This is a genomic window from Pseudomonas sp. SDT291_1_S447 (assembly GCF_054070155.1).
Genome location: NZ_JBSVXS010000002.1, coordinates 57,672 through 114,670 on the forward strand (window position 1 = coordinate 57,672; position 56,999 = coordinate 114,670).

The 56,999-nt window shown below is 59.0% G+C and carries 52 protein-coding genes (1 of these 52 only partly in view); 16 read left to right on the forward strand and 36 right to left on the reverse strand.

Going from position 1 to position 56,999, the window contains the following annotated elements:
- Positions 1-23: 23 nt before the first annotated feature.
- A complete protein-coding gene (locus ACW9IR_RS01300) occupies positions 24-950 on the forward strand; it encodes a GGDEF domain-containing protein (protein ID WP_095120525.1) in 927 nt (308 codons plus the stop codon).
- A gap of 133 nt (positions 951-1,083) precedes the next feature.
- Here ACW9IR_RS01300 and ACW9IR_RS01305 read toward each other — a convergent pair whose 3' ends face one another.
- From ACW9IR_RS01305 to ACW9IR_RS01335, 7 genes are all read right to left on the reverse strand, one after another.
- Positions 1,084-1,845, reverse strand: coding sequence for a TenA family transcriptional regulator (locus ACW9IR_RS01305; protein ID WP_457461292.1), 762 nt, complete (start codon positions 1,843-1,845; stop codon positions 1,084-1,086).
- A 79-nt stretch (positions 1,846-1,924) separates the two neighbouring features.
- Entirely contained in the window at positions 1,925-4,384 is a 2,460-nt protein-coding gene (locus ACW9IR_RS01310; RefSeq protein WP_150811740.1) for an EAL domain-containing protein, read from the reverse strand.
- Positions 4,385-4,585: 201 nt separating this feature from the next.
- The gene (locus ACW9IR_RS01315) at positions 4,586-6,412 is read right to left on the reverse strand and encodes an ABC transporter ATP-binding protein (RefSeq protein WP_186613812.1); all 1,827 of its coding nucleotides are present in this window, start codon (positions 6,410-6,412) and stop codon (positions 4,586-4,588) included.
- Positions 6,405-7,007 (reverse strand): DsbA family protein, encoded by a 603-nt coding sequence (locus ACW9IR_RS01320; RefSeq protein ID WP_457461390.1) that lies wholly within the window; start codon positions 7,005-7,007, stop codon positions 6,405-6,407. The genes ACW9IR_RS01315 and ACW9IR_RS01320 overlap by 8 nt, the downstream gene beginning before the upstream one ends.
- A gap of 35 nt (positions 7,008-7,042) precedes the next feature.
- Positions 7,043-7,984: an oxygen-dependent tRNA uridine(34) hydroxylase TrhO gene (trhO, locus tag ACW9IR_RS01325; protein WP_038364391.1), complete on the reverse strand. Its 942-nt coding sequence runs from the start codon at positions 7,982-7,984 to the stop codon at positions 7,043-7,045.
- 163 nt (positions 7,985-8,147) lie between these two features.
- On the reverse strand, positions 8,148-8,453 hold the full coding sequence (locus ACW9IR_RS01330; RefSeq protein ID WP_034155304.1) for a BolA family protein: 306 nt from the start codon (positions 8,451-8,453) through the stop codon (positions 8,148-8,150).
- A 12-nt stretch (positions 8,454-8,465) separates the two neighbouring features.
- Positions 8,466-8,987, reverse strand: a complete 522-nt coding sequence (locus ACW9IR_RS01335) for a DUF2059 domain-containing protein (protein ID WP_102899986.1) — start codon at positions 8,985-8,987, stop codon at positions 8,466-8,468.
- Positions 8,988-9,180: 193 nt separating this feature from the next.
- Here ACW9IR_RS01335 and ACW9IR_RS01340 point away from each other — a divergent pair, with 193 nt between their 5' ends.
- Positions 9,181-10,575 (forward strand): class II fumarate hydratase, encoded by a 1,395-nt coding sequence (locus tag ACW9IR_RS01340; protein ID WP_007908383.1) that lies wholly within the window; start codon positions 9,181-9,183, stop codon positions 10,573-10,575.
- A gap of 103 nt (positions 10,576-10,678) precedes the next feature.
- Here the strand turns inward: ACW9IR_RS01340 and ACW9IR_RS01345 are convergent, their stop codons facing one another.
- Complete coding sequence (locus tag ACW9IR_RS01345) at positions 10,679-11,638, reverse strand: DMT family transporter (RefSeq protein ID WP_457461296.1); 960 nt, start codon at positions 11,636-11,638, stop codon at positions 10,679-10,681.
- A gap of 210 nt (positions 11,639-11,848) precedes the next feature.
- Between ACW9IR_RS01345 and ACW9IR_RS01350 the strand changes: the two genes are divergently transcribed.
- Complete coding sequence (locus ACW9IR_RS01350; protein WP_457461298.1) at positions 11,849-12,043, forward strand: DUF6316 family protein; 195 nt, start codon at positions 11,849-11,851, stop codon at positions 12,041-12,043.
- A 135-nt stretch (positions 12,044-12,178) separates the two neighbouring features.
- On the opposite strand, the gene ACW9IR_RS01355 is transcribed toward ACW9IR_RS01350, so the two are convergent.
- Both ACW9IR_RS01355 and pap read right to left on the reverse strand, forming a co-directional pair.
- Entirely contained in the window at positions 12,179-13,363 is a 1,185-nt protein-coding gene (locus tag ACW9IR_RS01355; RefSeq protein WP_457461300.1) for a thiolase family protein, read from the reverse strand.
- A 102-nt stretch (positions 13,364-13,465) separates the two neighbouring features.
- Positions 13,466-14,980, reverse strand: a complete 1,515-nt coding sequence (gene pap, locus ACW9IR_RS01360; protein WP_457461302.1) for a polyphosphate:AMP phosphotransferase — start codon at positions 14,978-14,980, stop codon at positions 13,466-13,468.
- A gap of 171 nt (positions 14,981-15,151) precedes the next feature.
- On the opposite strand from pap, the gene mnmC reads away from it, so the two are divergent.
- The gene (gene mnmC, locus ACW9IR_RS01365) at positions 15,152-17,131 is read left to right on the forward strand and encodes a bifunctional tRNA (5-methylaminomethyl-2-thiouridine)(34)-methyltransferase MnmD/FAD-dependent 5-carboxymethylaminomethyl-2-thiouridine(34) oxidoreductase MnmC (RefSeq protein ID WP_457461304.1); all 1,980 of its coding nucleotides are present in this window, start codon (positions 15,152-15,154) and stop codon (positions 17,129-17,131) included.
- 3 nt (positions 17,132-17,134) lie between these two features.
- Here mnmC and ACW9IR_RS01370 read toward each other — a convergent pair whose 3' ends face one another.
- Positions 17,135-21,970, reverse strand: a complete 4,836-nt coding sequence (locus ACW9IR_RS01370; RefSeq protein WP_457461306.1) for an NEL-type E3 ubiquitin ligase domain-containing protein — start codon at positions 21,968-21,970, stop codon at positions 17,135-17,137.
- A 250-nt stretch (positions 21,971-22,220) separates the two neighbouring features.
- Between ACW9IR_RS01370 and ACW9IR_RS01375 the strand changes: the two genes are divergently transcribed.
- The 5 genes from ACW9IR_RS01375 (at position 22,221) to ACW9IR_RS01395 (ending at position 28,974) form a co-directional block, all read left to right on the forward strand.
- A complete protein-coding gene (locus ACW9IR_RS01375) occupies positions 22,221-23,561 on the forward strand; it encodes a dermonecrotic toxin domain-containing protein (RefSeq protein ID WP_457461308.1) in 1,341 nt (446 codons plus the stop codon).
- Positions 23,562-23,670: 109 nt separating this feature from the next.
- Positions 23,671-25,443: an N-acetylglutaminylglutamine amidotransferase gene (locus tag ACW9IR_RS01380; protein WP_160058976.1), complete on the forward strand. Its 1,773-nt coding sequence runs from the start codon at positions 23,671-23,673 to the stop codon at positions 25,441-25,443.
- A gap of 3 nt (positions 25,444-25,446) precedes the next feature.
- Positions 25,447-27,195, forward strand: a complete 1,749-nt coding sequence (gene ngg, locus ACW9IR_RS01385) for an N-acetylglutaminylglutamine synthetase (RefSeq protein ID WP_457461310.1) — start codon at positions 25,447-25,449, stop codon at positions 27,193-27,195.
- 175 nt (positions 27,196-27,370) lie between these two features.
- Positions 27,371-28,561 (forward strand): osmoprotectant NAGGN system M42 family peptidase, encoded by a 1,191-nt coding sequence (locus ACW9IR_RS01390; RefSeq protein ID WP_077574040.1) that lies wholly within the window; start codon positions 27,371-27,373, stop codon positions 28,559-28,561.
- A 185-nt stretch (positions 28,562-28,746) separates the two neighbouring features.
- Positions 28,747-28,974 carry a YheU family protein gene (locus tag ACW9IR_RS01395; RefSeq protein WP_003192759.1) on the forward strand — a complete coding sequence of 76 codons (228 nt, stop codon included), beginning with the start codon at positions 28,747-28,749 and terminating at the stop codon, positions 28,972-28,974.
- A 6-nt stretch (positions 28,975-28,980) separates the two neighbouring features.
- Here ACW9IR_RS01395 and csrA read toward each other — a convergent pair whose 3' ends face one another.
- The 3 genes from csrA to ACW9IR_RS01410 all read right to left on the reverse strand — a co-directional run bounded on the left by csrA (position 28,981) and on the right by ACW9IR_RS01410 (position 30,513).
- Positions 28,981-29,166, reverse strand: coding sequence for a carbon storage regulator CsrA (gene csrA, locus ACW9IR_RS01400; protein WP_095120541.1), 186 nt, complete (start codon positions 29,164-29,166; stop codon positions 28,981-28,983).
- A gap of 135 nt (positions 29,167-29,301) precedes the next feature.
- On the reverse strand, positions 29,302-29,634 hold the full coding sequence (locus ACW9IR_RS01405; protein ID WP_008088571.1) for a YnfA family protein: 333 nt from the start codon (positions 29,632-29,634) through the stop codon (positions 29,302-29,304).
- 63 nt (positions 29,635-29,697) lie between these two features.
- Positions 29,698-30,513 carry an SDR family oxidoreductase gene (locus tag ACW9IR_RS01410; protein ID WP_095120542.1) on the reverse strand — a complete coding sequence of 272 codons (816 nt, stop codon included), beginning with the start codon at positions 30,511-30,513 and terminating at the stop codon, positions 29,698-29,700.
- Between the two features lie 301 nt (positions 30,514-30,814).
- Between ACW9IR_RS01410 and ACW9IR_RS01415 the strand changes: the two genes are divergently transcribed.
- A complete protein-coding gene (locus ACW9IR_RS01415) occupies positions 30,815-30,973 on the forward strand; it encodes a DUF3309 family protein (protein WP_169432680.1) in 159 nt (52 codons plus the stop codon).
- A gap of 75 nt (positions 30,974-31,048) precedes the next feature.
- Here the strand turns inward: ACW9IR_RS01415 and ACW9IR_RS01420 are convergent, their stop codons facing one another.
- The 10 genes from ACW9IR_RS01420 to ACW9IR_RS01465 form a co-directional block, all read right to left on the reverse strand.
- Positions 31,049-33,142 carry an LTA synthase family protein gene (locus ACW9IR_RS01420; RefSeq protein ID WP_457461313.1) on the reverse strand — a complete coding sequence of 698 codons (2,094 nt, stop codon included), beginning with the start codon at positions 33,140-33,142 and terminating at the stop codon, positions 31,049-31,051.
- A 299-nt stretch (positions 33,143-33,441) separates the two neighbouring features.
- Positions 33,442-34,047, reverse strand: coding sequence for an START domain-containing protein (locus ACW9IR_RS01425; RefSeq protein ID WP_038364418.1), 606 nt, complete (start codon positions 34,045-34,047; stop codon positions 33,442-33,444).
- 41 nt (positions 34,048-34,088) lie between these two features.
- Positions 34,089-34,343, reverse strand: coding sequence for a YkgJ family cysteine cluster protein (locus ACW9IR_RS01430; RefSeq protein WP_102899999.1), 255 nt, complete (start codon positions 34,341-34,343; stop codon positions 34,089-34,091).
- 166 nt (positions 34,344-34,509) lie between these two features.
- Positions 34,510-34,980: a translation initiation factor 2 gene (locus ACW9IR_RS01435; RefSeq protein ID WP_110720366.1), complete on the reverse strand. Its 471-nt coding sequence runs from the start codon at positions 34,978-34,980 to the stop codon at positions 34,510-34,512.
- A 78-nt stretch (positions 34,981-35,058) separates the two neighbouring features.
- A complete protein-coding gene (locus ACW9IR_RS01440) occupies positions 35,059-36,498 on the reverse strand; it encodes an aminotransferase-like domain-containing protein (RefSeq protein WP_016985994.1) in 1,440 nt (479 codons plus the stop codon).
- Positions 36,499-36,700: 202 nt separating this feature from the next.
- Complete coding sequence (locus ACW9IR_RS01445; RefSeq protein ID WP_095120547.1) at positions 36,701-37,513, reverse strand: OmpA family protein; 813 nt, start codon at positions 37,511-37,513, stop codon at positions 36,701-36,703.
- On the reverse strand, positions 37,510-37,866 hold the full coding sequence (locus ACW9IR_RS01450; RefSeq protein ID WP_016985996.1) for a DUF4398 domain-containing protein: 357 nt from the start codon (positions 37,864-37,866) through the stop codon (positions 37,510-37,512). The genes ACW9IR_RS01445 and ACW9IR_RS01450 overlap by 4 nt, the downstream gene beginning before the upstream one ends.
- Before the next feature lie 9 nt (positions 37,867-37,875).
- Entirely contained in the window at positions 37,876-38,697 is an 822-nt protein-coding gene (locus ACW9IR_RS01455; RefSeq protein ID WP_457461317.1) for a substrate-binding periplasmic protein, read from the reverse strand.
- A gap of 80 nt (positions 38,698-38,777) precedes the next feature.
- A complete protein-coding gene (locus ACW9IR_RS01460) occupies positions 38,778-39,707 on the reverse strand; it encodes an electron transfer flavoprotein subunit alpha/FixB family protein (protein ID WP_457461319.1) in 930 nt (309 codons plus the stop codon).
- Between the two features lie 2 nt (positions 39,708-39,709).
- Positions 39,710-40,459: an electron transfer flavoprotein subunit beta/FixA family protein gene (locus tag ACW9IR_RS01465; RefSeq protein WP_007908338.1), complete on the reverse strand. Its 750-nt coding sequence runs from the start codon at positions 40,457-40,459 to the stop codon at positions 39,710-39,712.
- 550 nt (positions 40,460-41,009) lie between these two features.
- Here ACW9IR_RS01465 and ACW9IR_RS01470 point away from each other — a divergent pair.
- The gene (locus ACW9IR_RS01470) at positions 41,010-42,674 is read left to right on the forward strand and encodes an electron transfer flavoprotein-ubiquinone oxidoreductase (protein ID WP_095120550.1); all 1,665 of its coding nucleotides are present in this window, start codon (positions 41,010-41,012) and stop codon (positions 42,672-42,674) included.
- Positions 42,675-42,857: 183 nt separating this feature from the next.
- On the opposite strand, the gene ACW9IR_RS01475 is transcribed toward ACW9IR_RS01470, so the two are convergent.
- Complete coding sequence (locus ACW9IR_RS01475) at positions 42,858-43,748, reverse strand: AraC family transcriptional regulator (RefSeq protein ID WP_110720362.1); 891 nt, start codon at positions 43,746-43,748, stop codon at positions 42,858-42,860.
- Between the two features lie 192 nt (positions 43,749-43,940).
- Here ACW9IR_RS01475 and ACW9IR_RS01480 point away from each other — a divergent pair, with 192 nt between their 5' ends.
- Entirely contained in the window at positions 43,941-44,993 is a 1,053-nt protein-coding gene (locus tag ACW9IR_RS01480) for an NAD(P)-dependent alcohol dehydrogenase (RefSeq protein WP_141127034.1), read from the forward strand.
- Here the strand turns inward: ACW9IR_RS01480 and ACW9IR_RS01485 are convergent.
- The 11 genes from ACW9IR_RS01485 to ACW9IR_RS01535 form a co-directional block, all read right to left on the reverse strand.
- On the reverse strand, positions 44,990-45,793 hold the full coding sequence (locus ACW9IR_RS01485) for an IclR family transcriptional regulator (RefSeq protein ID WP_034155326.1): 804 nt from the start codon (positions 45,791-45,793) through the stop codon (positions 44,990-44,992). The two genes, ACW9IR_RS01480 and ACW9IR_RS01485, sit on opposite strands and share 4 nt — an antisense overlap.
- A 62-nt stretch (positions 45,794-45,855) precedes the next feature.
- Positions 45,856-47,166, reverse strand: coding sequence for an MFS transporter (locus tag ACW9IR_RS01490; RefSeq protein ID WP_457461322.1), 1,311 nt, complete (start codon positions 47,164-47,166; stop codon positions 45,856-45,858).
- Positions 47,167-47,337: 171 nt separating this feature from the next.
- A complete protein-coding gene (gene dgoD / locus ACW9IR_RS01495) occupies positions 47,338-48,486 on the reverse strand; it encodes a galactonate dehydratase (RefSeq protein ID WP_007908327.1) in 1,149 nt (382 codons plus the stop codon).
- Between the two features lie 46 nt (positions 48,487-48,532).
- Positions 48,533-49,153: a 2-dehydro-3-deoxy-6-phosphogalactonate aldolase gene (locus ACW9IR_RS01500; protein ID WP_457461324.1), complete on the reverse strand. Its 621-nt coding sequence runs from the start codon at positions 49,151-49,153 to the stop codon at positions 48,533-48,535.
- Between the two features lie 19 nt (positions 49,154-49,172).
- Positions 49,173-50,162 carry a 2-dehydro-3-deoxygalactonokinase gene (locus tag ACW9IR_RS01505; protein ID WP_457461326.1) on the reverse strand — a complete coding sequence of 330 codons (990 nt, stop codon included), beginning with the start codon at positions 50,160-50,162 and terminating at the stop codon, positions 49,173-49,175.
- A 77-nt stretch (positions 50,163-50,239) separates the two neighbouring features.
- Entirely contained in the window at positions 50,240-51,166 is a 927-nt protein-coding gene (locus ACW9IR_RS01510) for a hypothetical protein (RefSeq protein ID WP_457461328.1), read from the reverse strand.
- Positions 51,167-51,196: 30 nt separating this feature from the next.
- The gene (locus ACW9IR_RS01515; RefSeq protein ID WP_457461330.1) at positions 51,197-51,730 is read right to left on the reverse strand and encodes a hypothetical protein; all 534 of its coding nucleotides are present in this window, start codon (positions 51,728-51,730) and stop codon (positions 51,197-51,199) included.
- Positions 51,727-52,455: an alpha/beta hydrolase gene (locus tag ACW9IR_RS01520; RefSeq protein WP_110720357.1), complete on the reverse strand. Its 729-nt coding sequence runs from the start codon at positions 52,453-52,455 to the stop codon at positions 51,727-51,729. Before ACW9IR_RS01520 ends, ACW9IR_RS01515 begins: the two co-directional genes overlap by 4 nt.
- 5 nt (positions 52,456-52,460) lie before the next feature.
- Positions 52,461-52,955, reverse strand: coding sequence for a PAAR domain-containing protein (locus ACW9IR_RS01525; protein ID WP_034155333.1), 495 nt, complete (start codon positions 52,953-52,955; stop codon positions 52,461-52,463).
- Positions 52,952-53,614: a hypothetical protein gene (locus tag ACW9IR_RS01530; protein WP_102900011.1), complete on the reverse strand. Its 663-nt coding sequence runs from the start codon at positions 53,612-53,614 to the stop codon at positions 52,952-52,954. The genes ACW9IR_RS01525 and ACW9IR_RS01530 overlap by 4 nt, the downstream gene beginning before the upstream one ends.
- A gap of 159 nt (positions 53,615-53,773) precedes the next feature.
- Positions 53,774-54,253: a GNAT family N-acetyltransferase gene (locus ACW9IR_RS01535; RefSeq protein ID WP_110720356.1), complete on the reverse strand. Its 480-nt coding sequence runs from the start codon at positions 54,251-54,253 to the stop codon at positions 53,774-53,776.
- Between the two features lie 226 nt (positions 54,254-54,479).
- On the opposite strand from ACW9IR_RS01535, the gene ACW9IR_RS01540 reads away from it, so the two are divergent.
- From ACW9IR_RS01540 to ACW9IR_RS01555, 4 genes are all read left to right on the forward strand, one after another.
- On the forward strand, positions 54,480-55,133 hold the full coding sequence (locus tag ACW9IR_RS01540; RefSeq protein ID WP_457461333.1) for an HD domain-containing protein: 654 nt from the start codon (positions 54,480-54,482) through the stop codon (positions 55,131-55,133).
- Between the two features lie 108 nt (positions 55,134-55,241).
- Positions 55,242-56,438, forward strand: coding sequence for an MFS transporter (locus ACW9IR_RS01545; RefSeq protein ID WP_457461335.1), 1,197 nt, complete (start codon positions 55,242-55,244; stop codon positions 56,436-56,438).
- Positions 56,439-56,520: 82 nt separating this feature from the next.
- Positions 56,521-56,862: a hypothetical protein gene (locus ACW9IR_RS01550; RefSeq protein ID WP_008085503.1), complete on the forward strand. Its 342-nt coding sequence runs from the start codon at positions 56,521-56,523 to the stop codon at positions 56,860-56,862.
- A gap of 44 nt (positions 56,863-56,906) precedes the next feature.
- Positions 56,907-56,999, forward strand: the beginning of a protein-coding gene (locus ACW9IR_RS01555) for a hypothetical protein (protein ID WP_092279308.1). Its footprint extends 162 nt past the window's final position; only the first 93 of its 255 coding nucleotides appear in the window; the start codon lies at positions 56,907-56,909; its stop codon lies off the right edge, out of view.

Genomic DNA, 56,999 nt, shown 5'->3' on the forward strand with positions numbered 1-56,999 from the left:
TTACTGCTAAGGGTTCACGCCATATGAAATCACCCTCCCAGACCAATGCAATTGACTTTGACAGTGCCAAATTGCAACGCCTGGGCTTTGGTCAACTGCCGCCCCTTCTGGAGCGACCGGCCAATCTGGCGCAATTGCGTCAGCAAATGAGCCTGCAGCTGCAAACCAGTCTTGAGCCGCAACGCATCCTCGGCCTGTTTTTCCGCGAAGTTCAGCGCCTTGTACCGCTGGACGCGCTGAGCTACGTGCACCAGGGCAGCGATCTGCGCCTGGAATTCGGTACCCGCGGCCACCATTCGATCAGCTATAGCCTGAGCCACGAAGGCGAGCATATGGGCGAACTGGTGTTCCGTCGCAATCAGCGCTTCAACGAACAGGATCAGGGCAACCTTGAATCACTGTTGTCGTCGCTGCTGTACCCGATGCGCAATGCCCTGCTCTACCGCGCCGCCACGCAGAGCGCCCTGCGTGATCCGCTGACCGGCGCCGGTAACCGCATCGCCATGGAGCAGACCTTGCAGCGCGAGATCGACATGTCGCGTCGGCATGTGCAGCCGCTCTCGGTGCTGATGCTCGACATCGATCACTTCAAACGGGTCAACGACAGCCACGGCCACAGCGCCGGCGACGACGTACTTAAAGCCATCGCGGCGACCATCAAGGCGCAGTTGCGCAACGTCGACATGGTATTTCGTTACGGTGGCGAAGAGTTTCTGGTGCTGCTGTCCAATACCGGCCGGGATGCGGCCGCAATGGTCGGCGAACGGCTGCGCTATGCGACGCAGGCGGCTGAATACTATGCGGACGGGCAGTTAATCGAATTGACTGTGAGCCTGGGATGCTCGACGTTGTTGCCGGGCGAATCGGCCGACAGCTTGCTGCGCCGGGCTGACAGTGCGCTGTACGTGGCCAAGCGTGAAGGGCGTAACCGATTGGCGATGGCAGGCTAAGTCCTTCCAAACGATACAAAACAGTGTGGGAGCGAGCTTGCTCGCGAATGCAATCTGACATTCAACCATGAGTTGACTGACGGACCGCTTTCGCGAGCAGGCTCGCTCCCACATTAGTTTCATGTAGCCGGTATCAGCTCTCGACTACCGCCCTGCGCTCTCGGTTGACCAACAAGCGCTCCGACGTTTCCAGTTGCATGCAACGCTCCAGAAACAGGTACATGTAGTCGTAGCTCTTGCACACTGCCTGACGCAGTTCTTCCTGCAAAGCCTTGGTCGGGTTCATCCCGGCCAGGGTGCAGATGATTTCCAGCGCCTCCCAAGGGTGAGCATCGTCATACTGGGCGTGCATCTTCAGCCACTTCATTGCACGCTTGCGGTCTTCTTCAGGAAACGCCGCCGCGTAAACTCCCGTCGAACAAACCAGCGCCGACCACTCCCCGGTCGCGCCCTCGATGGCGTAGTTGGTGGCGGCGATAGCCACGATCAGCGAATCGGCCGAACTGGTGTGCCAGCACCAGTGACTCAGGGCATGCAGTTCCGGTGGCACATGTTGGGCCTGGAGATCTTCAAGACTGACGCAATGGGCACGACTCCAATGCACCCAGTAATCAGCGTGATTGAGTTCAACGCGGATATTGCGCATCAGCCAGCGCCGCGCCATGTCTTCTCCGGGGTGGCGGGCAAACCGGGTTTTGGTGAGATTCTGCGCCATGTACAACGCGAACTGCTCAACCACTGGCCAGCCGCCAATCAGGTACTGACGCATGGTTCTGGCACTGAGCTTGTTATCCCGCATGCGCATATACAACTCATGTTCGACAACCCGGCGCTTGCTCTCGCTGCAATCCTCAATGAGCTGTTGCGCCCAGGCAGGATAACTTGCAGCTTCCATGAGTGGTCCGGTTCGGTTGAATGTGTCGATCACTGTTCGGCTCCTTTTGATTTGTGATTGTAAGGATCGGCGAGAGACTTCAACGGAACGTGCCAGGCGCTTTGAATAACAGCGGCTGCGGTCTGGCGGGCCGACTTTGCAAACTGTCACAGGTAAACAACTGTGGGCGTTCTATAACATAACCCTGAGCGTAGTCCACACCGATTTCAAGCAATGCCTGCTCGATCTGGGTTGTTTCAACAAACTCGGCAATTGTCTGCTTACCCATGACATGCCCGATGTGATTGATCACTTCGACCATTGCGCGGTTAATCGGGTCGTCCAGCATATCCTTTACGAAACTCCCGTCGATCTTCAGGAAGTCTACAGGCAAATGTTTCAGATAAGCGAATGAAGACATTCCGGCACAAAAGTCATCAAGTGAGAAATAACAACCTAAGCCTTTGAGTTCATTAATAAATCTAATTGCACTCCCCAAGTTTGAAATTGCACTGGTCTCGGTAATTTCAAAACAAATCATTTCAGGCGGTATCGCATAGTTAACAAACTGCTCACGCAGAAAGTGCAAAAACGCGTCATCTCCTATAGTAATGCCTGACAGATTAATCGCACACATCGCTAATGGCCGTTTATGCTCTTGCGCAATACATTGAGCAATAACCTTAAATACGTTCTGAACTACCCAGCGGTCCAGTTGACTCATCAAACCATAGCGTTCGGCGGCTGGAATGAAACTGTCCGGCAGAATCATCCGCCCGGCTTCATCATGCAGTCGCAGCAGAATCTCGATGTGCCCACCCTTGTTGTCGCCCGGCTTGAGCGGCGCGATTTCCTGGGCGTACAGACAAAAACGGTTTTCTTCCAGCGCCATGTGCAGACGCTGCACCCACGCCATTTCGCCAAAGCGCAGCGACAGTTCGGAATCGTCGGCGTGGTAGACCTGCACCCGGTTGCGGCCCTTCTCCTTGGCCATGTAACAGGCCATATCGGCCGCGCGCAGTGAGGTTTCGAGGGTCGTCGGGATTTGTGCGATATGCACCAGGCCAATGCTCACCGTGGTCAGGAATGGCCGCCCCTTCCAGACAAAATGCAGATTCTGCACCGTCTGGCGCAACGCCTCGGCAATCTTTTCCGCCGCTTCCGGTGCGCAGTTCTCCAGCAAAATGCCGAATTCATCACCGCCAAGGCGCGCCAGCGTATCGCCTTCGCGCAGCCCCGATTGCAACAACGTGCAAATGTGCCGCAACAGCTCATCACCGGCGGCGTGACCACAGGTGTCGTTGACCAGTTTGAATTGATCGAGGTCGAGGAACATCAGCGCATGCCGCCCGGAATGGCGCGTGAGGTTGTGCAGCGCCTGCTCCAGGCGATATTCAAACTCGCGGCGGTTGGCCAGCCCGGTCAGCGCATCATGGGTCGCCTGCCACGACAGATTGGCGATGTATTGCCGCTCCTGAGTCATGTCGTGCAGCACCAGCACCGTGCCGCTGACCTTGCCGGCATTGCGGATCGGCGCGCCGACCAGCGTTACCGACAACGTTGTGCCATCGAGGCGCTGGATCAGTTTCGAATGCTCGCTACCGCCGCTGAGTTTGCCGCTGAGAATGTGCTCGATCAGCGTCAGGCCTTCGGCCTGAGCGTTGTCGTCGAGCAAATTGAACAGCGCGGCCAGCGGCAGGCCGGCCGCCTGCTCGGCCTTCCAGTGAGTCATGGATTCGGCGGCAGGGTTCATGTAATCGATGGCACCGCTGACATCGGTGGTGATGACGCCATCACCGATCGAATGCAAGGTGACGTGCGCCCGATCCTTCTCCAGTTGCAGCGCCTCGGCAAAGGCATGACGCTGCTTGAGCAGTTTGTGTGTGCGCCACAAGGCCAGCACGATCAACCCAAGTGCCGTGGCCAGGTTGGTAAACAGCAGCAGACGCATGATCATCCGCGAGCCTTCGCCTAAAGCATCGCTGAAGGCTTTCGCCGCCGGGGTGACGCCATCATTGATGGCGAAAATCCGCGCCTTCCAGCGCTGGACATCGGCACTGTTGGCGGTGTTCTGCGAGATGCTGCGGTGCATCTCCTGCGCCACGTCATCCAACTCGACCAGATAGGCGTCACCGACCGTCCAGCGATCAATGGCAGTTTCCAGATAACTGAAATGGCGGAAGTTGAGGTACAGCCAGATCAGGCTGGAGACGTCATCCGGGTGGTTGCCGCCCTTGAGAATACCTTCGCGCGCTGCGGCCAGGTCCGGCGGTTGATGATCCAGCGCCAGGCGCAACTGATGCCCGCCTTGTGGCACGGCAATCGCGTTGCGGTATTTGAGGAAAATTGCCTCGTCGCGGCTATCGGCATACAGATTGAGGTAGTAGATCGCGTCTTTCTGGCCCTTGGACCAAAGGCTTTCACCGGCGACATAACCGCGAACGGCCGACAGCACGTAAAGACTCACGCCACCCAATAACGCTTGAAACAACACGACGGCAATAAATGGCCAGACGATGCCCAACAACCGTGGCGTTCCGAGAGTCCGCTTTTGCTTCATGAGATCCCTTGCGCAAGCACTGCCAGATGAACACCGGAAAATCCCGCTCCTGACAGCTCAGCCTAGGCTAATTTTCGACAAGTCAAAGGGACAGCTCTGCCGTCCTCTAGGTCGATTGTGCAAATGGCTGGTCTGCTTGAACGTTCCGGTTGAGTTTATTCAATGCAATTCAAGCACTAAGCACAGAAACCGGAACGAAACTCAAGGGCGCTGGATCTGCTGCAGGTGACCATAGAGCTTGGCATACAGGCCACCGTCAGCGATCAGTTGCTGATGATCGCCGTCTTCAGCGACCTGACCACCGTCGAACACCAGCACGCGATCAGCCTGCTTCACCGCCGACAGTCGGTGGGCAATGATCAGCGTGGTGCGGCCATTGAGAAAGCGCGCCATGGCCTGATGCAGGTTGTATTCGGTGGCGGCGTCTAGGGCCGAGGTGGCTTCGTCGAGAATGACAACTTTTGGCTCGGCGAGGATCATCCGCGCGATGGCCAGACGTTGGCGCTGCCCGCCGGACAGGCGCACGCCGGAACGACCGACAATACTGTCCAGACCATTGGGCAAAGCACGGATGGTCGCTTCGAGCTGAGCGATTTCCAGCGCCTGCCAGCACGCTTCGTCACTGCGGGTGCGGCCCATGGTCAGGTTGGCGCGCACGGTATCGTTGAACAACGCCGGGTGCTGCAGCACCACCGCGACGTTTTCCCGTACCGTGTCCAGGCCGATTTCCTGCTGGGTCGAACCGCCGAAACGGATGCTGCCGGACACTGGCGTATACAGCCCGAGCAGCAATTGCACGAGGGTACTTTTGCCACCGCCGCTGGCGCCGACAATCGCGACTTTTTCACCGGGAGCGATCGACAGATTCAGCTGATCCAGCACCAGCTCGTCACCGTAGCCGAAGCTCAGGCCTTGCACCTGAATGCCGACGGTGTCGCGGCCCTTGAACGGATCGACGCCGCCGGGATATTGCGGCTCATCGGCGCGCGCCAGCAGTTCGTTGATCCGCGCCAGCGCCCCGCCCGCCGCGTAGTAGGCGTATTGCAGGTTGAGCAATTGTTCAACCGGGCCGATCATGAACCACAGGTAGCTGAACACCGCGAGCATCTGGCCGATCGACAGGTCGGAGAACAACACCGTGAGCATCGCCGCCGCGCGGAAAATGTCGATGCCGAACTGAAACAACAAGCCGCTGGCGCGGTTGGAAGCGTCGGTTTTCCACTGCGAGTTGACCGCGTAGTTGCGCACTTCCTGCGCACGCAGACCGAGTCGCCCAAGGAAGAAGCCCTGACGGTTGCCGGCACGGATCTCCTGAATCGCATCGAGGGTTTCGCTCAGCGCCTGAGTGAAGCGTGAGGTGCTGTCGTTCTCGAGTTTCTTCAGGTGTTTGACGCGCTTGCCCAACTGCACCGTGGCGTAGATCACCAACGGGTTGAACAGCAGAATCAGCAGCGCCAGTTTCCAGTGCATCCACATCAGGATGCTCGCAGTGCCGACCAGCGTCAGCATCGCCACCAGAAAGCGGCTGAGGGTTTCGCCGACAAATTTGTCGAGGGTATCGAGGTCGGTGACCAGGTGCGTGGTCACCGTGCCGCTACCGAGGCTTTCGTATTCGCCGAGGGAAATGCGCTTGAGGCGTTCGATCAAGCGCACGCGAATGCGGTAAACGATGTCTTTGGCCAAGCGCGCAAACAGGCGCGACTGCAACACGCCAAAGCACAGCGAGCCACAACGCAACGTCAGGGTGACCAACAGCATCAAGCCGATGTAACCCGCCGCCTGCTGCCACATTGTCGGCAGTACATGGTTCATGACTTTCAGTGCCGCATCGCCGTGGCCGAGCAGGACTTCGTCCACCAGCAATGGCAGCAGCAATGGGATCGGCACGCTGCACAACGTCGCCAGCACAGCCACGCCGTTGGCGATCCACAGGGATTTTTTGTGAGTGAGTGCCAGTCGCCGGACTTCTGCCCAGCTCAGCCGGTCGACACGCTTTACGGCTGGCGTGTCATCGGCCCGATCAGACACAGGCCGCACGCTCCAGCCATCGACCCAGTAACGGCGACAGTTCACTGAGCGGTTGGTAGCCGTTGGTCAGCAGGGCCAGTTGGCCGTTGCGCTCGGCCAGCAGGGTCGGAAAACCGGCGATACCGAGATCCTGCACCCAACTGAAATCGGCCTGAGTCGCTTTGTGCTGATCGGCATGATCGAACAACGCAGCGAATTCGATGCGCGGCACGCCGGCCTTTTCTGCCAACTCGACCAGCACGCTGGCCTGGGTGACATCGCGACCTTCAGCGTAAAACGCCTGCTGGATCAGCCCGACCAGTCTCCACGCGCAATCCGGCGCCAGGCTGCGCGCAGTAACGATCGCCCGGCAGGCCGGCTCAGTGTCATAGACAAAACCATCGGGCAACGCACCGTCGAACTTGAACGCCTGACCGGTGGCCTCGGTGACCGCTTGCCAGTGTTCAAGAATATAGCGACGCGTAGTCGGTTCCAGCGCCGAACCGCTGCCGGTACGCAGACCGCCGACCACCAGATGCAATTCAACCCCGGCTGCTTGCGCCTGCTCGACCAATGCCATGGCCACCGGAGCAAATCCCCAGCACCACGAACACATCGGATCCATCACATAGAGCAGGCGCGCAGACATGGTTAAGCCTCGGTGGATGCTTGCTTGTAGTTGTAGCCGATCGGGTGCGGCATGTTGCGCGCCTTGGCCAGTTCGATCTGCTTCTGCCGATCGATGGCGCTGCGGCGGGTTTTCTCGCTCAGCTTGTCCCAGCAATGCGGGCAACTGATGCCGGCGACGTAATGCTCGGAGGCGCGATCTTCAACACTGACCGGTGTGCGGCAGGCATGACATTGATCGTAGTCGCCTTCGCTGAGGTCGTGACGCACGGTCACGCGGTTGTCGAACACGAAGCAGTCGCCCTGCCACTTGGTTTCTTCCTGCGGCACCTCTTCAAGGTACTTCAGGATGCCGCCCTTGAGGTGGTAAACCTCTTCATAGCCTTCGCTGAGCATGTAGCTCGAGGCTTTCTCGCAGCGAATGCCGCCGGTGCAGAACATCGCGACCTTCTTGTGCACGGCCGGATCGAAGTGTTCTTTGATGTAGTCAGGGAATTCACGAAAACTGGTGGTTTTCGGATCGATGGCGCCTTCGAAGGTGCCGATCGACACTTCGTAATCGTTACGCGTGTCAATCAACAGCACTTCCGGGTCGCTGATCAACGCGTTCCAGTCTTGCGGATCAACGTAGGTGCCGACTTTTTTGTTCGGGTCGACGCCTTCGACACCGAGGGTGACGATCTCTTTCTTCAGTTTGACCTTGGTGCGATAGAACGGCTGCTCGTCGCAGTACGACTCTTTGTGATCGATATCGATCATGCGTGGGTCGTTCTTCAGCCAGGCGAGCAGGCCATCAATGCCTTCGCGGCTGCCGGACACCGTGCCGTTGATGCCTTCTTCGGCGATCAGCAGGGTGCCTTTGATCTGGTTGTCGACCATCGCTTGCAGCAGGGGCTCGCGCAGGTCAACGTAATCTTCGAGGGTGACGAACTTATACAGTGCCGCCACGACAATCGGTTGTGTCATGGGTATTTCTCCAGGTGGCTACCCTCGCAAAGGGTGAACCGGATTCAAAAAAAAACGCGCCGGGTAAGCGGCGCGTTGCGGATTCTAGCAAAAAAGCAGCTTCAAGCGGCGAGCTTCAAGCGACAAGCCAAGAACACTCGCCTTTAACTTGCAGCTTGCCGCTTCAAGCTTGCGGCTGCCGTCCTCCGGCACAGGTCGGTGACGCCGGGGCGGCGCCGATCTCTGCCCATTCCTGCGGGGTGTAGGTGTGCAGCGCCAACGCATGGAACTCGCCCATCAGCTCGCCGAGCGTGCCGTAGACTTTCTGGTGGCGCTTGACCCGGTTCAGGCCGTCGAACTGCGCGCTGACCACCACAGCCTTGAAGTGGGTCTGCAACCCGCGACTGTGCATGTGGCTTTCGTCCAGCACTTGCAGGTGCTCAGGCTGAAGCAGGGCCAGCGTCGATTCGATGCGTTGTTGCATGGTCATCACGAACTCCGCTTACGGCTTTTTCTTGGCCGGAGCAGCGCCTTTCGGGGCCAGCTCGTTGGTCATGTCTTCCAGCAGTTTGTTGACTACCGGTACCGCGCTTTCCAGTTTGGCCTGGGTCATCTGGGCCGATTGCTGGGTCAGCTGCGGCATTTTTTCCAGGACTTTCTTGCCCAGTGGCGACTTGTAGAACGCAACAAGGTCTTTCAGCTCGGATTCGCTGAAGTTGCTGGTGTAGAGCTTGACCATGTCAGGCTTGAGCTTGTTCCAGCCGATGGCCTGGTCCAGCGCGGCGTTGGCCTTGGCCTGGTAGGTTTCCAGTACGGCTTTCTTGGCTTCCGGGGCTTTGGTCTGTTCAAAACGCTGAGCGAACATTTGCTGCACTTGCATGTACACCGGAGTGCCCAGCTTGTCAGCGTGCGCCAGGGTCAGGAAAGCTTCAGCACTGGCGTTGTGGCTGGCGGTATCGGCAAGCACCTGGCCGCTGGCGCAAACCAGTGCAACCGCGGTGCAGATGGCACGAAGACGAGTCATCGAGTTTCCTTTTCAGCTAGGCGAGGTAAAACCCCAAGGGCGACCATTCTGCGCCTAAAAAACCTCGTGGCTCAACCCCCGAGCCTTGCCGCGCTTGATTGGCGGGGTTTTACCGGTCAACAATCGGCTCGATGGAACCACCCGGGCCGAAGCCGGCCTAAACTGCGCAAACAGACCAACAGGAGTGTGCACGATGAGCCGTATCGAAACCGACAGCCTGGGCCAGATCGAAGTCCCGGACGACGCCTACTGGGGTGCTCAGACGCAACGCTCGCTGATCAACTTCGCCATTGGTCAGGAACGCATGCCGCTGCCGGTATTGCACGCATTGGCCCTGATCAAGAAAGCCGCCGCACGGGTCAACGACCGCAACGGCGACCTGCCCGCCGACATCGCCCGTCTGATCGAACAGGCCGCCGACGAAGTCCTCGATGGCCAGCACGACGACCAGTTTCCGTTGGTGGTCTGGCAGACCGGCAGCGGCACCCAGAGCAACATGAACGTCAACGAAGTGATCGCCGGTCGCGCCAACGAACTGGCCGGCAACCCGCGCGGCGGCAAGACGCCGGTGCACCCCAATGATCACGTCAACCGTTCGCAAAGCTCCAACGACTGCTTCCCCACCGCCATGAGCATCGCCACTGCGCAAGCCGTGCAGGAGCAACTGCTGCCGGCGATTGCCGAGCTGTCCGGTGGTCTCGCCGAACTGGCGGCGCGGCACATGAAACTGGTGAAGACCGGGCGTACGCACATGATGGACGCGACGCCGATCACCTTCGGTCAGGAGTTGTCTGGTTTTATCGCGCAACTGGATTACGCCGAACGCGCTATTCGCGCGGCACTGCCAGCGGTGTGTGAACTGGCGCAGGGCGGCACCGCCGTCGGCACCGGGCTGAATTCGCCACACGGTTTTGGTGAGGCGATTGCTGCAGAACTGGCGGCACTGTCCGGTCTGCCATTCGTCACTGCACCGAACAAGTTTGCCGCCCTCGCCGGCCACGAACCGCTGACCAGCCTCTCCGGCGCGCTGAAAACCCTCGCCGTGGCGCTGATGAAAATCGCCAACGACCTGCGCTTGCTCGGCTCCGGCCCACGCGCCGGTTTTGCCGAAGTGCGCCTTCCGGCGAATGAGCCGGGCAGTTCGATCATGCCGGGCAAGGTCAACCCGACGCAGTGCGAAGCGCTGTCGATGCTGGCCTGTCAGGTGCTGGGCAACGATGTGACGATCGGCATTGCCGCCAGCCAGGGTCACTTGCAGCTGAACGTGTTCAAACCGGTGATCATCCATAACCTGCTGCAATCGATTCGCTTGCTGGCCGATGGTTGCAGTAACTTCCAGCAGCACTGCATCGCAGGGCTTGAGCCGGACGCCGAAGTCATGGCCCGACACCTGGAACGTGGGCTGATGCTGGTGACGGCGTTGAATCCGCACATTGGTTATGACAAATCAGCGGAGATTGCCAAGAAGGCTTACAGCGAAGGGCTGACCTTGCGTGAGGCGGCGTTGGCGTTGGGCTATCTGACCGACGAAGAGTTTGATGCGTGGGTGCGGCCGGAGAACATGATCGAGGCTGGGGCCAAGGGCTGAGATTTGTAGCGTTTCTTAATAAGTCATCGCGAGCAGGCTCACTCCTACAAGGGAATGCGTTCCAAATGTAGGAGTGAGCCTGCTCGCGATGGCCCTGACGCGGTTAGCCTGCCGCCACCTTCATCCGCCGCGCCTTCAACCCGGCAATCAACGAAGGCCCCAACGCCACCAGCGCGGAGCCCAGTACCACCAGCACCGCCCCGCCATAACCCAACCCATTGATCTGCTCGGCATGCACATATTCCGGCCAGATCCCGGCCGCAATCGCCACCGCGCCAAACGTCACCAACGGCGTAATCGCCAACGTCGCACTGACCCGCGACGCCTCCCAATGCGCCAGCGCCTCAGCGAATGCGCCATAGGCAATCAACGTGTTCATGCAGCACGCCAGCAACAGCCAGCCCTGCAGCGGACTCAGATTCAGCGCTTCGAGCGGGTGTACCCACGGTGTCAGCAACAGCGCGCAGAACAGATAGATCACCATCATCACCTGCAGCGAATTCCACACCGTCAGCAATTGCTTCTGGCCCAGCGCATAGAAGGTCCACACCGTTGACGCCAACAACACCAGCAAAACCCCTGCGGTGTAATCCGACAGCGAGGTCAGCAGCTCGGCCAGGCGCTGATTGAAGAACAACACAAAACCGATCAATAGCACCGCCAAGCCAATCCCCTGGCCGATACTGAAACGTTCCTTGAACACAAACAGACTGGCGATCAACAGCATGATCGGCCCCATTTGCACCACCAGTTGCGCGGTGCCGGGGCTGAGCAGATTGAGCCCCATCAGGTACAGCACATAGTTGCCAACCAACCCGAGCACCGCCATCAGCACCAGCCAGCCGCCCTTGGGACCCAGCACTTTGCGACTAGGCAGACGCTTGACCGCCGCCAGATAGATGAACAGGCAGCCGCCGGACACCAGCAGACGAAACCAGGTCACCGTGACCGGATCCATCACCAGCAACACCTGTTTGAGTTTGATCGGCAGGATGCCCCACAGAAACGCGGTCAGCAGCGCCAGGAACAAGCCGTAGACCCAGCGACCGGATGAAATGTGCATGGAAACCCCAAAACCTGCTGACAAGAGCGCCCATTCTAGGCGCGCCTTAGATCCGCACACAGGGACAGTTAAGGCCAGGACGCGAATGCAACTGTGCAGGTCGCAGCAGTAAATTGACGCGGTGCCGTTGATCGGCTGGGCGGGCGCGCCAAGTACTTCAGACATAAGCTCACTGGATCCCTTTCAGCGTATCAGCCAAGGAGACCGCTCATGTTGGGAATGCGCGCCCAGGACAGCGCCCCCGCCATGCGCTTTCGCAGCGACCGGGTGTGTCGGGTCAATGGTGAACTGTATTTCAGTACTCGGGAAAATACCCTTGAAGGGCCGTTTGACAGTGCCGAGCAGATTGAAAAAGAAATCCAGGCTTACATCGCGCGGATGCAAGGACTGGATTCCAGTCGTTAAGCGGTGGTGATCCAATCGCTGGCAAGCCAGCTCCCACAGGATTAGTGGCATACGCAATTTGTGCGACCGCTACGATACCTGTGGGAGCTGGCTTGCCAGCGATAGCAATGGAACAGACAACAAAAATGCTCTGGCTTAGCGCACTGCCTCAAACAACCCCGTCGCGCCCATCCCGCCACCCACACACATCGTTACGATCCCATAACGCAAATTACGCCGCTGCAACTCGCGCACCAGATGCCCGACCTGCCGCGATCCGGTCATGCCAAACGGGTGACCAATGGAAATCGAGCCGCCGTTGACGTTGTACTTTTCGTTATCGATCTCCAGCCGATCCCGGCTATATAGGCACTGCGACGCGAACGCCTCGTTCAGCTCCCACAAGTCGATATCCGCCACCTGCAAGCCCTTGGCCTTGAGCAATTTCGGCACCGAGAACACCGGGCCGATGCCCATTTCGTCCGGCTCGCAACCGGCCACGGTAAAACCACGGAAAAACGCTTTCGGTTTGAGGCCCAGTTGCAGGGCTTTTTCCAGGCTCATCACCAAGGTCATCGAGGCACCGTCGGACAGTTGCGACGAGTTGCCCGCCGTTACCGAACCGTCCTCGGCGAACACCGGCTTCAGCCCGGCGAGGCTTTCATAAGTAGTGTCGGGGCGGTTGCAATCGTCGCGATCCACCACGCCATCGAGAATCTGCACTTCACCGGTGTTTTTGTCCTCGACGCGATACTTCACCGCCATCGGCACGATTTCATCGTTGAACAGCCCCGCCGCCTGAGCTTGTGCGGTGCGAATCTGACTTTGCAGCGAATAACGATCCTGCGCTTCACGGCTGACGCCATAACGCCGAGCCACCACTTCGGCGGTCTGGCCCATCGTGTAATAGATGCCTGGCGTCTGCTGTTTGAGCAGCGGGTTGATCAGGTGATCGGTGTTGACGCTTTTCATCGTCAGGCTGATCGACTCGACGCCGCCGGCAACGATGATATCGCTGCAACCCGAGGCAATCTGGTTGGCGGCAATCGCAATCGCCTGCAAGCCTGAGGAGCAAAAACGGTTGAGAGTCATGCCGGCAGTGCCGGTGCCCAGACGCGACAGCACCGCGACGTTACGGCCGATGTTGTAGCCCTGCGCGCCTTCGTTGGAGCCTGCACCAACGATGCAATCCTCGACGCTGGCCGGGTCGATGTCGTTGCGCTCAAGCAGGGCGTTGACGCAATGAGCCGCCATGTCATCGGGACGGGTCTGGTTGAACTTGCCGCGAAAGGATTTGGCCAGGCCGGTCCGCACGCTATCGACGATCACCACTTCACGCATGGCATACCTCATTGTTGTAGTCAGTTGAGAGTGGACCGAGCATAAGTCCACCGCATCAACCACCGCGACAATCATTCACCCCGCGTATGCGCGTGTATCGGTTCAGTCCTTGTGTTTCTTCGCACGCTTGTCGGATTCCTCGAAAGCGTCTTCGAGTGCGCGGTTAATCGTGCGCAGCACCTTGACCCGCGCCCAGCGCTTGTCATTGGCTTCGACCAGCGTCCATGGCGAGATCTCCGAGCTGGTGCGGTCGACCATATCGCCCACGGCGGCCCGATAGGCGTCCCACTTGTCGCGATTGCGCCAGTCGTCTTCGGTGATCTTGAAACGCTTGAACGGGATCTCTTCGCGCGCCTGAAAACGCTCCATCTGCGTGTCCTTGTCGATGGCCAGCCAGAACTTGACCACGATCACTCCGGCGTCGGCCAGTTGCTCTTCAAAGTCGTTGATCTCGCCATAGGCGCGCAGCCAGTCGGCCGGCGTGCAGAAACCCTCGACGCGCTCGACCAAGACCCGGCCGTACCAGGAGCGGTCGAACACGGTGAACTTGCCGCGCGCCGGAATGTGCCGCCAGAAACGCCACAGGTACGGCTGCGCGCGCTCCTCTTCAGTCGGCGCGGCAATCGGCACGATGTTGTATTGACGCGGATCGAGCGCCGCCGCGACCCGACGGATCGCCCCGCCCTTGCCCGCCGCATCGTTGCCTTCGAATACCGCGATCAGTGCGTGGCGACGCATACGTTTGTCACGCATCAACCCGGACAGGCGCGCCTGCTCGGTGATCAGTTGTTCTTCGTAGTCTTTCTTCTCCAGGCGCTGGGTCAGGTCGAGGCTGTCGAGCAGGTTCAACTGATCGACCGGCGTGCCCAGCGGCGCGGCGCTGACATCGTGGGGATGTACGTCCGGACGCTTCAGCGCATTTTGCAAACCTTCGAGGAGGATCTTGCCAACCGCCAGGCTGCGGTAGTTGGCGTCGGCGCCTTCGATCACATGCCACGGCGCGTAATCACGGCTGGTACGGCGCAGCACGCGCTCGCCGTATTTGACGAACTTGTCGTAGGTCTCCGACTGCTGCCAGTCCAGCGGGCTGATGCGCCAGCTGTGCAGTGGATCATCCGCCAGCGCCTTGAGTCGCGCCTTCATCTGTTTCTTGGACAGGTGAAACCAGAACTTGAAGATCAGCGCGCCTTCATCGCAGAGCATCTTTTCCAGACGCTCGGCGCCGGCAATCGCCTGATCCAGACGCGGATCCTTGAACAAGCCGTGCACCCTGCCCTGCAGCATCTGGCTGTACCAGTTGCCAAAGAAAATCCCCATGCGCCCCTTGGCCGGGAGCATCCGCCAGTAGCGCCACGCCGGTGGCCGCGACAATTCCTCATCAGTCTGCTGATCGAAGGTGCGCACCTCGATCAGGCGCGGGTCCATCCACTCGTTGAGCAATTTGACCGTCTCGCCCTTGCCCGCACCCTCGATGCCGTTGATCAGAATGATCACCGGGAAACGCTTCTGCTGCTGCAATTCGAACTGAGCTTCGAGCAAGGCTTCACGCAGTGCCGGGACGGCCGCCTCATAGGTGTCTTTGTCGATGGCGTGACCGATTTCAGCGGATTCAAACATAGGACGGCTCCTTCCAGGATTCAGCAAGACTAGCGGATTGGGCACAGCAGCGGCGCAGAAATTCCCGCGGGTGGCGGATTGTCCGCCAGTCTCGGCGACAAGCCTTGCCATGGATCAAGCAACGCCTGCGCGATCGGCTAGAATGGCCGCCTTGTCGTTGCCGAGCCTGCCATGAAAGCCGTATTGCCCCACGCCCAACTCGACTGGGATGACCAGGGACGCCCGCGTTCGCGGGTGTTCGATGACGTGTATTTTTCCGACAAATCAGGTCTGGATGAAACCCGTTATGTGTTCCTCGAACAAAACCGTCTGGCCGAGCGTTTTGCCGCGTTGCCGGCAAGCGGTCGTTTGGTTATTGGTGAAACCGGCTTCGGCACCGGGCTGAATTTTCTCTGTGCCTGGCAGTTGTTCGAGCAACACGCCATCGCCGGTGCGCGGCTGCATTTCGTCAGCGTCGAAAAATATCCGCTGAGCCCGGCAGACTTGCAGCGGGCCTTGGCCTTGTGGCCGGAACTCAAGCCGCTGGCCGATCAGTTGCTGCGCCATTACGTGGCGATCCATGCCGGTTTTCAGCGCATCACTCTGGCCAACGGCCGCGTGACGCTGACGCTGTTGATCGGCGATGCACTGGAGCAACTGCCGCAGCTCGATGCGCAGATCGACGCGTGGTTTCTCGACGGTTTCGCCCCGGCGAAAAACCCCGACATGTGGACTGCCGAACTGTTTGTCGAACTGGCGCGACTGGCAGCGCCCGGCTCGACCATCAGCACTTTCACCAGCACCGGTTGGGTACGACGTTTGCTCAACGCTGCCGGGTTCAAAATGAAGCGCACGCCGGGCATCGGCCACAAGTGGGAAATTCTGCGTGGCGAGTTTCTTGGCTGGCCGCAGGAGGTTGCGCCGCCAGCGCCGGACAAGCCGTGGTTTGCTCGCCCTGCGCCGATCGCCGCTGAGCGTCGTGCGCTGGTGATCGGCGCTGGTCTGGCCGGATGTGCCACGGCGTCGAGTCTGGCGGCTCGCGGCTGGCAAGTGACGTTGCTCGAACGCCATGCAGCCGTGGCGCAAGAAGCCTCGGGCAATCCCCAGGGCGTGCTGTACCTGAAACTGTCCGCCCACGGCACGGCGTTGTCACAACTGATTGTCAGCGGTTTCGGTTACACCCGACGCCTGCTGGAAACCCTGCAACGCGGCACCGACTGGGACGACTGCGGCGTGCTGCAACTGGCATTCAATGCCAAGGAAGCCGAGCGCCACGCGCAATTGGCGCAAGCCTTCCCGGAAGATCTGTTGCAATGGCTTGATCAGCCCGCGGCGCAGGCCCGCGCCGGTGTTGGTCTGGAGCATGGCGGCTTGTTCTACCCCGAAGGTGGCTGGGTGCATCCGCCCGCGCTCTGTCAGGCGCAAGCGGCGCAGCCAAACATCGAACTGCTCAGTCATCGCGACGTGCTGGAAATACGCAAGGTCGATGATCAGTGGCAAGCCTTCGACGGCGAATGCCTACTCGCCAGTGCCCCCGTAGTCGTGTTGGCCGGTGCTGCCGAGATCAAGCGTTTTGCGCAAAGCGCCGAGCTGCCACTCAAGCGCATTCGTGGGCAGATCACCCGTTTGGCGCAGACCGAACAGAGTCAGGTATTGGCCACAGTCGTCTGCGCTGAAGGCTACGTCGCTCCTGCACGATTGGGCGAACACACCCTCGGTGCCAGTTTCGACTTCAATAGTGACGACCTCACCCCGACCACCGCCGAACACCAGGGCAATCTGGCAATGCTTGCAGAGATCTCCGCTGATCTGGTCGCACGCCTGACCATCAGCGAGCAGGATGTCGACAACCTTCAGGGGCGCGCCGCGTTCCGCTGCACCAGCCCGGACTACCTGCCGATCGTCGGTCCGCTGGCCGACCGCAGCGCTTTCATCCAGGCATACGCGGTACTGAGCAAGGATGCCCGGCAAGTGCCGGACATCGCCTGCCCCTGGCTCGACGGTTTATACGTCAACAGCGGTCACGGCTCGCGCGGTCTGATCACCGCGCCGCTGTCCGGCGAATTGCTCGCCGCGTGGCTGAACGATGAACCGTTGCCCCTGCCCAGAAGCGTGGCCGAGGCCTGCCACCCCAACCGTTTTGCGTTGCGTCAGTTGATACGCGGCCGGTAAGCCTTACGCATCGGGCATCGCACAGATGCCCAGATCCATCAGGCGTAACGCGTCCCCGGTCAGGCGCTCGAGCACCGCTTCCTCTGCCTGCTCCCGTTCGAGTCCGATTGCCTCGACCTGGCTGCGAAAATCGGCCGAGGTCAGGCTCTGCGCTTGTTCGTATGCTGCATTCATCCGATCCGGGAAGATTTCATTGATGCTGGCGAATTGGCGGGGGAACGTGCGCTTGAGGTAATCGCACCAGAACGGTTGACGCAGCATGAATCTCAGCCATTCGGATGACAGCTCAGCGGTGTCGACCATGTTCCTTGCCCGCTCCAGATCCGCCTGGCTCACTTTGGCCAGGACCGAAAATCGCATGTTGCGCGGTTGCCCCGGCAGGTCAAGCTGATCGGCAAGACCGATGCGAAAAGCGAGGTTGACTTCCAGTGGATCGACGGTCGGGTTCTTGCGCACGTGGTCTTGAGCGATCTGGTTCAGCTTGTCCAGCCTGAACAGGCCCCGACCGAGCTGGAGCAAAGGTCTGGCCGTGATAATGCGGCCACCCGCAAGGTTGGTCAGCTTGTCGACTTCCACCGCGACCTCGAGATGGCTGAAGTTGAGCGCCGCCGAATCTGTACAGTTTATCGGGTTGGCCGCCTGGTTCAGCACTTGCTCGCACAAGACCGCATCGGACTCGGCGGCCTCGAGCACTGCCCACACCCGTCGGTGCATGTCGTGACTGACCTTCTCCGAATCCGCCGTGTTGCCGAGTTCGGACAACAACTGGAACAAACCCTCAGCCTTGGGTTCATCCTTGAAGGCTGTCCAGATGCGATTTCGCCGCCCCCACTCCGCGCCGGCGCCTTCCTTGAACCACAGCGCACGCGCCTTCTGTTCGTCGAGACGGGCGATATCATTTTCCAGATAGCCCATACCGATGCCGACGTTGTTTCGATAATCGGCCAGGTGCGTGCTGCTTGCCAGCGACAAGGGATTACCTCGCAAGTTGACGGCGCGGCTAAAACCTCTGGAGGTTTTGAACAACCAGTCCGGCAAATCCCTGATGTTGTTATCACGCAGATCCACCCAGTCCAGAACGGGCAATCGCGCCAGGCCTTTGGGCAATTCGGTAGCCTGTGTCTCGCGCAGGGACAGCGTGCACAGATCCAGCATCTTGCTCACGTCCAGGGTCGCCCCCAACGGATTACCGTTCAGATTCAAGAGTTGCAGCGTGCGCAAGTTGCCCAACTTCGCCAGGGTGTGTTCGGTCAGCTTGATCTGGTTGCCCGCGAGGCTCAACCGGGACAGATGGGGCAGGTGCGACAATACCTCGGGCAAGCGGGTGAGTTTGTTGCTGTCGAGTTCCAGAGACTCGACTTGCTTGAATGACTTGAGGAAATAAACAAGATCGTCATCCTGGTCCATGTTCTTCAGCGACAAATGCTTTACATGGTCGAAGTTCAGCCCTGAAGGCAAAGTCGGCAATTTTCCCACACGCATCCCGTCAAGATTCAGCGCGTAGACGGATTTGCCACTTGCATCGTTCACCGTGAAAAGTCGTCGGAACCCATCCTCTATCTGCTCAGCCGTCGACTTGCGACTTTGCCGTACTTCTCGCACATCGCCACCGAGCGCCTTCATCGCGACTCGATCCTCACTCCAGACGTCCAGTACGTCGCGCAGTTGCTCGCGCTCACGGCGCAACGCTTTTACCCGGATCGCGCGGGTCAGCGCGTCGGTGCCCAACCCATCGATAAATTCGCTGGCCTGGGCCTCGGAAAAGCGCGGATAGAGTTTTCTCACCTTGCCCAGTAGCGCCCGCGGATGAGCGGTCGCGGTCGATGCATGATCAGCTTGAATACACGCGACTTCGGCGGCCGGCGCCGCAAATTTGCCATCGGTCAATAGACGGGCACTGGCCTCACGATCATCCAGCGCAACCTGCAGCAGTTGTTTACGCAGCCGCGCACTGTCAGCGCTGACCGGATCGGCAAAACCGGCAGCGTTACGCTGGCGCGGCGGGAGTGCCTTGAGGATGGCGGCATAGAGGTCGTCGGGACCCGCGGCCACGCGACCGAGGGATTTACCGTCGCCGGCGAACACTGCATAACCGCCACCGGACTTGACCAGCGTGCACGTGTTCAACGGTGTCGCCGACTCACTGCCGATGGCCTCCAGCACTGGCCCGGTCAGCGTCTTGTCACGCAGCACAAGACGCAGTCCGGCGTCCCAGCCACTCAATCCCTGTAGTAACCCGATAGTCAGTTTTTCGCTGTCGGCATTGGCGACCTGCGGCATGTGCAGCCCGCTCAGCGCACGATCAAGACGCACCTGGGCAGTGGCGTTGCGGACTTTCTGTGCGAGGCGCAAAGGCACCCGCCCGGTCGAGCGCAAATGGATGCGCTCGACACTCGGCGCCTGATCGATCAAACGCTGGGCATAGCGCGCAGGGATGTCTGCAAAGACGCTGCGCAACTTCTTCACCTCGTCAGTATCGCTCTGGTCATAACGTTGATACATCCGCTCGAAAACCGAACGACGATCCGCTTTCAAAGTCGCACCCAGATTTCTCGCCAGCGCCTGCCTTTCGCTGTCGGCATTGGGCCTGGTCCCCAGCAACGTATCGACTTCTTTCTGATAGAGGCCATCGATCACCGTTTGAAGTAATTGACCGCTATCCAACTGGTCCTGGCTGACAACCACGCTGAGGGTGTCATCGGCAATGCGGGTGGCCGGATACCTGGCCGTGACGTTGGCGTCGTCATCGATGACCTCAATATAACGATCAGTCGGCCAGCCCGGCAGTTTCGGCAGACCGTGCAGTTGTTCCTGCAACGGCTGGCCAGAATGCGTTTCACCTTTTTCCAACTCACGGATAAGTTGGCGCAGCCGGCGTCCGATGCGCAGCCGCTCCACGCTGTCGCGCAGCCGCACCGGCAGCGCCAGATTGTCGCTAAAGGCGCGGTACAACTCATCGTGGGTGACACCACTCAGTCGGCGCACAATGTCGATATCGCTGTCGACGAATTCACTCAGATGCGGGTCCATGCGCTTGAGGGTATAGGCCGCGCTGTTCCACTGTGCAGGATCTTCAGCGGCAAATCGCCAGCCGCCCTCGACATGTCGCTCAAGCTCGGGGACATAGGCTTGCAAGCGCTGGGGATGGGCCAGGCGCCAGCGATGGGTCTGCGTATCGATGGCCCCGGAAACGATTCGATGATCGACGCGACCGACGATGCTGCCGCTGATCTCGTATAACTCTTCGGAGTCAGCGGCGACCGTAAACCCCACAGGCAGCCGATGCTCATAGCTCGTAAGATCAGGCTTCCACAACCGCGGTTTGCCAAGCGCATTGGTGACAGCACTGAACTGCCCGAAAAACTCCGGATGACCAAGGACCAGTTTGCGGCCAAGCGTCCCTACCACCTTCTGTCCGGCGCCAAAAGCCGCCATCAAGGCAATATTTTCCGCCACGCTCAACAGGTGTGAAAACGCCTGCTGGTGGTCGCCGCGACGCCAGTCCTCGACACCCTCGTATACCTCCGCCAACAGTTGTCCGACCGCGACGCCCATCATCAATTGCCCCACGACCGGCACAAAAAACCCGGCCACCGAGGCAATCGTCACACCCATCTGAAGAAAATCGAGCAGGCGTTTCTGGCGCACGTCTTCATCGATGTCAGCAGTCGGCACCGCGAGTTTGCGGGCGTCGAGTTGCAGTTTGCCGACGTGGCTCTGCACCATGAATTCGAACAGTGGCACGGTGATCGGCAACTGCCTGATGTGCCCCAGATCCGCCGTATCGGCGAAGGTCTTGAAGAAGTCCGCCTTGTCATCTTCGTCGATGCTGTTGGCGAAATAGTCCTTGTAGCTTTTCACCTTCAATTGCTGCGTGAGGTACTGCTTGAACGCGGTAAAGCTCGGGTATTCGTACAAGGGCCTTTCGGGCTCGTTGGCCATGTACACCAGGCACCATTGATCCGGATACAACTCGAACGAGCGGGCGGAAAACACCACCACGCCCCAGATACAGCTGTCGAGTATCTCGACGCCTTGCATGATCAACGGGCGTTGCTGGTATTGCAGGATTTTCGCTGACACCACGCCATCAGCGGCAATCAGGCTTTGGATCGTCTGCACACCTGCCGGTGTGATGTGTTGCCTGAGCCCGGCCAGATGCATGTCCAGTTGCAGCAGGTGTTTTTTCATCGTCGCAATGTCGCGGGTCATCGCGCTGGTCGCTACGACTTCACCGGCGCTGTCCTTGAGGCCGAACACTGCCTGGAAATGTTCCTGATAGCGCTTTCCCAGATCCAGTTCGCGACAGAACCTGGCGAACGACGCCGGGGTCAACCCAGGCACGCCTGACGGCCTACTGGCCACGCGCACAAGGCTGCCGACGGGATAGTCGTCAGCTTCCTCGTCCTCACTGAAGTTCTGCATCGCCGCTTGCAATAACGTCTGGGTGGCATGCGGAACCGTTTCAATCGCCTCGCCATCGGTGGAAGTCGGCGGGCAACCGCAATCGGGGCCCGGCAGACTCAACAGGTCTTTCTCGACGTCGAATACCGCTGACCACTTGCTGCTCAGCGCACGGGTCAACTCGGTTTTGCAGAACGTGTTCAAAGGCGTGAGCCGCAGCAGGTCCTTGTCGACCTGCAGTTGAGAGATGTGCAAGTCTCGCGCGGTTTGATCGAGCGCAACCAAGGTGGCGGCCGAACTCTTGAGCAGCATGTCAGGCAGGCTCTTTTGCAATGCCTCGGCGCTGTCCAGATCGCCGGTGGCTTCGAGCAAGGCGCTGAGAATCCCGTTCTGAGTCAGCGCCGGCGATACGGATTTTTTCTGTGTAGTGATCATCGGCAATAGTCCTTTATTGCAGGTTTGAGGTTTAACCGTACCAATACAAAGTCAAATAAAACACTTTTAACTGATATTTTTCGCCAGTATCAAAACCGGCATATTTCGCCGTTGACAGTGCGGTATCCATTTATATCCAGCATTCAAAATACTGCTAAACCCGACCGGCAAACCATTGAATAATGGCGTTATTCCTGAGCAACACTTGCGCCTACCATGGAAGTTCAATTCAAGGAACGAGTTTACTGACATGCTCCCATCGGCAACGGATACACCCGTCAATATCAAACACCTGCACACTGCAAAAACAATTGAACATTACCTGTCGGAAAAACTGGTAAATGCAGATAAAAGGAAAATCACCGAGCATCGAGAAACTCTTGAACAGGCACATCCCTACCAGGTTTTTTTCGACAACTTGTTAGCCCCGCTTAAAACCCCAGACGACTTCTGCAGGCAACGACTTCAGGAGGCATTGCAAAATAAATACAACAGTCAGCTCAATCCCCAGGACTTGATCAGACTCCAGCCCCGGCATTCCGCGAGCAAGGCGATGCCTCTCTACACCTTGCTCGACGCTGCAATGTTGAACTTCACCGACATCGAAACAGCAGCGCATTATTTTTCCGACGATAGCGAGACACTCACTGACGCTCAAGACATACCAACCGAGGGCTCCACGAACACCAGGATTGGCGCCCGCCAATTCGCTGCATTGAGCCGCATGCTTGATCTTGGAGTGCAGTATCAAAACTACATATCGCGAACTTTCAACGTGTCTTCAGTCAAATTGAATGCTCTGCGCCTGGCAAAACTCAACATGAAGTTGGCGGCCTATAGCAAATACTTCAGCAATGACATCCATCAATCCCTGTGGTTCATGCTGAAAAACCTGAGCCGCGGATCGGCAGATATTGCCAACGGGGATAATTTTAACAATGCACCCCTCCAGTTGTATTCGGTACAACTGTTTGACAAGTATCTTGTAGACGCGGTTTTAATTACCTGTCGCCTGACAGATCAATCAACCCAGGACCGCTACCTGCTATATGTACCTAATGATACGGGCCCCGGTTTTTACCTCAACCCTGACGAAGACAACTGCAAAATCACCCTGGCGGCCAAGCTGCTCGGGCAATCCTCATTGCGCAAACTGTTCGCCTCACGACTGCCCAAAACAGATCAGAATGGGTTTCTGACAAGTCACTTGTCTTCCATCTCGTTTATTGACGACATTACGTTTCACCCGTTAAAGCAGCGGTTGTTCGAATACATCGCCAGTCGGCATCTGGATACATTTCTCGCCGATGCCAGGCAGTGCGCCGTTCCCGTAGCGGACATCAGCAGCTCAAACCATCAACAGCGGCGAGAGCCCACTGAGCTTCAACAACGCCGAATGCTCTGCGAATCACTGACTGACGATTTCAGCAAGCGTCTGCGCACCTGCGCAACGGATGCGCTTATAAGCGAAGTGTTTACCGGCGTAGAAGGCTGGACGTCCGCTGAAAAGTTGCATGCGATCCATCAACTGTTGGATCTCAAGGAAAAGTCATCCTTGGCCGGTGATGTTGAGCCAACGGCAGCCTTATAACTTATCGTTCTAAAACTCCATTTCCCGAGGCGGGTCAGTTTCTGAGTACCCGCCATTTTGGCGAGGTAGCGTTTGACCCCTCCCCAACGGAAAAACCGGTAAGGACTTTATGTGCGGATTAGCTGGCGAGTTACGTTTTGATCAACAACCTGCAGACCTTGCAGCGATCGAGAGAATCACCCATCACCTGGCCCCTCGCGGCCCCGACGCGTGGGGCTTCCATGCCCAAGGGCCGATTGCCCTGGGTCATCGTCGCCTGAAAATCATGGACCTGTCGGATGGCTCGGCGCAGCCGATGATCGACAGCCAACTCGGCCTGTCGCTGGCCTTCAACGGCGCGATCTACAACTTCCCGGAACTGCGTGCCGAACTCGAAGCGCTGGGCTACGCGTTCTATTCCGGTGGCGACACCGAGGTGCTGCTCAAGGGCTACCACGCCTGGGGCGAAGCGCTGCTGCCGAAACTCAACGGCATGTTCGCCTTTGCCATTTGGGAACGCGACGCGCAACGCCTGTTCATTGCCCGCGACCGTCTCGGCGTGAAGCCGTTGTACCTGTCGCGCACCGGCCAACGCCTGCGCTTTGCTTCGGCATTGCCGGCGCTGCTCAAGGGCGGCGACATCAACCCGATCCTTGATCCGGTGGCGCTCAATCATTACCTGAATTTCCATGCCGTGGTCCCGGCGCCGCGCACCCTGCTGGCCGGCATCGAAAAACTGCCACCGGCGACCTGGATGCGCGTTGAAGCCGATGGCCGCACCGAGCAGAAAACCTGGTGGACCCTGCCCTACGGCCCGCACGAAGACGAGAAAAACCTGAAGCTGGAAGACTGGGTCGACCGCGTCCTCGACAGCACCCGCGAAGCGGTGGCGATTCGTCAACGTGCGGCGGTGGATGTCGGCGTGCTGCTCTCCGGCGGCGTCGATTCGAGCATGCTCGTCGGCCTGTTGCGTGAAGTCGGCGTGGAGAACCTGTCGACCTTCTCCATCGGTTTCCAGGATGCCGGCGGTGAGCGCGGTGACGAGTTTCAGTATTCCGATCTGATCGCCAAACACTACGGCACGCAGCACCATCAGTTGCGCATCGACGAGAAAGAGATCATCGAGCAACTGCCCGCCGCATTCCGTGCGATGAGCGAACCGATGGTCAGCCATGACTGCATCGCTTTCTATCTGCTTTCCCGTGAAGTGGCCAAACACTGCAAGGTTGTGCAGAGCGGCCAGGGCGCTGATGAGCTGTTCGCCGGTTATCACTGGTACCCGCAAGTCGACGGCGCGGCCGATCCTTACGCGGCCTATCGCAACGCGTTTTTCGACCGCAGCTACGACGACTACGCCGCCACCGTGCAGCCGCAATGGCTGACTGCGCATGACGCTGCCGGCGACTTCGTCAAGGAACATTTCGCCCAACCCGGCGCTGATGCTGCCGTCGACAAAGCGCTGCGTCTGGACAGCACGGTGATGCTGGTCGACGACCCGGTCAAACGCGTCGACAACATGACCATGGCCTGGGGACTTGAGGCGCGTACGCCGTTTCTCGACTATCGACTGGTTGAGCTCTCGGCGCGTGTGCCGGGCCAATTCAAGCTGCCCGATGGCGGCAAACAAGTGCTCAAAGAAGCCGCGCGCCGGGTCATCCCGAGTGAAGTGATCGACCGCAAAAAAGGCTATTTCCCGGTCCCGGGCCTCAAGCATTTGCAGGGCGATACGCTGAACTGGGTGCGCGAACTGCTGCTTGATCCGAGTCAGGATCGCGGCCTGTTCAACCCGGCCATGCTCGACAAATTGCTGACCGATCCGCAAGGCCAGTTGACGCCGTTGCGCGGTTCGAAGCTGTGGCAACTGGCAGCTCTGAATCTGTGGCTCAGTGAACAAGGAATCTGATCGATGAAACCCCACGCCACGGCCATCAACCAACGGCTGCTACGCGGTCAGACACCGTCCTATGAACGCTTGCAGGCACGTCTGGCCGAAGACGGCAGCACGCTGGCCGCCGACCCGATTGCGCTGCATTGCGGCTGGGGCCGGTTGCTGATCGGCCACACCTTTCCCGATCCGGCATCGCTGGCTCAAGAGTTGCTGAAAGAGCAACCCGGTGAGCGCGACATCGCATTGTACGTCGCTGCGCCGCAGCAGATTCTCGGTCTGGAGCCGACGCAATTGTTCCTTGACCCATCCGACACCTTGCGCCTGTGGTTCAGCGATTACCGGCAGGCCACCCGAGTGTTTCGTGGTTTTCGTATCCGCCGTGCACAGAGTGAGGCGGACTGGCAGGCGATCAATCTGTTGTATCAGGCACGCGGCATGTTGCCGATCGATGCCACGCGGCTGACTCCGCATCATCAGGGCGGCCCGGTGTACTGGCTGGCCGAGGACGAAGACAGCGGCGCAGTGATCGGCAGCGTCATGGGTCTGAATCATCACAAGGCTTTCAACGACCCGGAAAACGGCAGCAGCCTGTGGTGCCTCGCGGTTGATCCGCAATGCTCGCGGCCGGGGGTTGGCGAAGTGCTGGTGCGGCACTTGATCGAGCACTTCATGAGTCGCGGCTTGAGCTATCTGGATCTGTCGGTGTTGCACGACAACCGCCAGGCGAAAAACCTTTACGCCAAGCTCGGTTTCCGCAACCTGTCGACCTTTGCCATCAAGCGCAAGAACGGCATCAATCAGCCGCTGTTTCTCGGCCCCGGCCCGGAGGCACAGTTCAATCCGTATGCGCGGATCATCGTTGAAGAAGCCCATCGGCGCGGTATCGACGTGCAGGTCGACGATGCCGACGCAGGGCTGTTCACCCTCAGCCATGGTGGCCGTCGCGTGCGTTGCCGAGAATCGCTGAGCGACCTGACCAGCGCGATCAGCATGAGCCTGTGCCAGGACAAAAGCCTGACGCACAAGGTGCTGAAAGGCGCCGGTTTGAATCTGCCGTCGCAGCAACTGGCCGGAAATGCCGACGACAATCTGGCCTTTCTCGATGAACATCAACGGGTGGTGGTGAAACCGCTCGACGGCGAACAAGGCCAAGGCGTGGCCGTGGATTTGCAGAGCATCGAAGAGGTGCAGCAGGCCATCGAAACGGCGAAGCAATTTGATAGCCGCGTGCTGCTCGAAAGCTTCCACGAAGGCCTCGATCTGCGGATTCTGGTGATTGGCTTTGAAGTGGTCGCGGCGGCGATTCGCAAACCGGCAGAAGTAGTCGGCGATGGTCAGCATTCGGTAGGCGCATTGATCGAGGCGCAGAGCCGTCGGCGGCAAGCGGCCACCAGCGGCGAAAGCAAGATTCCACTGGATCACGAAACCCAGCGCACTTTGCATGCGGCGGGTTATGACTACAGCAGCATTCTGCCAGCCGGCGAGCATCTGTTTGTGCGCCGTACGGCGAATTTGCACACTGGCGGCACGCTGGAAGATGTCACAGCGATTCTGCACCCGACGTTGGTCGATGCCGCGGTAAGGGCGGCGCGGGCGCTGGATATTCCAATGGTCGGCCTCGACTTGATGGTGCCGGCGGCGGATCAGCCTGAGTACGTGTTTATCGAGGCCAACGAACGCGCCGGGTTGGCCAATCATGAACCGCAGCCGACGGCGGAGCGGTTTGTCGACTTGTTGTTTCCGCATAGTCAGCCGGTTGTTTCTTGAATCCGCTTTGTCTGGGCTGACGCCTTCGCGAGCAAGCTCGCTCCCACATTTGGAATGCATTCCCCTGTGGGAGCGACGGTGCGACGATTCGACCTGCTCGCGAAGAGGCCCTTAAATCCACCACCCATATTTCCTCATCGAAACCATCGGTGTGCTCAACCCATCAGGAGTTTCCATGACCACGCAAATCCCCGAACCGGATCTCAACTACCTGCAAAAAGTCCTGCTGGAAATGCTCGCCATTCCCAGCCCTACCGGGTTCACCGACACCATCGTGCGCTACGTCGCCGAGCGTCTGGAAGAACTCGGCATCCCGTTCGAAATGACCCGGCGCGGGACCATTCGCGCCACACTCAAAGGCAAGAAAAACAGCCCCGACCGCGCCGTTTCCGCGCACCTGGATACCATCGGCGCCGCCGTTCGTGCGATCAAGGACAACGGGCGCCTGACCCTCGCCCCGGTCGGCTGCTGGTCGAGCCGTTTCGCCGAGGGCAGCCGCGTCAGCCTGTTTACCGACAACGGCGTGATTCGCGGCAGTGTCTTGCCGCTAATGGCCTCCGGGCACGCGTTCAACACTGCCGTCGATGAAATGCCGATCAGTTGGGACCACGTCGAACTGCGCCTGGACGCCTATTGCGCGACCAAGGCCGATTGCGATTCCCTGGGTATCAGCATCGGCGACGTGGTCGCGTTCGACCCGCTGCCGGAGTTCACCGAAAGCGGCCACATCAGCGCCCGTCACCTCGATGACAAGGCCGGGGTTGCGGCACTGCTCGCGGCACTTAAAGCCATCGTCGACAGTGGTCAGGAACTGATGATCGACTGCCACCCGCTGTTCACCATCACCGAGGAAACCGGCAGCGGCGCGGCGGCGGCATTGCCTTGGGACGTCAGTGAATTTGTCGGCATCGACATCGCGCCGGTCGCACCGGGGCAGCATTCCAGCGAACACGCGGTGAGTGTGGCGATGCAGGATTCCGGCGGCCCTTACGACTATCACTTGTCGCGACATTTGCTGCGTCTGGCCGGTGAAAATGAACTGCCGGTGCGCCGTGACCTGTTCCGCTATTACTTCAGCGATGCGCATTCAGCGGTGACGGCGGGCCACGATATCCGCACGGCCCTGCTGGCTTTTGGTTGTGATGCGACCCATGGTTATGAGCGTACGCACATCGACAGCCTGGCGGCACTCAGTCGCTTGCTGGGGGCTTACATCTTGAGTCCGCCGGTATTTGCCAGTGATGCAGCGCCGGCGAATGCCTCGCTCGATCGCTTCAGTCATCAGATTGAACATGACACGCAGATGGAGAGCGATACGCGGGTGCCGTCGGTGGACAGTCTGGTGGGGCAGCGATCCGACAGTTAAATCTTTGTTGGCAGAACCATCGCCTTCGCGAGCAGGCTCGCTCCCACAGGGAACCCATTTCCAAGTGTGGGAGCGACGGTGCGACGATTCGACCTGCTCGCGAAGGGGCCAGATCAAGCAACACAAAACTGGCAGGCAACCAGCAATCGCCGTAGCATCCCGCCATTGATTCAGCCGAGGTGCCCATGCTCATTCCTTACGACGCTCTTGAAGTCGACACCCTCACCCGCCTCATCGAAGATTTCGTCACCCGCGACGGCACCGACAATGGCGATGACACGCCGCTGGAAACCCGCGTACTGCGCGTGCGTCAGGCATTGACCAAAGGCCAGGCGCTGATCGTCTTCGACCCGGAAAGCGAGCAGTGCCAGTTGATGCTCAAGCACGATGTGCCCAAGCATCTGTTCGACTGAAAATCCTCAGCGGAGCTTTTCGGTGGCCTGCTTGCGCTTGATCCGGTCATAGACCTCGGCGCGGTGCACGTTGACCTTCTGTGGCGCCTCGACGCCAAAACGCACGCTGGAACCGTTCACTGACAGAACGCGCAAGGTGATGTCGTCACCGATTGAAATCAACTCACCAACGACACGGCTGAGTACAAGCATGAGATTCGTCCTTCAGGGTTAGCGAACCCTGAAGATGCGCGGCTTGCGGCAGCTCTACAATGCACGGCGAACAAATCAGTTTTGCCTTACACCCATACTCGCATCGAGCCGTCAGACGTTTCCGACAAATAGCCGTCAGGCCGCAGAAAAGCGCGGGCCGAACAGAATCACGCTGGCGCCGATCACGCACAACGCCACGCCGATCCAGTCAGATCCCAATGGGCGCACCCGCTCGACTACCATCAGCCAGCCAATCGACGCAACGATGTAGATCCCGCCATATGCGGCATAGGCACGTCCGGCGTAGTTGGCTTCAACGCGGGTCAACAACAGTGCGAACAAGGTCAGACTGAGCAGCGCAGGAATCACCCACAACGCACTTTTACCCTGACGCAGCCACATGAAGAAGGCGAAACAACCGGCGATTTCAAACAGCGCCGCGAGGAAAAACCACAAGTAATTGAGCATTGACGCGTCTCGACAGGGTGACCATTGCGGCCACCCTAACGACGCCGTCTGCAACGGGCAAGGTCAGCCGTTGTTCTGTTTGGCTTTGGCGCGCATTTTTTCCGCCATGGAAGTCATTTCGTTGTAGAGCAGTTGCGGGTTCTTCTGCTTGATTGCCCAGGCCATGCGGCCTTGTTCGTGGGGCAGGATCATGAATTCGCCGGCCGCTACTTGCTGATAAATGTAGTCGGCGATATCCGCCGCGGTGATCGGCGAACTTTCCAGCAACTTGCCGACCTGCGCTTTCATCGCCGGCGTCGGGCCACGGAAAGAGTCGAGCAGATTGGTCTGGAAGAATGACGGACAGACCACATGCACGCCGACTTCCTGTTGCGCCAGTTCAATCAACAGACTTTCCGAAAGCGCCACCACGCCAGCCTTGGCCACGTTGTAATTACTCATCGCCGGGCCTTGCATCAGTGCGGCCATGGAGGCGATGTTGATGATTTTGCCTTTGCTTTGCTCAAGCAGCGGCAGAAACGCTTTGCAGCCCTTGACCACGCCCATCAGGTTGATCGCGATCTGCCAGTCCCAGTCTTCCAGCGACAGCTCGCTGAAGAAACCGCCCGACGCAACACCGGCGTTGTTGACGATGATGTCGATGCCACCGAGCTTCTCTTCGCAGGCTTGGGCGAATGCGGTGAGCTGGCTGTAATCACGCACATCGCAGCGCTGAGTGAAACCGTCACCGCCCGCTTCGCGGACCATTTTCAGGGTTTCCTGCAGGCCGGGTTCGCTGACATCGGACAAGGCCAGTTGCCAGCCTTCACGCGCCCAGCGCAGCGCGATTTCGCGACCCAGGCCCGAGCCCGCACCAGTGATCATCATGCGATTTTGCATAGCACACAGCCTTGTTGTTCCGGGGAAGATGCGCCGAGTGTAGCGAAGGATCGGCGCGCGCCCACGCTCCATCAGAGTGCTGAATGGTGAGGGCAAACCGTGGCGCGTTGGATTCCCGGAAATGGTCTGAGTTCTGAACTAGACGAGAGGAAAAAAGGAAATAAGTCTGCGATCCAAATACATTAAAAAAACATTGAATTTTCTTTCACGCGCACCGGTCGGAATTTGTAAGCCGTCTGGAATTACTTAGTCTCCAGTCGCCCTGGAATACCAAGACTTCTCGAACACTATCAACAAGGAAATCGACATGGGCACAATTCTAATCATTATCCTGATCCTGTTGCTGATCGGTGGTCTGCCGGTCTTCCCGCACTCCAGAAGTTGGGGTTACGGTCCATCGGGCATTATCGGCGTGGTGTTGGTGGTGCTGTTGGTCCTGCTGTTACTCGGTCGGATATAACGATTCAAGCGCAAAAAAAAGAGGCCCTGTTCAGGGCCTCTTTTTTATTGCGCGGATTTTATTCTCGGCAAGCGATCAATCCGGCTTGCCGTGAATCACGCCAGCGGTGTTATCCATCAGGCTTTTGGTCGCCGTTTGCAGGAACGCTTCGAGTTTGAGCTTCAACTCGGCGGTGCGCGGTGCATTTGGAATGACTTCGGCGTGCGGGTTGGCACCTAGCTGGTACTGCCACATCTTCGGCCCCATGTCTTTGTCTCTCGGCAACACCAGAATCTGGTCGGCCGTGACGATGGCGGTGGTCTGCTCACTGCCCGATGGCTTGATCACACCGAAACCGGTGTCGCCTTCCGGCAGGTTGAGCAAGTCACGGCCCCAGCACTGATGACGCACTTCGCCACCGAGACGGCCCATGATGGTCGGCACGATGTCGATCTGCGTGCCGACAGTGTGGTCACGGGTACCGAACTTCTCCTGAATGCCCGGCGCAATCATCAGCATCGGCACGTTGAAGCGGCCCAGGTCCATTTCGGTAATCTGGCGCTCGTTGCCGAAACCGTGGTCGCCGACGATGACGAACAGGGTTTCCTTGAAGTACGGCTCTTTGCGCGCCTTCTCGAAGAACTGACCCAGTGCCCAGTCGGAGTAGCGCATGGCGGTCAGGTGCTCGTTGAGCGAGCCGCGATCGGTTACGCGCTCGACCGGCAATGGCGTCGGCAAGGCGTATGGCGTGTGGTTGGACAGGGTTTGCAGCAGCGCGTAGAACGGTTTGCCGTTCTCGCGTGCTTTCAGCTCCTGCAGGCCACGGTCGAACATGTCCTGGTCGGACACGCCCCAGGTCGGATCGGAGAACACCGGGTTGACGAAGTCGTTACGGCCAACGAAGTTGGTCATGCCCTGGTTGCTGAAGAAGCCCGACTGGTTGTCCCAGGCGAAGTCGCCGTTGTAGACGTACACGTCGTCGTAGTCACGGGCGCTGAGCACCTGCGGCAGACCGGACAGCTTGTGGCTGCCTTCCGGGGTCTGCATCAGGTATTCGAAACCTGGCAGGTTGGGGAAGCAGGCCATGGTCGCGAACATGCCCTGGTGGGTGTGCGTACCGTTGGAGAAGAAGCGGTCGAACAGCAGGCCTTCCTTCGACAGTTTGTCCAGGTATGGCGTGATGTTGCCTGGCGCGCCCAATGCACCGACCGAGTGACCGGCCATGCTTTCCATCAGGATCACCACGACGTTCTTGATCGGCAGGGTCTTGTCGGCCGGCGGCGTGTAATCACGGCGCACGGCGGCAATATCGGCATCGACCAGTTTGTCGTCAGGCATCAGCAGCATGTCACGCACGACTTTCTGCGCTTGCTCCTGCGGCAACGTGGCTTTCCAGATGTTGTCGCGATCTTCGCCCATGCGCGACTTGGCGGCCTCGATCAGCGACAGCGTGGCGTTGAGGCCGAGCTGGTTGGCGAAGTTGGAATCGGTGGTGTAGACGTCACCCCAACGCATTGGCGGGCCCTGACGCAGAGTGCCGCGAGCGGCGACCACGCAGATCAGCAGGCAGACCACGAACACCGCCAGACGGGTGTACCACGGCGCGACCTGACGGCTGCTGACGCTGCCGCCGCTGAAAGGCCCGCGCGGACGGGTGGCACGGTCGGCGCCTTTGAACGCCAGCGTCAGGATGACGGTGCCAATTGCCCACGCCAGCAAGTAGCGAACTACCGGAAAACCGTACCAGAGCATGCTCATCACGGTTTTCGGGTCTTCTTTCACGTACTGGAACACCAGACCATTGAGGCGCTGGTGGAACTCACGGTAGAAGTCCATCTCCATCAGGCCGAGGAACAGCGCAATGCTCGACGCGACCGTCAGCCACAGACGGAAGAAACCGCGCGCAGCCATGGCGCGCGCACTGAACAGTGCCAGCACCAGCGGAATGCACAGGTAAACCACCAGGCGCAGGTCGAAACGCAGGCCATTGGCGAAGGCTTCGAGGAAGGTCGAAGCCGGGGTATCGAGGATCATCTCGCGGTTGTAGACCAGCAGCGCGAGGCGCAGCACGGAAAACATCACCATCATGACCAGTGCACACAGCAGCGTGTAGGCCAGATGCGATTTGACGGTCGGTTGCAGCAGGCGAGCAGAAGATCGCTGCTGATTCAGGGCGTCCGGGTTTGCCATGTCGTTTTAGGACCCATTGGAAGTTGAAGTTGCAAAAATACAGCGGCGCCATGCCCTCTATTGGTCATTCCCGACCCCGGGGCTTGCGCAGTGCGCAAATGTTGCACGATCACCCGCACCATTGCCATTGATTACTGCCCCGCCGCCAGACACTTTCATTTGCAGCAGCGGGCAAACAGCGCGGGCGAATTGTCGGGAACACTTTGTGAAAATTTCGTGCAACGCATATCTGGAAACACAATATAGATACAAAACAAAACGCCCCGAATCGATCGGGGCGTTTGCCTGTACACGCGACTTTACTTCTCGGCGCGTTCTTTCAGAGCTTTCAAGGTATTGAACGGCGCATCGACGACAAACTTGTTGGCAACCATCGCCGGCACGCTGCCGCCTGGCTCGGTGTGCACTTGATAGGTCACTTCAACCTGGTCGCCCTTCGGTACGAACTTCCAGAAGCCTTTGACCTGCTGCACGCGGACAAAGCCTTTTTCTTCAGGAACGTACGTCGGCAGACCTTTGAGGTTGCGGGTCAGGCTGCCGTCGGCGCCTTCGACGGTGGTGACTTCGATCACCGAGTCACGCGGAGTTACCGGCCAAGGCGTATTGAACTGGCTATAGGTCCAGCTCTTGTCGCCTTCGTGCTTGAGCAGTTTCTGGGTCTTGCACTCGTGAATCCAGGCGCACGCGCCGGAGACGTCTTCCTGCAGTGCGCGCAGTTTGGCAACGGTGGTTTTCATCAGCGCAACGCCCTGATAGGACTTGTAGTCCGAACCCGGCACTTCACTCAGGGACACCTTGATGCCGTCCTCGTTCTTGGCGACTTTCCAGTCTTCAGCCTGAGCGACGGACGTGGCCAGCACAGCGGTCAAACCACACAACACAGCGATACGATGCAGCGAACCCATAGTCTTATTCCTTATTGTTGAAGTTCCGTTCGTTTGACACATCACGCCGCCGTCATCTGCTCCCACCAGCCGATCAGTTTGATCGCTTCTTCCGAGCTGCTACCACAGACTTCGACATCCGCCGCGAAGCCGGAGCAGACTGCCGGGCGCTCCGGACGGCCGAAAATGCTGCACAGGTTTTCGACCGAGAGCTGCACACAACGTTCGCCGGCAGGTTTGCCATCAGGCATGCCGGGAATCGGCGAACTGATGGAGGGGGCAATGCAGCAGGCGCCACAGCCTTCACGGCATTTCATGACGAACGTTTCCTCGCGACGGGCGATGTGTAAAAAGGACGGGGAACAGAGTAACCGCTAAAACGGCTGTTTCAAATTCCCGGAACCGGGGTTTTTAGCGATAACTCAATGTGACTGACCAGTCTCCGACAAAGCGTCTGGTCCGCGGGTCACCGATGGGCCGGGTTTACTGCTTGAATTCAAAATCCAGCGCCGCACCTTCGACTTCGCGACGCTCTTCGTTGCGCAGTTGCAACTGCATTTCGTTGCTGAGCAAGCGGCCGTTGAGCTGGAATCCGTTGTTTTTCTCGCCAAACATCTGCGGCAGGATCGGCTCGCGCTTGGGCATTTCAACCGTGCCTTGGGGTTTCAATTCCTCGACCATGTCCTTGGGCAGGCTCAAATCGAGTTTGGCCGACGGCAACTTGGTTTTTACCACTTCACTGGCGGGTTTCGATTTCGAGGCGACTGGCTTGCGCTTCTTGATGACTTTTTGCTGAGGTTTCTTCGCGGGAGCTGCCTTCTGCGCAGCCGTGGCTTTTTTAGCGGGACTCGTCGCAGCCGGTTTTTCCTGAACTGCAGCGGCCACGACGCCAGGCGCATGACCGATCATCAGCAAACCCAGCAACACCCAAGCAGCAGGAAAAATCGCTTTCATGAACCCAACGACGCTAACGGCAGAGGGCCATATGCTCGCTTGTTGAACGCCACAAGACAAGCATCACCCACCGCTCGTTCAGAATCCGCCAGCGGTTTCCTGACACAGTTGCGTCGCCAACAGACCCAGAGTCATCAACGCCCGCTCCGCCTCGCGGTTCCACGGAATCCCGCAATTCAGGCGGATACAGTGGTTGAACTGCTCGGTGTTACTGAAGATCAGCCCCGGGGCAATGCTGATGCCCTGCTGCAACGCACGCACATGCAATTCTTGTGTATTGACCCTGCCCGGCAGACTCACCCAAAGGATGAAACCGCCCGTGGGCCGGGTCATTTGCGTGCCTTCGGGGAAGTACTGCTGCACCGCCAACTGGAAGGCGCTGAGGTTTTTCCGGTATTCCTGGCGGATGTACCGTAAATGCCGGTCATAACCACCGTTTTCCAGATAAGCGGCAATCGCCATCTGCGTCACGCTGCACGCCGAGTGGGTGCTGAAGGTCTGCAAGCGCTGGATTTCCTGCTGATACTTGCCGGCGATCATCCAGCCGATGCGCACACCGGGTGACAAGGTTTTGGAAAAACTCGAACAGTAGATCACCCGATCCAGCCGGTCATAAGCCTTGAGCGCTTTGGTTTTGCCTTGCTCGAACATCAGTTCGCCATAGATATCATCTTCGACGATCTGGATATCGAAGTCCGAGGCCAGGCGCAGCAACTGTTTCTGTCGTTCTTCGGGCATGGTGCCGCCCAGCGGATTGCTCAGGCGCGTGGTCAGCACCAGCGCTTTGATCGACCATTGGTTGGCCGCCAGTTGCAGGGCTTCGAGGCTCATGCCGGTGGCCGGATCGCTGGGAATCTCGATGACTTTCAGGCCGAGCAGGTCAGCCAGTTGCAGCAGACCGTAATAGGTTGGCGATTCGGCGGCGATCAGATCGCCCGGACGGGTCAGCACACGCAACGACATCTGCAGGGCATCGACGCAACCGTGGGTAATCACCACTTCTGACGGATCGACCACCACGCCAGCATCGCGCATGCGGATCGCCACCTGCCGGCGCAGCGGTTCAAAACCGGGGCTGAACATGTAGCTGAAGGCGCGTGGGCTATGGAAACGGGTGACCTTGGCCAGTTGCTGATGCAGTGCGCGCACCGGCAAGTAATCGACACTCGGCACGGCGGCACCGAGCGGGAACACGCCTTCACGGCGCGACTCGACCAGAACCTGTTGAATAATGCTGCTGCGAGTGACCAGACCGGGACGCTCGACTCGGGCAATGTCCGGCGTCGGCGCAGTCAGCGCAGGTGTCTGGTGCACGTAATAACCGGATTGCGGGCGCGCCCGAATCAAGCCCTGATCTTCGAGATTGGCGTAAGCCTGCAACACCGTCGCATGGCTGACGTTGAGCTGCGAACTCATCTTGCGCACCGAAGGCACGCGCTCCCCCGGTTGATAGACACCACGGCGGATGTCTTCGGCCAGTTGCTGAGCAATACGTTGGTAGAGCAAGAGATTGGTCATGACGCAGCACTCGATTTCACGGGCATTTTATTCTTGTGTGAAACAATACCGGAACAGTTTAGAAGTGTACTGGGACAGTTGCCACATTACTCGACCATACAGTGCGGTGTCTGCCCCTGACTGTACTGATTTGTGGGCCATTCGACAGACGTAAAAAAGCCCGGCACTGCATGACAGCCCGGGCTTTCCAGAGACGCAACCCTTAACGGGCGGCGCCGAGCTGGCCTTTTTCGTCGGAGAAGACGATTTCAACCCGACGGTTCTGTGCGCGCCCACGCTCGGAAGCGTTGGCGTCCACCGGGTATTCGTCGCCGTAGCCTTCGACCTGAATGCGTTTGTCGTCGATGCCCAGGTCCATCAGCACGTCCGCCACCGATTGTGCGCGGTCACGGGACAGTTTGAGGTTTTCCTGTTTGCCGCCGGTGCTGTCGGTGTAGCCCTCGATGCGCACCACGCGTTTCGGGTTCAGTTGCAGGAACTGCACAATCTTCAGCACCACACGGTTGGCCGAGTTTTTCAGCTCTGCTTCACCGGTGTCGAACAGCACGTCGCCGAGGGTCATCACCAAACCGCGATCAGTCTGTGTGGTGGCCAGTGCGACGATCTGTTCTTCCAGCCATTTGCCCTGCTGCTGTACGCTCAGCAATTTCGACTCACGCAGGGCCAGTTGCAGACGCTGACGTTCCAGTTCGAGCTTGGCGGCGCGCTCTTCGTTGAGCACCTGATTGGTGTGCTCGCGGGCGATTTCGCTGTAGCGCTGGCTCAGGTAGGCGTAATGCACCACGTCGGAACCGCTGCCCCAATAGGTCGACAGGCGATCGGCACGGGCCAGCGACTCACCGGCACGGATCACGTCTTTCGGCGCGATGCGCAGCACGTTGGAGTCTTCCTTGACCTTCTGGAAGTCAGCGCTGGCTTCTTGCAGAGCAGACTCGCTGTGTTGCCCGGCACAGCCGTAAAGGCTGGCGCAACCGGCGAGAATCAGACCGCCGAGAACTTTCGACTTGAAGCTCATTGGGCATCTCCCAGTTGCTTGCGCAGTCGGACGATGCGGGTATTGAGAACATTCACCTGCTCTTCACTTTTTTGGGTCAGCACTTTGGCTTCGGCCAGACGCGCATCCAGTTCCGCCTGCTCGGAACGCATGCGCGCATTCCGGTAGGACTCGTCAGCCATGTTGCCTTTGGCGCGGTTGTATTTGGTTTCGGCCAGTTTCATTTCCGGCACTTCGTCGGCGGTGGCGCCAACAGCCTTGGCCTGGGTGATGGCTTGTTCGGTCAGGCGCATTTGCTCATTGGGTGCCGGATCGGTCGCGCAACCGGCCAGAGCCAGAACGGCCACAGCCGCGAAAAGAGGTCGAATACTCACTAAGAATCCCTACTGTTTTGGGGCACTGACAGGTGGTTGCGGCTGTTGCTGCTGCGCCTTCCAGCGCTCGATATTGCGTTGCAGCGCGGCTTCCGTCAGTCCGGACGCGGGCAATTCTGTCATCTTTTTGGCTAGCTGTCCGCGCAACCACGGATCGTTGCAGGCCGAGTTATGCGAAACCGCGAGGAACAGCCCCGGGCGATCGATGGGTTGCTCGAACGCCAGCAAGTCATTGGCCATGCCCAACGCCTGCGCGGCGGCCATGCCCGAGTAGCGACCGGCAAGTACATATTCCACTTCACCGAGGAGCAGTTTCTGTAGCGCCTGGGTGAGGTTGGCTGTCTTGATCAGGGTCAGATTCTGCTCGGCGAAAGTGCCGAATGCCTGGGTGATTCGAGACTTTTCCGACAGCGCACCCGCGTGGCCGTGCAGGTCTTTGGCTTCGCCGTAGACCAGCGTCGAGCCTTTGCGTGTCCACACCAGATAGTCGTTTTCCAGCAATGGCGGATGGATGTAGTCGAGGTTTTCCAGCTCATTGAAGGTCAGCGGCGCATCGGCGAGCATGTCCATGCGCCCACTGCGCACTTCGTCGAGGGCTTGCGAGCGTTTGCCGGCGTAGAGCAATTCGACTTTGATGCCGAGATCCTTGGCCACTTGCTGTAACAGGTCGGCACTGGCGCCGATCAACTGCTTGGGATTCTGCGGGTCCTGCCACAGATACGGCGGTGCATCCGGGCTGCCGGTGACGACAAGGCGCTCGCATTTTCCGGCGGCCATCACCAGCCCCGGCAACAGGGCCAATCCCAACAACCATCCGCAACGCAGATCCATGGCAACACGCTCCCACTCAAATCCGAGACAAAAAAAAGCCCGACCAAAAGGTCGGGCTCTTTATAAGTGAAGCCGCTGGATTAGACCAGCTTCTCCAGCTCAGGGACGGCTTCGAACAGATCCGCCACGAGACCGTAATCGGCCACCTGGAAGATCGGCGCTTCTTCGTCCTTGTTGATCGCAACGATCACCTTGGAGTCTTTCATACCGGCCAAGTGCTGGATCGCGCCGGAGATACCGACGGCGATGTACAGCTGTGGCGCAACGATTTTGCCGGTCTGACCGACCTGCATGTCGTTGGGTACGAAACCTGCGTCGACCGCGGCGCGCGAAGCACCGACGGCAGCACCCAGCTTGTCGGCCAGGGCGTACAGGTGTTTGAAGTTGTCGCCGTTCTGCATGCCGCGGCCGCCGGAAACGACGATCTTGGCAGCGGTCAGTTCTGGACGATCGGACTTGGCCAGTTCTTCACCCACGAAGCTCGAAGTGCCAGCGTCGTGCGCAGCACCAACAGCTTCAACAGCAGCCGAACCACCTTCAGCAGCAACCGGGTCGAAACCGGTGGCACGCACGGTGATCACTTTGATCGATGCGGTCGACTGTACGGTAGCGATGGCGTTACCGGCGTAGATCGGACGCTTGAAGGTATCAGCGCTTTCGACCGAGATGATCTCGGAGATCTGGTCAACGTCCAGCTGCGCAGCAACGCGCGGCAGGATATTTTTGCCGTTGGAGGTGGCGGCGGCCAGGATGTGGCTGTAACCAGCGCCCAGCTCTGCAACCAGCGGAGCAACGTTTTCCGGCAGCTGATGCGCGTAAGCGGCGTTGTCAGCGTTGAGGACTTTGCTCACGCCAGCGATTTTCGCCGCGGCTTCAGCCACGGCGCCAGCGCCTTGGCCGGCAACCAGAACGTGGATGTCGCCGCCGATTTTGGCAGCAGCAGCCACGGTGTTCAGTGTGGCCGGGGCCAGCACTTTATTGTCGTGTTCAGCGATTACCAAGATAGTCATGATCAGATTACCTTCGCTTCGTTTTTCAGTTTCTCGACCAGTTCAGCCACCGACTTGACCTTGATGCCTGCGCTGCGTGCAGCCGGCGCTTCGACTTTCAGGGTCTTGTTGGTGGAGGCGGTGGAAACGCCCAAAGCGTCCGGAGTCAGCACTTCGAGAGGCTTCTTCTTGGCTTTCATGATGTTTGGCAGGGACGCATAGCGCGGCTCGTTCAAACGCAGGTCGGTGGTTACGATTGCCGGCAGTTTCAGGGAAACCGTCTGCGCGCCGCCGTCGATTTCGCGGGTCACAGCAACGCTGTCGCCAGAGACTTCGACTTTCGATGCGAACGTGCCCTGACCGTAGCCGCTCAGTGCAGCGAGCATCTGGCCAGTCTGGTTGTTGTCGCTGTCGATGGCTTGTTTGCCAAGGATCACTAGCTGTGGCTGTTCCTTGTCGACAACAGCTTTCAGCAGCTTGGCAACGGCCAGGGAAGTCAGATCTTCGGCGGATTCGACGAGGATGGCACGGTCGGCACCCAGAGCCAGTGCGGTACGCAGCTGCTCCTGAGCGGTGGTCGGGCCGATGGAGACGACGACGATTTCAGTCGCAACGCCTTTCTCTTTCAGGCGTACGGCTTCTTCCACTGCGATTTCGCAGAACGGGTTCATCGACATCTTGACGTTGGCGAGATCGACGCCGGAATTGTCCGCCTTGACGCGAACCTTGACGTTGTAATCCACAACGCGTTTGACAGCTACAAGAACCTTCATGGATTCCTCGTTACTCTCCGGTGAAAAGAAAGTCGCCTAGGCGAACCTGGCGGTTGATGCTCATCAGGCTAAAAGGGCACCTCTAAAAACGCCGACCGGGGTGCGAAATGATTCCACGATGTGAGGGGGTGCGACCGTTCGTCAGTGGTGACCGACAAGTCATTGATCCTCACGCTGTGTAAACTGCGCGCCAGACTGCGCTGCGCATCACTCTCAACCACCTGTGCCCTGTCTTTAGACGTGCTCTTGAAACCGCCAGTCTGCCTACGACGAGCGCAAAACCGCCCGTATCTTGACCGGAACGCCTATTCCGGTCAATACAGCAAAATGACCATTCATAAGCCGCGCTTCTTTGATTTCTCTGGGCTGGAGCCGATTCAAACAAACGTTTGTATTGGACGCTCGGAGTGGTGTAGATATAATGCGCCGCCTAGAGAGAAAGGTCTGTTCTCCAATATTCCCCTTGACGTTAACGTAAAGGAATAGCGGATGCGACATCAAACCTCCAAATTAGAAAAAAAACTGTTGAGCCTTGAGTAGGAGATAGCCTGTGGAACGCGAATACATGGAATTCGACGTGGTCATCGTCGGTGCCGGCCCCGCTGGCCTGTCCGCCGCCTGCCGTCTGAAGCAGAAGGCCGCCGAAGCCGGTAAGGAAATCAGCGTCTGCGTGGTCGAAAAAGGCTCCGAAGTCGGCGCACACATCCTCTCCGGTGCCGTGTTCGAACCACGCGCTCTGAACGAACTGTTCCCGGACTGGAAAGAACTCGGCGCCCCGCTGAACACGCCAGTGACCCGCGACGATATTTTCGTGCTGAAAAACGCCGAAAACGCGCAGAAGATTCCTGACTTCTTTGTGCCCAAGACCATGCACAACGAAGGCAACTACATTATTTCCCTCGGCAACCTGTGCCGCTGGCTCGCCCAGCAGGCCGAAAACCTCGGTGTAGAAATCTACCCAGGCTTTGCCGCTCAGGAAGCGCTGATCGACGAGCAAGGCGTGGTGCGCGGGATCATCACCGGTGATCTCGGCGTCGACCGCGAAGGCAACCCGAAAGAAGGCCTGTACACCCCGGGCATGGAACTGCGTGGCAAGTACACGCTGTTCGCCGAAGGTTGCCGTGGCCACATCGGCAAGCAACTGATCAAGCGCTACAACCTCGACAGCGATGCCGACGCCCAGCACTACGGCATCGGCCTGAAAGAAATCTGGGAAATCGACCCGGCCAAACACCAGCCAGGTCTGGTGGTGCACACCGCCGGCTGGCCGCTGGATATCATGGGCACCGAAAACACCGGCGGCTCGTTCCTCTATCACCTGGAAAACAACCAGGTGGTGGTCGGTCTGATCGTTGACCTGTCCTACAGCAACACTTACCTGTCGCCATTCGACGAGTTCCAGCGCCTCAAGCATCACCCGGTGCTGGCGCAGTACCTCGAAGGCGGCAAGCGCATCAGCTACGGCGCCCGCGCGATCTGCAAAGGTGGCCTGAACTCGCTGCCGAAAATGGTCTTCAAGGGCGGCGCGCTGATCGGTTGCGACCTCGGCACCCTGAACTTCGCCAAGATCAAAGGCAGCCACACCGCGATGAAGTCCGGCATGCTCGCCGCTGAATCGGTGGCTGACGCGCTGTTCGCGGAAAAGGACGGCACTGAAGAACTGACCACTTATGTGGACGCGTTCAAGAAGAGCTGGCTCTACGACGAACTGTTCGCCAGCCGCAACTTCGGCCCGGCGATCCACAAGTTCGGCGCTATCGTCGGCGGCGGTTTCAACTGGCTGGATCAGAACATCTTCGCCGGCAAACTGCCGTTCACTCTGCACGACACCAAGCCGGATTACGCTTGCCTCAAGCTCGCGGCCGACTGCAAGAAGATCGACTACCCGAAACCGGACGGCAAACTCAGCTTCGACAAGCTCAGCTCGGTGTTCATCTCCGGTACCAACCACGAAGAAGAACAGCCGTGCCACCTGAAGCTGACCGACCCGAGCATCCCGATCAGCAAGAACCTGCCGCTGTACGACGAACCGGCGCAGCGCTACTGCCCGGCAGGTGTATACGAAGTGATCACCAAGGAAGACGGCGAAAAACGCTTCCAGATCAACGCCCAGAACTGCGTGCACTGCAAGACCTGTGACATCAAGGACCCTTCGCAGAACATCACCTGGGTCACGCCGGAAGGCGCTGGCGGCCCGACTTACCCGAATATGTAAGTCGAAAAGCTGAACAACAAGGCTCCCGATTCGGGGGCCTTTTTGTTGCCCACAATTCCTGCAACACCGCCGAACCCTGTAGGAGTGAGCCTGCTCGCGATTGCGGTGTGTCAGTTGACGATGATGCTGATTGACACACCCCTATCGCGAGCAGGCTCACTCCTACAGGGGATCTTCGTCAGCTCAGGCAGCGCGCTCGTCACCCGGGCTGCGCTCGAAATAGCGCTTGTACTCACGGCTGAACTGCGACGTACTCTGATATCCCACCCGATGCGCCACCTGCGCCACACCCAAGCCTTCGGCGACCAACAACGTCTGCGCCTTCAACAAGCGCAAACGCTTCAGATACTGCACCGGCGACAACAACGTGCTGCGCTTGAAATGCTCATGAAAGGTCGACACGCTCATGTTCGCGCAACCGGCCAGCGTCTCGACATTCAACGGCTCGGTGTAATGCGCATGCAGATGACTGATCGACGCCGCCACCCGCGCGAATTGCCCCTGCTGCTCGACCAGCGCCCGCAACACATCGGCCTGCGGTCCGCGCAACGCGGTGAACAACAATTCGCGCACCCGCGCCGGCCCGAGAATCTGGCATTCCAGCGGATCGTGCAGGCAACTGAGCAAGCGCTCGACACAGCCACGCATGTCATCGTCGAGCACCACCGAGGTCATCGACTCCGGCGTCTGCGCGGGAATATGCCGCCCCGGTGCCAAGCCCATGGCCAGCACCAACTCACCGAGCAACACCCGATCAATCGCCACCGACACACCGAGCAACGGCGCATCCGGCAAGGCGAAGGTCTCACATTCGAACGGCACCGGCAGCGCCTGAATCAGATAATGCCCGGCGCCGTATTCCATGGTGCGTGGCCCGAGAAACGCCAGTTTGCTGCCCTGGGCGATGATCATCAGACTCGGTTCATAAATGTGCGGCCCGCGGGCAACGTCGCAACTGGCGCGCAACACCTGCACACCGGGCAACCCGGTCTGACTGTAACCATCGCGCAGCGCCAGCGGTTCGATCAGCGAAACCAGCCGCGCATTGGCATCAAGATGACGGGTTAATTGCATCGAATTGTTCTTCACAAAAAATCACGGAAATAGGGGATGAAAACATCATGGCAGATCCTTTTGCCAATGCGACCGATCAAACCCGTATGCCGGAGGATTAGGCATGAGACCCGGAGGAATCGTCATGGCCGACCGGTCAGTCGACGCCCAAAATGCGCCGCCTCACCTGTCACTGCTTTTGCGAGGTTTCATATGTACACCGCCATCGGCTACGCCGCCCAATCGGCCACCACTCCCCTCGCCCCGATGAAGTTCGAACGTCGCAGCCCGCGCGCCGACGACGTCGCCATCGAGATTCTCTACTGCGGCGTCTGCCACTCCGATATCCACCAGGCGCGCAACGAATGGGGCATCGCCGTTTACCCGTTGATGCCGGGCCATGAGATCGTCGGAAAAGTCACCGCGATTGGTGCGAATGTCACCCAGCACAAAGTAGGCGATCTAGTCGGCGTCGGCTGCATGGTCGACTCGTGCCGCACTTGCGAAGCGTGCCAGTCGAACCTTGAGCAATATTGCCTCGAAGGTCCGACCATGACCTACGCGACTCCGGATCGGGTCGATGGCAGCAACACCATGGGCGGTTATTCCGACAGCATCGTCGTCAGCGAACACTTCGTCGTGCGCATCCCGGAAAAACTGGCCCTCGCCAGCGCCGCACCGATTCTCTGTGCCGGCATCACCACCTACTCGCCGCTCAAGCACTACGGCGTCAAGGCCGGTGACAAGGTCGGGATTCTCGGCATGGGCGGTCTGGGCCACATGGGCATCAAGTTCGCTAAAGCCATGGGCGCCGAAGTGACGCTGTTCACCCGTTCGGCAAGCAAGGCTGAAGAAGGCCGCCGTCAGGGTGCCGATCACGTGATCGTCTCCACCGACGCCGAGCAGATGAAAGCGGCTGCCGGTTACTTCGACTTCCTGCTCGACACCATTCCGGTGCAGCACGATCTCAACCCGTACCTCGACACCCTGCGCTTCGACGGCGTGCACATTCTGGTCGGTTTGATCGAGCCGGTTGATCCACCGGTACACGCCGGCAAACTGGTGATGAGCCGTCGCGTATTGGCCGGTTCGTTGATCGGTGGCGTTGCCGAAACCCAGGAAGTGCTGGATTTCTGCGCCGAACACAACATCACCTGCGATATCGAAATGCTCGACATCCGCCAGATCAACGAGGCTTACGCGCGCATGATCGCCGGCGACGTGAAGTACCGTTTCGTCATCGACATGGCGACGCTCAAGGTTTAAACCTTCAGGCCTAGCTCTGCCGAGAGCCGGGCTGTGACCCCTTTGATCAGGGGAATCAGCTCGGCCATTTTTTCCAGCGGCATGTACGGCACGGTGCTGGCGATACTGATCGCCGCGACAATGCCCTTGCTCGCATCGCGAATCGGCGCCGCCACGCAGCGGATCGACGGTTCGTTGTCTTCCAGATCAAACGCGTAGCCACCGGCGACGTACTCGGTCATGCGCTGCTCAAGCTGTTCCCACGACTGCTGGGGATGCTGCGGCCAGAACTGACTTTTCCCACCCGCCGGCAGGCTGATGTCGTACAGACGCTGCCAATCTTTCGGCGAATCATCGAGCATCAACGCCTTGCCAATCCCGGTGCGCGCCAACGGCATGCGATGGCCGACCCGCGAACGCATTTCCGGACCATTGCGGCCCGGATTCTTCAGCAGATACAGCACCTCGTCGCCTTCACGAATGCCCAAATGCACGGTGTCACCAGTCAGCGCGGATAACTCGTCCAGATACGGCCCAGCCAGGGTCACCAGCGGCAACTCTTCGCGCGCCTGGAAACCCAGCTCGATCAACTTCGGCCCGAGCAGATAACCGACTTGCGGCACCACGCGCAGGTAACGCTCATCGACCAGGCAACTGGCTAGACGATGGGTGGTGCTGCGTGTGGTGCCGATCAGCCGGGCAATTTCCTTGAGATCACGGGCGCCACTGGCCACCGCTTGCACCACACCCAGGCCGCGCAACAGCGTCTGGGTGCCGGTGGGCGCGGCATCCTTGGTTTTTTCCGGGGCGTCTTCCTGCATATCCAGCCTTTTACCGTTTGAGCGAGGGAACGGGCGGCATTATGGTCGCCCGACGCAGACCACTACAACTCGATACGCTCGACCTTGCCGACAAGCAGCACGTAGGACAAAGCACCGATCAAGGCGAGAACCGCGATATAGGTGATTGCCGGCGCGAATGAATCGCCGCTGGCGAGGAAACCGATCACGATCGGCGTGGCAATTGCCGACAGGTTACCGATGAAGTTGAACACCCCGCCGGTCAGCCCGAGCAAACGCGCCGGCGCTAACGTCGACACCAGCGACCAGGTGATCGAGGCCAGACCATTGCCGAAGAACGCCAACGCCAGAAAGGCAATCACCAGCGGCGTCGATTCAACGAAGTTGGCACCGATGATCGAGGTGGAAATCAGCAGCCCGCCAATGATCGGCAACTTGCGCGCGAAACCGACGGTGCAGCCGCGACGGATCAGGAAGTCGGAAAAGAACCCCGAACACAAAACACCAATAAACGCGGCGAGAAACGGCAGCGACGCCAACAGGCCGGACTTGATGAAGTCCATGCCGCGATACTTCACCAGATAAGTCGGGAACCAGGTGAGGAAAAACCACAGCGTCGAGTTCAGGCAAAACTGGCCTAGGTAGATGCCCCATAACTTGCGCTTGGTCAGGACTATACCGAGATCGGTCCAGCTGAATTTGGCTTTGACCTTGGCCGACTCTTGCTGAATATCGACCAGACCACCACCCTCGCGGATCAGGTCGATTTCCGCCTCGTTGGCACCTTTGAAATCCCGTGGCTCGCGATAGACCGCGTACCAGATCACTGCCCAAATGATGCCAACGGCACCGGTGGCGACGAACACCATGTGCCAGCCGAATTCGTGTTGCAGCCAGGCCAGCACCGGGGTCAGGAATGCCAGGCCGACGAACTGCCCGGAGGTGTAGAAACCGATGGCCGTGGCGCGTTCACGCTCGGGGAACCAGGTGGTGACTACGCGGCTATTGATTGGATACGCCGGGGCTTCCAGCGCACCGACCGCCATGCGCAATACAAACAACGCGATGAAACTCGCAGCGAAACCGAGCATCACCGTAGCCACAGACCACAACAACAAAGCGACGCTGTAAAGAATGCGCGGCGGCACGCGATCGACAAGCCAGCCGCCAGGGATCTGCATGGCGGCGTAGGTCCAGCCGAACGCGGAGAAAATCAGGCCGACGTGAATCGGGTCGATGCCCAGCTCACTGGTCAGCGCCGGCGCGGCAATCGACAGGTTGCTGCGGTCGAGGTAGTTGATGACCACGGTGATAAACAGCAACACCATGATGAAAAACCGCTTGCGGCTGGGCGTGACTAAAGACGCCTGCCCGGTGAGGGTTTGCGGTTGCATGGGGAGAGCCTCTTTTTATGTTTATTGAGGTCGGCCTGAGGCCTGCACTGCACTCTGTGGGAGCGAGCTTGCTCGCGAAGACGGCGGCACATCCGGCATCAATGTGACTGACCTGCCGCATTCGCGAGCAAGCTCGCTCCCACAGGGGTGTTGTGGTGTGTCAGAGACAAATCACCACTCGGCAAAGCTGCCATCGGCATGACGCCAGATCGGGTTGCGCCAGCGGTGGCCGACCGCCGCGCGCTCGATCACGTATTCCTCGTTGATCTCGATACCCAACCCCGGGCCGTTCGGAATCTTCACAAAACCTTTGTCGTAATCGAACACCCGTGGATCCTTCACGTAGTCGAGCAAATCGTTGCTCTCGTTGTAATGGATGCCCAGGCTCTGCTCCTGGATAAACGCGTTGTAACAAGCCGCGTCCAGTTGCAAACACGCCGCCAGCGCAATCGGCCCCAGCGGGCAGTGCAGCGCCAGCGCGACGTCGTAGGCCTCGGCCATGTTGGCGATCTTGCGGGTTTCGGTGATTCCGCCGGCATGGGAAGCATCCGGCTGGATGATGTCGACGTAGCCTTCGCTCAACACGCGTTTAAAGTCCCAACGCGAGAACAAGCGCTCGCCGAGGGCAATCGGTGTGCTGGTCAACGGCGCCAGTTCTTTCAACGCTTCGTAGTTTTCGCTGAGCACCGGTTCTTCGATAAACATCAGCTTGTACGGATCGAGTTCCTTCATCAGCACCTTGGCCATCGGCTTGTGCACCCGGCCATGAAAGTCGACGCCAATGCCGACGTTCGGCCCGACCGCGTCACGCACAGCGGCGACGTTGGCCAACGCCAGATCGACTTTTTCAAAGGTATCGAGAAATTGCAGCTCTTCGGTGCCGTTCATTTTCACCGCGGTAAAACCACGGCTCACGGCCTCTTTCGCTGCACGCGCGGTGTCGGCCGGACGGTCGCCGCCGATCCACGAATACACGCGAATCTTGTCACGCACTTGGCCACCGAGCAGATCACTCACCGACACACCGAGGGCCTTGCCCTTGATGTCCCACAGCGCCTGATCGATACCGGCCAGTGCGCTCATGTGGATCGCGCCGCCACGGTAGAAGCCGCCGCGATAGAGCACGGTCCAGATGTCTTCGATATTGCGTGGGTCTTTGCCGATCAGGTAGTCGGACAATTCTTCGACGGCAGCGGCCACGGTGTGCGCGCGACCTTCGACCACGGGCTCGCCCCAACCGGTCACGCCCTCGTCGGTTTCGACCTTGAGGAAGCACCAGCGCGGCGGGACGATGAAGGTGGTGAGTTTGGTGATTTTCATCTTTTTGTCTCTCTTGTAGATGCAGCGCACGCAGCGCCAGAAAGTCTTAGCGAAGGGCCTTCCACGCGGCCACGTAGGCCTTGGCGTTCACTGCCACCTGCTCCGGCGTCATGCCCGGCTTAAACAGGCCGGAACCGAGACCGAAACCTTTCACGCCAGCGTCGATAAACGCCTGCATGTTGTCCGGGGTGATACCGCCGACCGGCGCCAGCACCGTCCCCGCTGGCAACACCGCAAGCCAGGCTTTGACGACCGCCGGGCCCATCTGCTCGGCCGGAAAAAGCTTGAGAATGTCCGCGCCCTCCTCCAGCGCCGCGAAGGCTTCGGTGGGCGTGGCGACACCCGGTGACAGAAACAGCCCCGCCGCTTTTGCCGCACGCAAGACCTTGGCGTCGCTGTGCGGCATGACGATCACCTGGCCGCCGGCCTCTTTCACCAACGCGACCTGTTCCGGGGTCAACACCGTGCCGGCACCGATCAGGCAATCGACGGGCAAGGTCGTGCGCAGGATGCGGATACTTTCGTACGGCGAAGGGGAATTGAGCGGTACTTCGATGACGCGAAATCCGGCTGCATACAGGACTTCTCCGACAGCGGCAGCTTCCTGCGGATGCAGGCCACGCAGAATTGCGATCAGACCGTTTTGCGCCAATGCTTGCTTGAGCATGTCAGGCCTCCAGTCAGGGTTAACGGGATGAGGAATCGATCAGTCCGGCGGCCAGCGCCAGTTGCCACAAGCCACGCTCGGTGGCCTGCTCGGCCAGCGTCACGTTGGCGAAACCACAGGCGTCGAGGGCGCGGCTGTAGCGCGCACAGAGTTGCGCGTTGCCGATGAGGATGATCGAAGGAAGATTCGGGGTGTTGCGGCGACGCCGCTGAACCGTGGCGAGCGCCGCCAGTTCATGGCCGATCATCAGGCCGGACAGATAATCCGCCTGCGCGGTCGGGCTGAGTTCGCCGGTCAGTCCCAAGGTACGGGCGCTGAATAAGGTCGACAGCACGCCAAGCTCACCGTCCGTCGACTGCGCAACCTGCACGCCGCGGTCAAACGCCTGAGCATCGAACGTCGCGCTGTGTTGCTGGGTTCGGCCGAGGATGCTGTGTTCGCTGAGCACGGCGAATACTTCGCCAGTCATGAAGGTATCGAAATGGGTGATGCGGCCATCGACCACTTCCACCCATTTCGAATGGCTGCCCGGCAGGCCGATCAACAAGTCGCTGCCCGCTTCGGCCGGAAGATTCTGCAGAACACCGAGGACTTGAGTCTCTTCGCCACGCATCACGTTCGGCAGACGCGAACGCTGGATCACCCCCGGCACGATATGCACCACGGTGCCGCGCAGGCTGACAACTGTTTGTAGGGAATTTCCGAGATTGGCGACATTCGCCGGCGTCTCGCAGTAGGCCGCTTCACGCCAGCCCTGCGCACTGCCGACCATGCCGCAGGCGATCACCGGCAGATCCGGCTGCGCATCGAGCCAGTCGCCGCACGCCTCGTCGAACGCCAGTTCAAACCCATCGGTGCATTCGCCACCGTTGAGGACTCGCGGGGTCTTCGGCAGTTGCATGATGCCGGACGACAGCGCGCGCTGCTCCAGCACCACGCCGCCCGCCGCGAGTTTGTAAGCACGTAATGAGGTCGTCCCCCAGTCGATCGCGATCAATTGCGCCAGCATCGCTTCACCTGTTTTGTTTTTGGCAGTGAGTGCGACGGACTATAGACCTCTCAGGCGCTAAATCTCAATATGTAATTTTACATCCCATATTCTGGGACAGCATCAGTCCATTTTGTCCAACGCTGAACGACATCCAGATCATTGTTGATCAGGATCCTCACTGTTTCGTCCTCGCTGGATCCCACCTCATGCGTGTGGCCCTTGTCGTCAGTTATTCCAGGCTCCCGGCGTCCGTCAGCGCGAATAATGGTGTACGTCGCGAAGGGTGCCGGGTTTTCCTCTGAACCTGAAACAACCTTCAGCTTCGTGTTGTTCGGTGCAAACGAAGCCAACATGCCGGCATAGGGCGCGTCGCTACAGAGTCCGAGGCTGTCAATCTGGTCATAGCCGAGCGCCAGGTCATAGCGCCAGCGCACGATGCACACTGAGGCAAAAGGCAGCAACGACCTTGGTTGGTCGGGCTGTTTGAGCGAAATACGCGCGGGTGCCACGCGCGGATGTTCTATTGCGGTAATGAACCGCGATGTGGGCATGTACATGACTTTCGAGTAATACGCCACGAACGGGAACGCGGTGATCACCACCTTGCACGGAATGTATTCCTGCGGTTTGAGTATCTGCACCAACTCAACCGGTCGGATGTGGTTACGGCCGTCATTGACGGCGTGATTCTCGACACTGATATTCGCGAACATCTCGTAGCGACGATCGCCTTCGATCAAGCGCATGCCGCTGACGATTCCCGAGGCTTCCAGGACGATTTCATGTTCGATGGAAAAATCCGGATCGCCATTCAACGAGCAATGGATCCAAGTACCAATCTGCCCTCGTCGCCCATGATCCTCATACAGGTCAATCAGGTTTCGGTCTGAGGTGAAACGCAGGTCGTAAGAGGAAGATATCTCGTGATTGATCGAGACAAACTCAAGCCTGGCGGGGGGAACATCCAAGTGCATGCAAGAGGAACACAACGCAAACAAAAAAACCAAAAGCAACCTTGCCATTACCACTCCAAAAATCAACTGCTGGGCACGTCATCGAAAACTGTCGTAGTCCGACAGGGCAGAAAAGACATCTGCAACGGGGATGAACAGTGATTTGGTGTAATACGCCTTATAACCCGTTGCCGTAACCACCACTTTGCACGGAATCATCTGCTTGTCTTTCAACAAGCCTTTTATGGCGTCACGACTCAAGTACTTCGAGGTCCTTTTCTTTTCACCAACGTCCTTGAAAGCAATGCTCGCGGTGTATCCGAATCCGGCTGTATGCAAACGTTGCTTGTTTTCCCTGACCAAACCCATTGCTGCTTTCGATATCGTATGTTCAATGGAAAAGTCAGTGTCATCACCCAAGGCACAAATAAACACCTGATCAAAGCTGTTCGCTTTCTTTTCCCGCCAGAAAATCTCCAGCAGTTCCACATCCGAATTGAAATTGACCTCAAAAAAAACGCTATTCGAGCGCGGCGTAATCGATTCATAGCCCAATGACGCGGGGGTGATGTCATGAGACTTTGCGCAGGCAACGCACAATAACGACACAGCGATCAGCAATACCCATCTCATGCACCTTCCCTCAAGTAACCAGCAATTGAACTCGCCGACAAATCCAATGCCGACTGCCCGCACTCCAGGCGGGACTCATACAATCTCAAGGCCGAGTAATGGTTGAATTTGACGATCCCCATAACATCGGGACCGGATTCGATATCCCACTTGCCCCCCACCCAAGCGACTACGTCGGTTCGATCCATCTCGTCAGGCTCTGCCCGAACGTTGATCCAGGTTTCAGCCTTGGGCGTTGGCTCCGACCAGTAAATATCCGAAATCAACGCCACCATCACACCTTCCCCCACAGGATCCAGAGTAACGAGCATTTTCACGATATAACCTTTATCGGTGAGAATCTGCGACAAATGCGCGCCGTTCCACCCGCCCAGGCTATGACCCACAATGTAGACATGTGCGGACTTGTGAGGCAGCTTGGAGAATACAAACTCTTCGAGGTCGGCATCCCCTTTTACATCGTTGTATCCCATGTAATAGGGTTGGAATTTGCCGCCATAGCTCGAGCCCAAACGGATCTGCAAAGCTTCCATGGCTCGCAAGGTGTAGTTGCTAGGCCCGTCTCCGTAGTAACTTTCCGAATCGCCAGCACCGCCAATGAAAAAGGCTACAACCTCTCTGGCAAGCGTCACGGGTTTGACCGTCTGATCCTCTTTTGTCGTCAACTCATGGCTGGCGACCAGTCTCCCGATGCATCCTTGAACGGCTCCGGATTGAGCTCCCATCGGTATTACTCCACGTACAGTTTGATGGTTTCTTTGAGGTGCGAACTGACCGTGTGGGTATGACCCTTGGCATCAGTGACGCCTCGTTCCAGCGTTCCATCTGCCCGTTCGATGACGTAGGCAATATAGGAGAGCGGTTCACCGCTGTTTTCATCAACAATCTGCATCCGATCATTGAAATGCACCGGCATCGGCAGCAACCCACTAAACGCCGCCCCGCCGCCACTCTGGCCGATAATCACAGTGCCCGAACCACCGACCACGACATTGCCGTGGCCTCCGGTGCTGTCCAGCGTTGCGGCATTCAGGCCATTGATGAATACCGTGCCGGAAACGGCTCCGGTAATCGGGCTGCCGCACGCCGATTTATCGGTCATGCGCGCGGCGGCGAGGCCGTCGAAGAAGACGTTCGGCGAGCCGGAGGCAATCGGGTTGGTGCCATGGCCTGGCAATGGGCAGGCGGTCGGGTCGGTGACGCGTGCAGCGGGTTTACCACTCAATTCAAAGCTCCTTGCTTCAGGGGTTCCGGGTGCGGCTGATGAATATCGATGTCGGTCGCGGCGAAGCGCCAGCGGTTGTCGACGGGGTCGAACAGGGCGTGGCAATGCTCACGGCTGTCGGGTGATGCGGCGGTTTGCAAGTGTCGCCAGGCTTCGTCGGTTTGCCAGGCCAGTTCGGCCGGCGAGGCGTCGTCGAGTTCGTTGAGCCAGGCGTTGTAGTGGCGCAGTTGATTGCGCTCGTAAGTCGATTGCAGCAGTTCGGCCATTTGTGCGCCGAGGTCGAGATGATGCTGGGCCGTCCACTGGCCGATCTCGGAATAGACGTACCAGCCCATCGGCATCAACCCGCCCTCCTTGAGCAGCGAATGCCCGGCAGGGGCGACGAAACCGCAACAGACGTGCAGCGTCAGCCAGCCTTGATGGGCGTCGATAAACGCCGTCGGATCGAAGGTGCGCAGCGGTATCACACGGTAATCGGCGAGCCCGACACTGCGCGTCATCAACTCGGCATCAAGACGGGACACGAACGCACGAATGGCGCTGCCGCCCGTACGATTTGTCATGCACAGAATGTCGACCGGTTGGCGCTGGGGGTTGTCGCTCGAGCCTGAGTTTTTCACCAGGCCATACAGACGCATTGACGCCCGTAGTCCGCTCATCGACGGTCACTCGTTGACGCAGCGAAGGCTCCACGGGTGTGGAGAAGTTGTGCCAGAGGCATTGCAGGTGTCGTCCGTGAGCGCGCAAAAATGGCGCGTAGAATGCCGGACTAGAGCGCTGGCGACAATCGAATTACTGCCTGTTTGCCATCATCGTGTTCAGCCCTCGGCAAACTCACGCAGAACCTGGCCATCCATGCGGTAGCGCACCCACTCTTCCTGCGGTTGCGCGCCGAGGGATTTGTAGAATTCGATCGCCGGGGTGTTCCAGTCCAGCACGCTCCATTCGAAGCGGCCGCAGTCATTGTCGCAAGCGATTTTCGCCAAGTGACGCAACAAGGTTTTGCCAGCACCGCCGCCGCGTTGCTCCGGGGTGATGTAGAGGTCTTCGAGGTACAGGCAGTTGCTGCCGAGCCAGGTCGAGTAGCTGAAGAAGAACACGGCGAAACCGATCGGCACGCCGTCGCGCAGGCAAATCAGGCCATGAGCGGTGGCGCCTTCGCCGAACAGGCTGCGTTCGATGTCGGCGACGCTGGCGATGACTTCGTGGCGGGCCTTTTCGAAATCGGCAAGTTCAGTGATGAAGGCGAGGATTTGCGGGGCATCGCTGGGGGTCGCCGGGCGGATTTCGATCGTCATGGACGGGCCTTGTCGGAAAAGGAAAACGCCATACTAAGGCCGTGCGCGGCGCTCGTCACATGGCAAAACACACACTACCCTGCGCAATGTTGCAAACACTGCAGTTCCCTGTGGGGGCTTGCTCGCGAAGGCGTCCTTTCAGTCACCTGCATTGTTGATTGACAGACAGCATTCGCGAGCAGGCTCGCTCCCACACAGGGGACTTCGACAATCTGAAAGGATGCTTATGAACCGTGAGTTTTTTACACCCGTGGAGGCACTGGCAGCAGAGTTGCTGCCGCACGCATTGGAGCCGTCCGACGACGGCGCCCACGACCTCGCCCACTTGCAACGGGTCTGGCACAACGTGCGTACGTTGCATGAAGAAGAAGGTGGAGATCTCGAGGTGCTGTTGGCCGCCGTGCTCTTGCACGATTGCGTGGCCGTCGAGAAGAATTCACCGCTGCGTTCGCAGGCTTCGCGGCTGGCGGCAGATAAAGCTTCGTCAGTGCTGGCCGATCTGAACTGGCCCGAAGAAAAAATCGCCGCCGTCGCCCACGCCATCGAAGCCCACAGCTTCTCCGCCAACATCACTCCGCGCACCCTCGAAGCGAAAATAGTCCAGGACGCCGACCGCCTCGACTCGCTGGGCATGCTCGGCGTCGCCCGTACGTTTTACATCGCCGGGCGCATGGGCTCGGCGTTGTACGACCCGCAGGATCCCGAAGCGAAACAACGCGACTACGATGACAAGCGGTTTTGCCTCGATCATTTCCAGACCAAACTGCTGCACCTCGCCGAAGGTTTCCAGACCGCCACAGGCCAGCGTCTGGCGCAGGTCCGTCATCAACGCCTGAAAGGTTTCATGGAACAGTTCAAGGAAGAGATCGGCATCGCCTGAGGGTTACTCCGGCGCACAGCGATCCTGACTTCGCCAACCTCAGACCTAATCCGCCAGCCTGCCGTGTTAAACAGATGACGCTGAATTTTCCGGTCAAGGAACCGCGTCATGTCCCAAGCCCCAACACCCGTGTCAGGCAAGCTGTTCGGCCTGTTCTGTCTCGCCAGTTATCTGCTGTCGCTGTCCTACGGCTCGACGTTTTTGCTGTCGCTGTTGATCGGTTCTCGCGGCGGCAATGAGCACGATGCCGGCAGTGTGATTTCGGCGGCGATGCTCAGTACGTTTGTTGCGGTGCTGGTGTCCGGGCATCTGTCGGACTGGCTCGGCGCGGCGAGCTCGATTGCAGTGTTCGGGCTGTTGCTGGTCGCGGCGAGTCTGGGTTTTGCGATGACGCCGGGGTTTGGTCATCTGTTGTTGTTTTTCGGTTTGTTACTGGGATTGGGCTGGGGTGTTTTCTACACCCTGGGGCCGATCATCGTCGCCAGTCTGGTGACGCCGGCGCAGCGGGCCAAGTACTTCGCGCTGCTCTCGGGCAGCATGATGACCGGCATTGGCAGCGGCCCATTACTCGGGCGTGCAGCCAGTGCCTTGGGGTTGCCAGTGACCTCGGCGTTTTATCTGGCGGCGCTGGCAAGCCTGATCGGTGTGCTGCTGTTCTGGCATCTCGGTGCTCGATTGAAAAGCACGCAAGCCACGTCTGCCGCGAGAATCACCTGGCAAGCGACCACTCAAGTGCTCGGTTCGCGAGCGCTGTTTCCGATCATCATGGTCGGCCTCGGCGGTTGTGTATTTGGCGGTCTGTCGAGTTTCCAGACCAGTTACGCCGCTGCGCGATCGCTGGATTATTCGCTGTTCTTCCTGGGCTTCATGAGTGCGGCGATCAGCAGCCGCATGCTGATCGCAGGTGTTGTGGTCAAGCGTGATCCGCTGCGCGCTTCTTGCTTGCTGTCAGGGCTGATGCTCTGCTCTATCGTGCTGTTCGCGTTCGGCGTGCACAGTGGATTCACCTATCTGCTGGCGGCGCTGATGCTCGGCGTCGGTTATGGCCTGACCTACTCGGTGATCAACGGTTTGGCGGCCAACGAAGCACCGGCCGGCACCACGTCACAGGCCTTGTTGCTGTTCAGTCTTTCGTACTTTATCGGTGTGTTCGGTTTCCCGTTACTGGCCGGGAAAATCATCGTTGAGCACGGCATGAGCACGCTGCTTTGGGCGGTTTTGATCGTCGCGTCCGTCAACTGGTTGATTACCGTTGGCCGCTTGCTCTGGCGACGGATCAGTCTGCAAGCGACACAGGCAATCTAGACCGTTCGTCGTTCATCAGGCACCAAACCGCTCACAGGGCAGACCAACGACAGGTAAGGATTCCAATCACTGGAGACGCCCTATGATCCCGTCAAGGTTGACCGCTTTCGTATTCAGCGCCCTGCTCTGCCCTGCGGTTTTCGCCGCATCCGCCACCGCTGCGGGCACCGGCCCTACCGATCCGACCCCACCACGCGCCCCCGCCATCAACAGTGCCCCCGGTATGAACACCGATGGCTCGGGCGTGCCTTTGATCAATCAGCCTCCTGCGACCGGTACCGATCCGCGCACTCAGGGCAGTGATCCGGGTCGTCAGGGCGGCATGAACACCCCCGATGCCCCCGCAACGCCAGACAATGCTGGCCCCGGCATCGGCTCGAAAACCACCACCGGTGGCTCCGGTTCCGAAGGCTCCGGTCAGTAGTTCGCCGACGCGAGCGTCCTATTCAATCCAATGAAGAGGTAACCATGAACGTCGATAAAAACCTGGAAAAAGAAGTCCTCACCCGCCTGCTGCACGCCCACCCGAGTGGTCTGGGCAAGGAGGTGCTGGACAATTAC

What these genes read in the sequence shown, in the direction of transcription:
- ACW9IR_RS01300 (WP_095120525.1), top strand. Translation starts at nt 24, where the DNA reads ATGAAATCACCCTCCCAGACCAATGCAATTGACTTTGACAGTGCCAAA.
- ACW9IR_RS01305 (WP_457461292.1), bottom strand. Translation starts at nt 1,845, where the DNA reads ATGGAAGCTGCAAGTTATCCTGCCTGGGCGCAACAGCTCATTGAGGAT.
- ACW9IR_RS01310 (WP_150811740.1), bottom strand. Translation starts at nt 4,384, where the DNA reads ATGAAGCAAAAGCGGACTCTCGGAACGCCACGGTTGTTGGGCATCGTC.
- ACW9IR_RS01320 (WP_457461390.1), bottom strand. Translation starts at nt 7,007, where the DNA reads ATGTGTTCGTGGTGCTGGGGATTTGCTCCGGTGGCCATGGCATTGGTC.
- trhO (WP_038364391.1), bottom strand. Translation starts at nt 7,984, where the DNA reads ATGACACAACCGATTGTCGTGGCGGCACTGTATAAGTTCGTCACCCTC.
- ACW9IR_RS01330 (WP_034155304.1), bottom strand. Translation starts at nt 8,453, where the DNA reads ATGACCATGCAACAACGCATCGAATCGACGCTGGCCCTGCTTCAGCCT.
- ACW9IR_RS01335 (WP_102899986.1), bottom strand. Translation starts at nt 8,987, where the DNA reads ATGACTCGTCTTCGTGCCATCTGCACCGCGGTTGCACTGGTTTGCGCC.
- ACW9IR_RS01340 (WP_007908383.1), top strand. Translation starts at nt 9,181, where the DNA reads ATGAGCCGTATCGAAACCGACAGCCTGGGCCAGATCGAAGTCCCGGAC.
- ACW9IR_RS01345 (WP_457461296.1), bottom strand. Translation starts at nt 11,638, where the DNA reads ATGCACATTTCATCCGGTCGCTGGGTCTACGGCTTGTTCCTGGCGCTG.
- ACW9IR_RS01350 (WP_457461298.1), top strand. Translation starts at nt 11,849, where the DNA reads ATGTTGGGAATGCGCGCCCAGGACAGCGCCCCCGCCATGCGCTTTCGC.
- ACW9IR_RS01355 (WP_457461300.1), bottom strand. Translation starts at nt 13,363, where the DNA reads ATGCGTGAAGTGGTGATCGTCGATAGCGTGCGGACCGGCCTGGCCAAA.
- pap (WP_457461302.1), bottom strand. Translation starts at nt 14,980, where the DNA reads ATGTTTGAATCCGCTGAAATCGGTCACGCCATCGACAAAGACACCTAT.
- mnmC (WP_457461304.1), top strand. Translation starts at nt 15,152, where the DNA reads ATGAAAGCCGTATTGCCCCACGCCCAACTCGACTGGGATGACCAGGGA.
- ACW9IR_RS01370 (WP_457461306.1), bottom strand. Translation starts at nt 21,970, where the DNA reads ATGATCACTACACAGAAAAAATCCGTATCGCCGGCGCTGACTCAGAAC.
- ACW9IR_RS01375 (WP_457461308.1), top strand. Translation starts at nt 22,221, where the DNA reads ATGCTCCCATCGGCAACGGATACACCCGTCAATATCAAACACCTGCAC.
- ACW9IR_RS01380 (WP_160058976.1), top strand. Translation starts at nt 23,671, where the DNA reads ATGTGCGGATTAGCTGGCGAGTTACGTTTTGATCAACAACCTGCAGAC.
- ngg (WP_457461310.1), top strand. Translation starts at nt 25,447, where the DNA reads ATGAAACCCCACGCCACGGCCATCAACCAACGGCTGCTACGCGGTCAG.
- ACW9IR_RS01390 (WP_077574040.1), top strand. Translation starts at nt 27,371, where the DNA reads ATGACCACGCAAATCCCCGAACCGGATCTCAACTACCTGCAAAAAGTC.
- ACW9IR_RS01395 (WP_003192759.1), top strand. Translation starts at nt 28,747, where the DNA reads ATGCTCATTCCTTACGACGCTCTTGAAGTCGACACCCTCACCCGCCTC.
- csrA (WP_095120541.1), bottom strand. Translation starts at nt 29,166, where the DNA reads ATGCTTGTACTCAGCCGTGTCGTTGGTGAGTTGATTTCAATCGGTGAC.
- ACW9IR_RS01405 (WP_008088571.1), bottom strand. Translation starts at nt 29,634, where the DNA reads ATGCTCAATTACTTGTGGTTTTTCCTCGCGGCGCTGTTTGAAATCGCC.
- ACW9IR_RS01410 (WP_095120542.1), bottom strand. Translation starts at nt 30,513, where the DNA reads ATGCAAAATCGCATGATGATCACTGGTGCGGGCTCGGGCCTGGGTCGC.
- ACW9IR_RS01420 (WP_457461313.1), bottom strand. Translation starts at nt 33,142, where the DNA reads ATGGCAAACCCGGACGCCCTGAATCAGCAGCGATCTTCTGCTCGCCTG.
- ACW9IR_RS01425 (WP_038364418.1), bottom strand. Translation starts at nt 34,047, where the DNA reads ATGGGTTCGCTGCATCGTATCGCTGTGTTGTGTGGTTTGACCGCTGTG.
- ACW9IR_RS01430 (WP_102899999.1), bottom strand. Translation starts at nt 34,343, where the DNA reads ATGAAATGCCGTGAAGGCTGTGGCGCCTGCTGCATTGCCCCCTCCATC.
- ACW9IR_RS01435 (WP_110720366.1), bottom strand. Translation starts at nt 34,980, where the DNA reads ATGAAAGCGATTTTTCCTGCTGCTTGGGTGTTGCTGGGTTTGCTGATG.
- ACW9IR_RS01440 (WP_016985994.1), bottom strand. Translation starts at nt 36,498, where the DNA reads ATGACCAATCTCTTGCTCTACCAACGTATTGCTCAGCAACTGGCCGAA.
- ACW9IR_RS01445 (WP_095120547.1), bottom strand. Translation starts at nt 37,513, where the DNA reads ATGAGCTTCAAGTCGAAAGTTCTCGGCGGTCTGATTCTCGCCGGTTGC.
- ACW9IR_RS01455 (WP_457461317.1), bottom strand. Translation starts at nt 38,697, where the DNA reads ATGGATCTGCGTTGCGGATGGTTGTTGGGATTGGCCCTGTTGCCGGGG.
- ACW9IR_RS01460 (WP_457461319.1), bottom strand. Translation starts at nt 39,707, where the DNA reads ATGACTATCTTGGTAATCGCTGAACACGACAATAAAGTGCTGGCCCCG.
- ACW9IR_RS01465 (WP_007908338.1), bottom strand. Translation starts at nt 40,459, where the DNA reads ATGAAGGTTCTTGTAGCTGTCAAACGCGTTGTGGATTACAACGTCAAG.
- ACW9IR_RS01475 (WP_110720362.1), bottom strand. Translation starts at nt 43,748, where the DNA reads ATGCAATTAACCCGTCATCTTGATGCCAATGCGCGGCTGGTTTCGCTG.
- ACW9IR_RS01480 (WP_141127034.1), top strand. Translation starts at nt 43,941, where the DNA reads ATGTACACCGCCATCGGCTACGCCGCCCAATCGGCCACCACTCCCCTC.
- ACW9IR_RS01485 (WP_034155326.1), bottom strand. Translation starts at nt 45,793, where the DNA reads ATGCAGGAAGACGCCCCGGAAAAAACCAAGGATGCCGCGCCCACCGGC.
- ACW9IR_RS01490 (WP_457461322.1), bottom strand. Translation starts at nt 47,166, where the DNA reads ATGCAACCGCAAACCCTCACCGGGCAGGCGTCTTTAGTCACGCCCAGC.
- dgoD (WP_007908327.1), bottom strand. Translation starts at nt 48,486, where the DNA reads ATGAAAATCACCAAACTCACCACCTTCATCGTCCCGCCGCGCTGGTGC.
- ACW9IR_RS01500 (WP_457461324.1), bottom strand. Translation starts at nt 49,153, where the DNA reads ATGCTCAAGCAAGCATTGGCGCAAAACGGTCTGATCGCAATTCTGCGT.
- ACW9IR_RS01505 (WP_457461326.1), bottom strand. Translation starts at nt 50,162, where the DNA reads ATGCTGGCGCAATTGATCGCGATCGACTGGGGGACGACCTCATTACGT.
- ACW9IR_RS01510 (WP_457461328.1), bottom strand. Translation starts at nt 51,166, where the DNA reads ATGGCAAGGTTGCTTTTGGTTTTTTTGTTTGCGTTGTGTTCCTCTTGC.
- ACW9IR_RS01515 (WP_457461330.1), bottom strand. Translation starts at nt 51,730, where the DNA reads ATGAGATGGGTATTGCTGATCGCTGTGTCGTTATTGTGCGTTGCCTGC.
- ACW9IR_RS01520 (WP_110720357.1), bottom strand. Translation starts at nt 52,455, where the DNA reads ATGGGAGCTCAATCCGGAGCCGTTCAAGGATGCATCGGGAGACTGGTC.
- ACW9IR_RS01530 (WP_102900011.1), bottom strand. Translation starts at nt 53,614, where the DNA reads ATGAGCGGACTACGGGCGTCAATGCGTCTGTATGGCCTGGTGAAAAAC.
- ACW9IR_RS01535 (WP_110720356.1), bottom strand. Translation starts at nt 54,253, where the DNA reads ATGACGATCGAAATCCGCCCGGCGACCCCCAGCGATGCCCCGCAAATC.
- ACW9IR_RS01540 (WP_457461333.1), top strand. Translation starts at nt 54,480, where the DNA reads ATGAACCGTGAGTTTTTTACACCCGTGGAGGCACTGGCAGCAGAGTTG.
- ACW9IR_RS01545 (WP_457461335.1), top strand. Translation starts at nt 55,242, where the DNA reads ATGTCCCAAGCCCCAACACCCGTGTCAGGCAAGCTGTTCGGCCTGTTC.
- ACW9IR_RS01550 (WP_008085503.1), top strand. Translation starts at nt 56,521, where the DNA reads ATGATCCCGTCAAGGTTGACCGCTTTCGTATTCAGCGCCCTGCTCTGC.